The organism is Candidatus Brocadiaceae bacterium, assembly GCA_012728835.1.
Classification (GTDB): Bacteria; Planctomycetota; Brocadiia; order SM23-32; family SM23-32; genus JAAYEJ01.
The window spans coordinates 1-57671 of the sequence record JAAYEJ010000069.1 but is presented as its reverse complement, the minus strand read 5'-3'; the positions used below and the strand labels follow the sequence as shown (position 1 = coordinate 57671).

44 protein-coding genes (1 of these 44 running past the window's edge) are annotated in these 57671 nt (G+C 70.9%); 17 read left to right on the top strand and 27 right to left on the bottom strand.

Annotated elements, in window-relative coordinates:
- The 9 genes from GXY85_11640 to GXY85_11600 form a co-directional block, all read left to right on the top strand.
- On the top strand, positions 1–1094 hold the 3' portion of the coding sequence (locus GXY85_11640; GenBank protein NLW51475.1) for a PAS domain S-box protein. The gene continues 580 nt to the left of window position 1, outside the view; 1094 of the gene's 1674 nt are visible here — the last part of the coding sequence; the start codon falls outside the window, past its left edge; its stop codon occupies positions 1092–1094.
- Complete coding sequence (locus tag GXY85_11635; GenBank protein NLW51474.1) at positions 1091–1477, top strand: response regulator transcription factor; 387 nt, start codon at positions 1091–1093, stop codon at positions 1475–1477. The genes GXY85_11640 and GXY85_11635 overlap by 4 nt, the downstream gene beginning before the upstream one ends.
- Positions 1478–1577: 100 nt before the next feature.
- Positions 1578–2900, top strand: coding sequence for a YcjX family protein (locus tag GXY85_11630; protein ID NLW51473.1), 1323 nt, complete (start codon positions 1578–1580; stop codon positions 2898–2900).
- Positions 2897–4021: a DUF697 domain-containing protein gene (locus tag GXY85_11625; GenBank protein ID NLW51472.1), complete on the top strand. Its 1125-nt coding sequence runs from the start codon at positions 2897–2899 to the stop codon at positions 4019–4021. The genes GXY85_11630 and GXY85_11625 overlap by 4 nt, the downstream gene beginning before the upstream one ends.
- Before the next feature lie 178 nt (positions 4022–4199).
- Positions 4200–4769 (top strand): elongation factor P, encoded by a 570-nt coding sequence (efp, locus tag GXY85_11620; GenBank protein NLW51471.1) that lies wholly within the window; start codon positions 4200–4202, stop codon positions 4767–4769.
- A gap of 166 nt (positions 4770–4935) precedes the next feature.
- Positions 4936–5700: a ChbG/HpnK family deacetylase gene (locus GXY85_11615; GenBank protein NLW51470.1), complete on the top strand. Its 765-nt coding sequence runs from the start codon at positions 4936–4938 to the stop codon at positions 5698–5700.
- A gap of 347 nt (positions 5701–6047) precedes the next feature.
- On the top strand, positions 6048–6803 hold the full coding sequence (locus GXY85_11610; protein ID NLW51469.1) for an MBL fold metallo-hydrolase: 756 nt from the start codon (positions 6048–6050) through the stop codon (positions 6801–6803).
- Positions 6804–6818: 15 nt separating this feature from the next.
- Positions 6819–7811 carry a hypothetical protein gene (locus GXY85_11605; protein NLW51468.1) on the top strand — a complete coding sequence of 331 codons (993 nt, stop codon included), beginning with the start codon at positions 6819–6821 and terminating at the stop codon, positions 7809–7811.
- A 24-nt stretch (positions 7812–7835) separates the two neighbouring features.
- Positions 7836–8921, top strand: coding sequence for a hypothetical protein (locus GXY85_11600; GenBank protein ID NLW51467.1), 1086 nt, complete (start codon positions 7836–7838; stop codon positions 8919–8921).
- A gap of 13 nt (positions 8922–8934) precedes the next feature.
- On the opposite strand, the gene GXY85_11595 is transcribed toward GXY85_11600, so the two are convergent.
- The 20 genes from GXY85_11595 to GXY85_11500 form a co-directional block, all read right to left on the bottom strand.
- Positions 8935–9615: a phosphatase PAP2 family protein gene (locus tag GXY85_11595; GenBank protein NLW51466.1), complete on the bottom strand. Its 681-nt coding sequence runs from the start codon at positions 9613–9615 to the stop codon at positions 8935–8937.
- A 13-nt stretch (positions 9616–9628) separates the two neighbouring features.
- On the bottom strand, positions 9629–12520 hold the full coding sequence (nagA, locus tag GXY85_11590; protein NLW51465.1) for an N-acetylglucosamine-6-phosphate deacetylase: 2892 nt from the start codon (positions 12518–12520) through the stop codon (positions 9629–9631).
- A 129-nt stretch (positions 12521–12649) separates the two neighbouring features.
- Positions 12650–13036: a response regulator gene (locus GXY85_11585; GenBank protein NLW51464.1), complete on the bottom strand. Its 387-nt coding sequence runs from the start codon at positions 13034–13036 to the stop codon at positions 12650–12652.
- A gap of 55 nt (positions 13037–13091) precedes the next feature.
- Entirely contained in the window at positions 13092–14759 is a 1668-nt protein-coding gene (locus GXY85_11580) for an NAD(P)-binding protein (protein ID NLW51463.1), read from the bottom strand.
- A 4-nt stretch (positions 14760–14763) separates the two neighbouring features.
- Positions 14764–17172, bottom strand: coding sequence for a 4Fe-4S dicluster domain-containing protein (locus GXY85_11575; protein ID NLW51462.1), 2409 nt, complete (start codon positions 17170–17172; stop codon positions 14764–14766).
- Between the two features lie 12 nt (positions 17173–17184).
- A complete protein-coding gene (locus GXY85_11570) occupies positions 17185–19497 on the bottom strand; it encodes a PQQ-like beta-propeller repeat protein (protein NLW51461.1) in 2313 nt (770 codons plus the stop codon).
- A complete protein-coding gene (locus tag GXY85_11565; GenBank protein ID NLW51460.1) occupies positions 19439–20302 on the bottom strand; it encodes a 4Fe-4S binding protein in 864 nt (287 codons plus the stop codon). Before GXY85_11565 ends, GXY85_11570 begins: the two co-directional genes overlap by 59 nt.
- A gap of 7 nt (positions 20303–20309) precedes the next feature.
- Positions 20310–20915, bottom strand: coding sequence for a twin-arginine translocation signal domain-containing protein (locus tag GXY85_11560; protein NLW51459.1), 606 nt, complete (start codon positions 20913–20915; stop codon positions 20310–20312).
- Complete coding sequence (locus GXY85_11555; GenBank protein NLW51458.1) at positions 20912–21175, bottom strand: hypothetical protein; 264 nt, start codon at positions 21173–21175, stop codon at positions 20912–20914. Before GXY85_11555 ends, GXY85_11560 begins: the two co-directional genes overlap by 4 nt.
- Positions 21172–22161: a hypothetical protein gene (locus GXY85_11550; GenBank protein ID NLW51457.1), complete on the bottom strand. Its 990-nt coding sequence runs from the start codon at positions 22159–22161 to the stop codon at positions 21172–21174. Before GXY85_11550 ends, GXY85_11555 begins: the two co-directional genes overlap by 4 nt.
- Positions 22161–23543, bottom strand: coding sequence for a PQQ-binding-like beta-propeller repeat protein (locus tag GXY85_11545; protein ID NLW51456.1), 1383 nt, complete (start codon positions 23541–23543; stop codon positions 22161–22163). The genes GXY85_11550 and GXY85_11545 overlap by 1 nt, the downstream gene beginning before the upstream one ends.
- On the bottom strand, positions 23540–24697 hold the full coding sequence (locus tag GXY85_11540) for a PQQ-binding-like beta-propeller repeat protein (protein ID NLW51455.1): 1158 nt from the start codon (positions 24695–24697) through the stop codon (positions 23540–23542). The genes GXY85_11545 and GXY85_11540 overlap by 4 nt, the downstream gene beginning before the upstream one ends.
- Positions 24698–24700: 3 nt before the next feature.
- Positions 24701–28183, bottom strand: a complete 3483-nt coding sequence (locus GXY85_11535; GenBank protein ID NLW51454.1) for a hypothetical protein — start codon at positions 28181–28183, stop codon at positions 24701–24703.
- Positions 28170–28901: an ABC transporter ATP-binding protein gene (locus GXY85_11530; GenBank protein ID NLW51453.1), complete on the bottom strand. Its 732-nt coding sequence runs from the start codon at positions 28899–28901 to the stop codon at positions 28170–28172. The genes GXY85_11535 and GXY85_11530 overlap by 14 nt, the downstream gene beginning before the upstream one ends.
- Complete coding sequence (locus GXY85_11525; GenBank protein NLW51452.1) at positions 28882–29862, bottom strand: hypothetical protein; 981 nt, start codon at positions 29860–29862, stop codon at positions 28882–28884. Before GXY85_11525 ends, GXY85_11530 begins: the two co-directional genes overlap by 20 nt.
- Entirely contained in the window at positions 29859–31562 is a 1704-nt protein-coding gene (locus GXY85_11520; GenBank protein ID NLW51451.1) for a DUF116 domain-containing protein, read from the bottom strand. Before GXY85_11520 ends, GXY85_11525 begins: the two co-directional genes overlap by 4 nt.
- Positions 31559–33370, bottom strand: a complete 1812-nt coding sequence (locus GXY85_11515) for a squalene--hopene cyclase (protein ID NLW51450.1) — start codon at positions 33368–33370, stop codon at positions 31559–31561. Before GXY85_11515 ends, GXY85_11520 begins: the two co-directional genes overlap by 4 nt.
- Positions 33367–34917 (bottom strand): hypothetical protein, encoded by a 1551-nt coding sequence (locus GXY85_11510; protein ID NLW51449.1) that lies wholly within the window; start codon positions 34915–34917, stop codon positions 33367–33369. The genes GXY85_11515 and GXY85_11510 overlap by 4 nt, the downstream gene beginning before the upstream one ends.
- Positions 34910–35662: a hypothetical protein gene (locus GXY85_11505; GenBank protein NLW51448.1), complete on the bottom strand. Its 753-nt coding sequence runs from the start codon at positions 35660–35662 to the stop codon at positions 34910–34912. Before GXY85_11505 ends, GXY85_11510 begins: the two co-directional genes overlap by 8 nt.
- A 41-nt stretch (positions 35663–35703) precedes the next feature.
- Positions 35704–36975: a PQQ-binding-like beta-propeller repeat protein gene (locus GXY85_11500; protein NLW51447.1), complete on the bottom strand. Its 1272-nt coding sequence runs from the start codon at positions 36973–36975 to the stop codon at positions 35704–35706.
- Between the two features lie 215 nt (positions 36976–37190).
- Between GXY85_11500 and GXY85_11495 the strand changes: the two genes are divergently transcribed.
- The gene (locus GXY85_11495; protein ID NLW51446.1) at positions 37191–38486 is read left to right on the top strand and encodes a PQQ-binding-like beta-propeller repeat protein; all 1296 of its coding nucleotides are present in this window, start codon (positions 37191–37193) and stop codon (positions 38484–38486) included.
- Here the strand turns inward: GXY85_11495 and GXY85_11490 are convergent.
- The 3 genes from GXY85_11490 to GXY85_11480 all read right to left on the bottom strand — a co-directional run bounded on the left by GXY85_11490 (position 38465) and on the right by GXY85_11480 (position 41240).
- Positions 38465–39211 carry a hypothetical protein gene (locus tag GXY85_11490; GenBank protein NLW51445.1) on the bottom strand — a complete coding sequence of 249 codons (747 nt, stop codon included), beginning with the start codon at positions 39209–39211 and terminating at the stop codon, positions 38465–38467. The genes GXY85_11495 and GXY85_11490 overlap by 22 nt on opposite strands.
- Before the next feature lie 68 nt (positions 39212–39279).
- On the bottom strand, positions 39280–40026 hold the full coding sequence (locus tag GXY85_11485; GenBank protein NLW51444.1) for a class I SAM-dependent methyltransferase: 747 nt from the start codon (positions 40024–40026) through the stop codon (positions 39280–39282).
- Complete coding sequence (locus tag GXY85_11480; protein NLW51443.1) at positions 40023–41240, bottom strand: FAD-dependent monooxygenase; 1218 nt, start codon at positions 41238–41240, stop codon at positions 40023–40025. Before GXY85_11480 ends, GXY85_11485 begins: the two co-directional genes overlap by 4 nt.
- A gap of 217 nt (positions 41241–41457) precedes the next feature.
- Here GXY85_11480 and GXY85_11475 point away from each other — a divergent pair, with 217 nt between their 5' ends.
- On the top strand, positions 41458–42531 hold the full coding sequence (locus GXY85_11475; protein NLW51442.1) for a 3-oxoacyl-ACP synthase: 1074 nt from the start codon (positions 41458–41460) through the stop codon (positions 42529–42531).
- Positions 42532–42625: 94 nt separating this feature from the next.
- Here the strand turns inward: GXY85_11475 and katG are convergent, their stop codons facing one another.
- Complete coding sequence (gene katG / locus GXY85_11470; protein NLW51441.1) at positions 42626–44821, bottom strand: catalase/peroxidase HPI; 2196 nt, start codon at positions 44819–44821, stop codon at positions 42626–42628.
- 309 nt (positions 44822–45130) lie between these two features.
- Here katG and GXY85_11465 point away from each other — a divergent pair, with 309 nt between their 5' ends.
- On the top strand, positions 45131–46984 hold the full coding sequence (locus tag GXY85_11465; protein ID NLW51440.1) for a hypothetical protein: 1854 nt from the start codon (positions 45131–45133) through the stop codon (positions 46982–46984).
- 21 nt (positions 46985–47005) lie between these two features.
- On the opposite strand, the gene GXY85_11460 is transcribed toward GXY85_11465, so the two are convergent.
- Together GXY85_11460 and GXY85_11455 are read right to left on the bottom strand one after the other, a co-directional pair.
- Complete coding sequence (locus GXY85_11460) at positions 47006–47992, bottom strand: dihydroorotate dehydrogenase-like protein (protein NLW51439.1); 987 nt, start codon at positions 47990–47992, stop codon at positions 47006–47008.
- Between the two features lie 147 nt (positions 47993–48139).
- Positions 48140–49003, bottom strand: a complete 864-nt coding sequence (locus tag GXY85_11455; protein NLW51438.1) for an MBL fold metallo-hydrolase — start codon at positions 49001–49003, stop codon at positions 48140–48142.
- Positions 49004–49567: 564 nt separating this feature from the next.
- On the opposite strand from GXY85_11455, the gene GXY85_11450 reads away from it, so the two are divergent.
- From GXY85_11450 to GXY85_11430, 5 genes are all read left to right on the top strand, one after another.
- Complete coding sequence (locus GXY85_11450; GenBank protein NLW51437.1) at positions 49568–53212, top strand: hypothetical protein; 3645 nt, start codon at positions 49568–49570, stop codon at positions 53210–53212.
- A gap of 36 nt (positions 53213–53248) precedes the next feature.
- A complete protein-coding gene (locus GXY85_11445) occupies positions 53249–53710 on the top strand; it encodes a site-specific integrase (protein NLW51436.1) in 462 nt (153 codons plus the stop codon).
- A gap of 393 nt (positions 53711–54103) precedes the next feature.
- Positions 54104–54781, top strand: a complete 678-nt coding sequence (locus tag GXY85_11440) for a hypothetical protein (GenBank protein ID NLW51435.1) — start codon at positions 54104–54106, stop codon at positions 54779–54781.
- Entirely contained in the window at positions 54781–55593 is an 813-nt protein-coding gene (locus tag GXY85_11435) for a serine/threonine protein kinase (protein ID NLW51434.1), read from the top strand. The genes GXY85_11440 and GXY85_11435 overlap by 1 nt, the downstream gene beginning before the upstream one ends.
- Before the next feature lie 14 nt (positions 55594–55607).
- A complete protein-coding gene (locus GXY85_11430; protein ID NLW51433.1) occupies positions 55608–56906 on the top strand; it encodes a hypothetical protein in 1299 nt (432 codons plus the stop codon).
- 59 nt (positions 56907–56965) lie between these two features.
- On the opposite strand, the gene GXY85_11425 is transcribed toward GXY85_11430, so the two are convergent.
- Complete coding sequence (locus GXY85_11425; GenBank protein ID NLW51432.1) at positions 56966–57559, bottom strand: hypothetical protein; 594 nt, start codon at positions 57557–57559, stop codon at positions 56966–56968.
- Between the last annotated feature and the right edge of the window lie 112 nt (positions 57560–57671).

Here is a 57671-nt window from a genome sequence, read left to right as displayed (position 1 = left end):
TCCTCGACATGGAGCATCGGATCGTGCGCGTGAACCGCGCGATGGCGCGGCGCGCCGGCCTGTCCCCCGAGCAGTGCGCGGGGCGGCCCTGCTACGAGATCGTGCACGGCACCGACGGGCCACCCCCGTTCTGCCCCCTGGTGATGACCCGGCGGGACGGAGGCGAGCACACGGTCGAGGTCCACGAAGACCGGCTCGGCGGCGACTTCCTCGTGACGACCGTGCCGCTGACGGACGCCGGGGGCCACCGCGTCGGCGTCGTGCACCTGGCCCGCGACATCTCCGAGCGCAAGCAGGCCGAGGAGGCCCTGAGACGGTCGCACGACCAGCTCGAACGGCGCGTGGCCGAGCGCACGGCCGAACTGCAGCGCCTCGCGCGCGAGCTGACCAGGGCCGAGGAGCACGAACGTTACCGCATCGCCCAGGTGCTCCATGACGACCTCCAGCAGGTGCTCGCCTACGCCACGCTGCGCACCCACTGCCTGAAGCAGCCGGACAAGGCGGCGGAGCACCCGCAGGCGGCCCAGGACGTCATGGATGCCCTGTCGGCCGCGATCCGGACCTGCCGGAACATGAGCCACGACCTGCATCCGCACCGCACGCACGCGGCCGGCCTGCCCGCCGGACTGCTGCACGTGGCCGCGCAGGCCAGGGAGCGCTTCGCCCTGGACATCCGGACGGAGATCGACGAGCAGGCGGACGCCGAACTGCCCGAGGAACTGCGGCTGTTCGCCTTCCGCGCTGCGGCCGAACTCCTGTTCAACTGCGCCAAACACGCCGGAACGGGCCGCGCACTGCTGACGCTGGACGCCCGGGAGGACGAGGTCCGCGTGTCGGTCCGGGACGAAGGGGCGGGATTCGACCCGGCCGCCTACGATGTCGGCGGCGGCGCCGCCGAGAGCTTCGGCCTGAGCACGCTGGCCCGGCGCGCGCGCTTCCTGGGCGGGGAACTCCGGATCGACAGCGCGCCCGGGCGGGGCACCGGATGCCTCCTCCAACTGCCGCGCCGGCCGATTCCGGACAACCGGGAGCCGAATCCGGCGGGGGCTCCGGACGAACGCGTCGCACACGGGGGAAGGGCACAACGGCAATGACACAGGCAGGCGAGCAGGACAGGACGATCCGCGTGCTCCTCGTCGACGACCATGAGCTGACGCGCCGGGGGCTGGCGCTGCTGCTCGAATCGACGCCCGGCATCCGCGTCGTGGGCCAGGCGGGCGAGGCCGCACAGGGCATCGAACTGGCCCGCGATCTGAAGCCGGACGTGGTCATCATGGACGTGTCCATGCCCGGGGTGAGCGGGGTGGACGCCACCCGGGCGATCAAGGCGGAACGGCCGATCACGCGCGTGATCGGCCTGTCCATGCACGAGATGGACGGCGTGCGCCAGAGCATGCTGGGGGCCGGCGCCGACGACTACGTCACGAAGAGTGCGCCGCCGGAGGACCTGCTGGCCGCCATCCGACGGACGCCATGACCGGCACACGGACGGCAGCACCCCGGCCTCAAGACGGTTGACTCCGCCCGCCCCGGCCGCGTACGCTCACAGAGAACACCCACAGCGGGCGAACGCATCCATGAGAACACTGCGAGTGGCCGTGACGGGACTGCGGAGGGCCGGGAAGACGGTCTTCCTGACCTCCCTCATCAACCACCTGCTCGACGGCAGCGAAGAGACCCTTCCGGCCTTCCGCGACGAGGCCATCGCGTTCTCAGCCGCTCCCCTGCGGCGCAGGTCCGAGGCCACGCCGTTCCCCTACCTGCAGTACCTGGACCAGTTGCGCGGCGACAGCCCCTCCTGGCCCGCCCGCACGTCCGACGTCTCGGAGTTCCCCCTGGCCCTGACCGTGCGCAACCTGAAGAACCACCGCGCACGCACCGTGACCCTCGAGCTGGTGGACTACCCGGGCGAGCGCCTCCTGGACCTGCCGCTGGTGAGCATGGGCTACGAGGAGTGGTCCGACCAGGTGTCGGAAGAAGCCCGCGTGGGCCTGCGCAAGGAACTCAGCGCGCCGTGGCTCGAGACATGCGCCCAACTGCACCCCGGCGCCGACGACCGCCCCGCCGTCGAGCACTACGCCGACTACCTGCGGGACTGCCGCCGCGAAGGCCTCGGCTACCTGCAGCCGTCGGCCCTGCTCCTGGAGGCCGACGCCGTCGGGCAGGACCGCTTCCGCTTCTGTCCCCTGCCCGACGACGTCCGCCGACGGCTGCCCGAACTGGCGCGGGAATACGGGGTCCGCTACGGCCAGTACCTGCGCGGCTACGTGCGCCCGTTCTTCCGCAAGGCCGCGCGCTGCTCCCGCCAGATCGTGCTGGTCGACGTGCTGCACATCCTCCGCCGGGGCGTGCACTCCTACAACGACACACGGCGGGCGCTCCGCCGCATCCTGGACGCCTTCGGATACGCCGAACAGCGCCATCCCCTCTCGCCCCTGCGGATCATCGACATGTTCCAGACGCGGGTCGACCGGATGCTGTTCGTGGCCACGAAGGCGGACCAGTGCACCCGGGCCACCCGCGGCAACCTGCGCTACCTGCTGGAGGACCTGGTGGAGCCGAAGCGGCGGGAGCTGGCCGTCGGCCTGCCCAATGGCCGGCCCCGCGTCACGTTCTGCGCGGCCCACCGCTCCACCGAAGACGCGGCCAAGGAGTTCGAGGGCCGGCAGTTGAGCTGCCTGCGCGGCCGCCGGGCGGATCGACCGGCCGACAGGGACGGCCCCTGGTTCCCGGGGGAGATCCCGCCCGCCTGGCCGGACGACCAGTGGAACCCGGAGGAGAGCCAGTTCATCTTCCCGGACTTCCTGCCCGCACGCCTCCCCATGCGGGACGGCGCCACGGCGCCGCACATCAACCTGGACAAAGTCTTCTGGCATACGATCGAGGACATTGTGCCATGAACACCCGCATACCGGAAGACCTGAGCGACCTGCCCGACGTGCAGTCGGAGGAACTCGGGGCGGCCCCGCTGCCCCCCGCCGCGCCGGTGCCCGAGGACGTCGGCGACCTGCCCGATGCCCCGGAGCCTGCCCCCGGGGCGCCGCCCGCAGCGGAGGCGGCGCGCCGGAGCGGCGCCGTCGCCCGCACCGCCACCCTGGTGGCCCTCGCCGTCGTGGGGGTGGCGGCCGCCGTCGCCGTCGTGGAGATCCATGACCTCGTCCTGCGCGCCTACCGCATGAACGCCGTGCTCGGCGTGGTCACGGGCGTGCTCACGGCCGTGCTGGCCGGGCTGATCGGCCTTGTGGTGGCCCGGGAGGTGCGCGGCTACCTGCGGCTCAAGACGGTCGACGGGCTCCGCGGGGTCTTCCACGAGCTGGGGATGCGGCCACGGGACCCGGACGCCGACCGGGAGGTGCGCCGCGAGGTCCGCCAGTTCCTCGCGGCACTCGAGACCCCGCCGGAAGCGGAACTGTCCGTCCGGATCGAGCGGCTGCGCGAGCGGCTGGCCATCGCCGAGAGCACGGCGGAATGGGAGGAAGACATCGAGCGCATCCTCCTGCGTCCCATGGACGAGGAGGCCTACCAGGCCATCCGGCGGGAGGCCGTCAACGTGGCGGTCGCGACGGCGCTGTCGCCCTACGGGTTCCTGGACGCCCTCATCGCGCTCTGGCGCAACATCCGTCTCGTCGGTCGGATCGCCGCCATATACCGCCTCCGGGCCGGCCGGTACGGCACGTTCGTCATCCTCCGGCGCACCATCGCGGCCGCCGCGCTGGCCGACCTGGCCCACGAGGCTTCCTTGGCGCTCCTGGGCACAACGCGCTCGGTCACCTCGCTCATCGGCGCCCACGCCGCCCAGGGCGCCACCAACGCGCTCCTGACGATCCGCGTCGGGCTCAAGTGCCAGGAACAGTGCCGCCCCCTGGCCATGCCCGCCGCCCGCCGGCAGGGCATGATGAGGATGATGCTCAGCACCGTCAGGGGCTCGCTGGCCGCCATCGGAGGCCGCCGTCGCCGGGCGGACGACGAGCCGGACGCCGCCGATCCGGACGGGACGCCCGCAGCGGACCGCTCCGGGTGACCGCCCCTGCCGGCGCCTGCGCACGTTTCATTTGTCCGCCTCGGGGCGCCGCCGGTATACTGAACGCCTGTCGTCCACGCTTCCGACGCGAGCGGCCGTCTGCATAGGACGGGCGGACGCACCGCCGGCGGAAGCCCTTCCCCTGATCCGTCCGACGCTATCCCCACAGGAGCAAGCCGTGGAGGCATTCGGAAACGTGCGGCGCGGCGCGGTGGTCAAGATTGACAACGAACTGTTCGCCGTCATGAAGACGGAGTTCCGCAACCCGGGGAACTGGCGGGCCATCCTGCACCTGACGCTCAAGAGCCTGCGCTCCGGCGCCATCACCGACCGGCGCGTGCGCCCGCAGGACAAGGTCGAGGTGGCGTTCGTCGACACCAGGGAGGCGCAGTATCTCTACAGCGACGGCATGCACCACCACTTCATGTTCACGGACAACTTCGAGCAGGAGGCGTTCCCGGAGGAACTGCTCGGCGACGACGTCCTCTACCTCACCGCCGACTCCCGCGTGCAGGTCAAGATGCACGAGGGCCGCCCCATCGTCGTCGAACTGCCCACGTCCGTCCGCCACCGCATCACGGAGACCGAGCCGGGCCTCAAAGGCGCCACGGCCCAGGCCCAGTACAAGCCCGCCGTCACCGAGACGGGCCTGAAGATCAAGGTCCCGGCCTTCATCGACGTCGGCGAGATCGTCGAGATCGACACCCGTTCGGGCGAGTACCTCGGCCGCGCGGCCCACCATGGATAGCGCCGGGGGGGCCGGCACGGACACACACGGACGCACACGGACGGGCACGGACGGCGGGCGCAGCTTGTGCCGGCGGCACCCGCTGGCTATGATTGAGCCCGGGCGCTGCGGTCCGGTCTTGTGACCGCTCCCGCGCTCCCCCCTTCGTCCACATCGGGAGGCGGCCGTGAAGAGGCTTGTGATCAACAGCGACGATTTCGGCATGTGCCACTCCGCCAATGAGGGCATCCTGCGCGGGTTCCGCGAGGGCATCCTGACGCAGGCGTCGCTCATGGTGCCCTGCCCCTGGGCCGAGGAGGCGATGGCGATGGCCCGGCAGAATGGCCTGCCGGTCGGCGTTCACCTGACGGTCACGTGCGAGTGGGACAACTACCGCTGGCGCCCCCTCACGCACGCGCCGTCCCTCGTCAAGGACGACGGCACGTTTCCCCGCAGCGTCGAGGAAGTCGAGCAGAAGGCCGATCCCGCCGAACTCGAGGCGGAGTACGTCGCGCAGATCGAGCTGGTGCGCGCGCGCGGGATCGAACCATGCCACGTCGACATGCACATGCGTCCAGTCGACCTCGAAGTCACGGCCCGCCTGATCCGGCGCTACGGCGTGCGATGCCGCAGCAACATGGGACCAGCTTACGAGGACTGCGCCTTCCCGTTCACGACCAGGACCTCTCTGACCAACGATGCCCGCGCACAGAAGATGGACAAGACGGAGTGGCTGCGCCGCCACATCCAGAACCTGGGCGAAGGCGTCCACTTCGTCTGCTGTCACCTGGCCGAGAGCAGCCCCGAGCTGCGCTCCGTGTCCTCGACGGCATCCCCCTGGGCCGAACCCTACCGCCTGACGGACACCGAGGCGGTGTGCGCTCCCGGCCTGCGGGAGCTGTGCGAAGAGAACGGCGTGGAGTTGATATCCTGCGCGGACTTCCCGGACTGACGTCGCGCTTCGGAACGCCCGACGGGAGGCACGAGGAGATGGCTGTGGCCGGAGGGCATCTCATTCGGCAGGAGGAACTGGGCGCTGCCATCCGTCTGCCGAACGCCGCAGAAGGCGGGGGCGCGTGGCCGACTGGATTGACGCCGGCAACGTCCCCCCTCTCGCCGGACGGGACGCACCTCCTCCTCACCCGGCTTGGCCGATCCGCCCACCTCTACACGATCCCGGCCGATTGGCCGTGAGTGGCTCGGGGAACGCGTCCGAACGCACCTGGCCTTGACATGAGGGGCGTCCCGTGCGAGCCTCATGCGTCGCTCCATATCAGGCCGGAGGATGGGAGGTAGGCAATGCAGGTCCCCGAAGGCGTCATGGAACTGGTCGATGGCCTCTACCTGGTCACGGGCTATCCGTGCGATCCCCGGCCGATTCCCGATTACTCGGGCGCCTGCGTGTACCTGATTCGCGGCCGGGGCGGCGAATGCGTCCTCGTGGACTCGGGCTTCCGGCGCTACACGGATGCCGTCGTGGCGCTGATGGAGCCGCTGGGGGTGACGCCGGCCGACATCAGGCTCGTGGCCTACACGCACGGCCACGGCGATCATGCCGAGAGCTGCGAGTTCTTCCAGCAGCACGGGGCGACGGCGGCCATCCACGAGACGAACAGGAAGGCGGATTACTGGGGCCGCGCCACCGTGCCTGCGGATCGGTTCTTCCGCGAAGGCGACGTCCTGGAAGCCGCCGGGGTCCGCCTTGAGGCGTATCACACGCCCGGCCACACGCCGGACAGCAGTTCGTTCCTCCTCGAGATCTCGGGGCAGCGCGTGCTCTTCACGGGCGACATGACGGGCTGGTTCTTCCCCGCGCGGGGTTCGGATTACGAACAGATGGTCGCGTCGGTGGAGAAGGTCCGCAGGCTCGGGGCGGGCCTCGTCTGCGGCGGCCACTCGCTCTGCGGCGGCGACGTGGAGGACTACTGGGAGAGGATGTCCGAATCGCTCGGGGAAGGCATCTTCCAGATGGTTGACCACTACAAGGCCGCCGATCTCTGCGCACAGTCGGCCCGGGAGTTCCAGGCCCGGCAGCGCGCGAGGAACGCTTCCTGACGGAGGAGATACGCAATGGCGGATGTCCCGGACGAACTGTGGACGCTGGACGCCCACTGCGACAGCATCGAACGGCGGTCCTCGCGGGGGCTCTCGCTCGACCTCTGCGTGGCCGAGGACGGCTGCCACGTGAACACGGCGCGCCTGCGCGCGGGCAACCTGCGCGGCCTGTTCGCCATGGTCGGTGAACAGGATCTCCTGGCCAGCCTGCGCATGATCGACGGGGTCTACCGGATCGCGGCCGCCCATCCCGACGAGCTGGCGCTCTGCACGACGGCGGCCGACGTGCGGACGGCCGTCGAAGCCGGCCGGGCGGCGATCGTCATGACGATCGAGGGCCAGTCGATGTTCGCGGAGCAGATCGAGCAACTGCGCAACTGGCACCGGCTCGGCGTGCGCGTCTGCAGCCTGACGCACAACGAGGGCACGGAGGATACGCCCCACGCGCTCCAGGTCAGCCGCAGCCACTTCGGCTATCTCTCCCCTGCCGAGCGGGCCGCTCTGCGCAGGGAGCAGAAGGGCCTGACGGACTTCGCGCGCACGTCGCTGGCGGAGATGGGCCGGCTCGGCCTGGCCTGCGACCTGGCGCACGCCAACGAGGTGACGTTCTGGGAGACGCTGGAATGCGCGACCGGCCCGGTCTGCTATACGCACGGGAACTGCGCCGCCCTCTGCCCCCACACGCGGAACATGACCGATGAGATGATGACCGCGCTGGCCGGGAAGGGCGGCGTCGTTGGCCTCTGCTTCTATGGACCGTTCGTCAGTCAGGACGACCCGACCCTCGATGACTACGTCGAGCACGTGCTCCACGCGCTGGATCTGATGGGCGAGGACGGAGTCGGCATCGGCACGGACTTCGACGGCGTGCCGGAGGGCGCGGTGATGGCCGTCCCCGAGCCCTCGCGCATGGGCGACCTCTGGGAGGCGCTCGACCGGCGGGGAATCCCCCGCAGAGTGCTGGTGAAGATCGCGCACGACAACTTCCTGCGCATGCTCCCGGCGTAGACGGACCACGGAAGGGAATCCACGATGGCCGAAGAGACGCGACCGTGGCGGCTGATGACCCTGGAGGAAGCCCGGAGCCGCATCCCCGAGCGCACGCTGCCCGGATTCTGGTGCGGCGGTCTGGCCCGGCTGGACGAACACCTTGCGGCCGTGCAGGCGGGCGAGGTGAGCACCATGGGGACCTCGCCGGGCGGCCGCCCCATCCGGCTGGTCGCCTACGGCGAGCGGGAGTCCGCCGGCGGAAAGGCCAACTTCAACTCCGCCGTGGCGGCCCGCGAGCCGTCGGCCTACATGGACCGGGCCTCGCGCACGAAGCCGGTCGTCTTCTTCGTCGGCCCGGTGCACGGACACGAGGTGGAGGGTCTGACCGGCCTGGTGAACCTGATGCACGTCATGGAGACGGGCGCCGACCTGCGCGGCCGCCCCCAGGACGAGTTGAGGGCCCTGGCCGAACGGTGCCGCCTTCTGATCCTGCCCACGGGCAATCCGGACGGTCTGGCCCGCTTCGAGCCCGGCACGCTGCAGGGCCTCGAGGGCGACGACATCCGCTTCTGGGGGCAGGGCACCTGGAGCGACGGCCGGCTGTGCGGCTGGCCCCAGTGCAAGCGCGTGCACCCGATGCGCGCCGACCAGGTGAGCTTCCTGGGATGCTACTACGACGACGCGGGCGTGAACCCGATGCACGACGAGTTCACGCGGGCGATGAGCGCCTCCGCGCCGGCCATCCTCGACGTGGCGCGCCGCGAGGGGCCGGACCTGACCGCCGTCCTGCACAGCAGCGGCCACGCCCCGCACTTCGGCCGGCCCGCCTACACCCCCCTGGCGGTGCAGGAACACGTCAGGGCGCTCTACCGGGTCTTCCAGGCCCGCCTGGAGCCGCTCGGCATCCCGTCGGGCGGCGCGCCGGAGCCTCGGCCCGAAGGAGGCGAGTTCCCGGCCTCGCTCAACCTGACCGGCATGCTCTACCACGTCTGCGGAGGCGTGCCGTTCACGTTCGAGTGCCCGCACGGCGTCCGCACGGACCGCGTGCGCCTGCTGGGACTGGAGGAGATCCTGGAGGTCCAGCTCGCGCTCTATTGCAGCATGCTCGAGTTCGCGTTGAGCCGATAGGGGCTGCACGCCGTCAGCCGGAAGGCGGCGCCGGCCGTTCTGCCGCCCGGCCGACGCGGCGGCAGAGCAGCACCCAGGCGGCCCCCACGCACCATCCGCCCAGAACGTCGGACAGCCAGTGTACCCCCAGGTACACGCGGCTGGCCCCCACGAGGGCGGCCAGAACGACGGCGATCGAGATCAGGTAGAGCCGGAGGGCGCGTCGGACGTGCGCACGCGCCGGCAGCAGCGCGATCGTGGCGTACACGACGGTCGACATCGTGCTGTGCCCGCTGGGGAAGCTGGCCCCGAACGCGACGACTCCGGGCGCGGCCATCTCGGGCCGTGCGCGGCCGATCCACGCCTTCAGCAGATAGCTCAGGAGAAACCCCCCGCCGACCGACGCCGCCAGCAGCCAGGCGCCCCGCCGTTCGTCGACCAGCAGCAGGATGCCCAGGGCGGCGGCCGTCACGAACACCAGCACTCCGGTGGAGCCGAGCGCCGTGACGTCGCGGACCATGCCCGTCAGCCACGCGGGCCCGACGGGTGCCCGCGGGTCGCCCGGCTGTCGCAGCGCGGTCAGCACGGCACCGTCGAGGCCGTGCACGGCCCCGCCGTCCGCCTTCGGGAGTGCGCACGCAACCGTCACACCGACCAGAAGGGCCGGCACCAGCCATGCGCCGAGCGGGCGCAGCCGCTCCCGAAGCCGAGTCATGGGCATCGACTCCTCAGGACCCGGCGGGCATGCCGGGCGGCCGCAGCGCGGTCCCCTCCGGCCGCCGGTAGACGGCCCGCCCGCCGATCAACACCGTGTCGACCTCCAGTCCCTTGTCAAGCACCACCAGGTCGGCATCGCGCCCGACGGCGATGACGCCCTTCTGCCGGTCCAGCGCCAGGGCGCGCGCAGGATTCAGGGTGGCCATCCGCACGGCCTCCTGGATGGGAATGTCGGTGTTCTCGACGAGGAACTTGACGGAGCGGTCGAGCGTGACGGTGCTGCCGGCCAGCGTGCCGTCGCGCAGGTAGGCGCGCCCCCGCCGCACGGTCACCTCCTGGTCCGAGAACTCGTACGTTCCGTCCTCGCACCCGCTGGGGGTGACGGCATCGGAGATGAGGATGATGCCGCTCTCGCCCTTGAGCCGGTGGAGGAGCGTGACGATGGCCGGATGGACGTGGATGCCGTCGGCGATGAGGTGGACCTTCAGTTCCCGGCGCAGGAACGCGGCCGTCAGCACGCCGGGAGTCCTGTGGTGGATGGGCGGCATCGCGTTGAAGATATGCGTCACCTGCGAGAGCCCCAGATCGATGGCGCCGTTCACGTCCTCATAGCTCGCCCGGGAATGCGCCACAGCCAGCACGATCCCTGCCTGGGATGCGACCTGCATGACGTCGTGCGCGCCGGGCACCTCGGGGGCCATCGTCATCATCTTGATGTGCCCGCGTCCCGCCTCCTGGAGCCGGAGCTGGTTGTCGATCGTGGCGTCCCACAGGTAGTCGGGGTTCAGGGCGCCGGCCATGTCCTTGTTGACGAACGGCCCCTCCACGTGAATCCCGTGCAGCACGCCGTGCCGCACGCCCCGCCGGCAGAAGTCCGCGACCTGCTCGATCGCCCCCAGGAATCGGTGCCTCTCGTCGGCCTGGATCGTGGCCAGAAGGCGGGTGGTGCCGTGGGAGATGAAGTAGTCCAGGATCGCCTCCACGCCGGCCTCGTCGGCAGTGTTGAACGCGTGGCCGCCGCCGCCGTGCACGTGCAGGTCCACAAAGCCGGGGACGACGTACTGGCCCTGCAGATCCACAACCTCTGCGTTCGGCGGCAGGTAGACGCTGTCGAAGTCGCCGAACTGCGTGATCTTCTCCCCTTCGATGACGATGCACGACTTGTGCGCAACGCGGAACGGCGTGATCGCCGTGGCGTTCGTCAGCACGAGGGGCGGTGCGTCCGGCGCCGGCTGCGCGACGACGCCCATCCGGCCGAGGATGGAGAAGGACTCCCGCTTGACGGCCTCGCGCACGAAGCGGCCGTCGGCGCCCCGCGGCAGGGGGTGGGTGCGGATCTGCATGTCCTGCACACGTTTGAAGCGGGCCAGCCCCGCGGTACATCGGCCGATCTCGCGCCGGATCAGTTCCTGAAGGGCCGGGGCTCCCCTGCCCGCCTCCCGCTCCTCCCGCGCGTGCGCCTCGACCCGCTCCAGGTCCGGCACCACGACCGCAAAGACCGTCTCGGTGCGGTCCGGCTTCTCCCTGCCCACAACGCAGACCTCGGAGATGTACGGGCTCCGGATGATCCGTTCCTCCAGTTCCTCCGGCGACACGTTGACGCCGGCCCCGGTGATGATGACATCCTTGGACCGCCCGGTGATGAAGAGGAAGCCGTCCTCGTCCAGACGCCCCAGGTCGCCCGTGTGCAGCCACCCGTCCCGAACGGCCGCGCCGGTGGCGGCCGGGTCGTTGTGGTAGCCGGCCATCAGTTGATCGCCGGCGACGCAGATCTCGCCGATCCCGCGGGCGTCCGGAGACTCGATGCGGAGGCGCGCGCACTCCAGCGCCCGTCCGACCGAGCCGGGCGCGCAACCGGCGGGAGGCGTGAACGCGCACACGCCCGACGTCTCCGTCAGGCCGTACACCTGCAGCAGCCCGATGCCGACGTCCCGGTACGCCAGGGAAACGGATGCCGCCAGCGGCGCTCCGCCGCTCACCAGATGCCGCACGCTCCCGCCGAAGCACTGCCGTACCTGTTCGGCATGGGCCGCCCGCACGGCCCTGTCGCTCTCCAGCTCGGCCAGCGACAGCGCCCGCTCGCCCGTGACGCGCTGAACGGCGTTCTCCAGGAGCATCCTGAACATGCTCGGCACACCCAGGACGACGGTCGGGCGCACCTCCTCCATGCACCGGAAGACGGTCGTGTACTTGATGTCCCGCGCGTACGCCACCGATGCACCGGTCATGAACGGCAGAACCAGCCCGCAGGTGATCTCGAACGTGTGGCTCAGGTGGATGACGGACAGGAAGCGGTCGGCGCCGGTGATCGCCAGGCCGCTGAGCACACAGGGCAGACCGGCCAGGATGCTCCTGTGCGTCAGCACGACGCCCACGGACCGGTTGCCCGTTCCGGACGTGGAGATGATGACGGCCGGCTCGGTCGGCTCGGGCGCGCACACCGGTTCATCGCCGGGGCGGTGCGCCTGCACGTCGCGGAACCGCAGGCCGCCGTCCGCCTCGCCCGCATCCAGGATGATCGTGCCCTCGAGGCCGAGGCGGGCCAGGTTCGCGACCAGACGGCGCGTGGTGAAGGCCCACCGGGCGCCCGTCTCGGCGAAGACATGGGCGATCTCGGCCGGGCCGTTGTGGTAGTCGACCGGCACGACGACGCCGCCGGCCAGGACGATGCCCCAGAACGCCACGGCCCACTCGTGCATGTTCGGGGCGTAGATGCCGACGCTGTCGCCGGGCCGGACGCCGTGTTCCCGCAGGAATGCGGCGATGCCCCGCGCGGAGTCGTAGACCTGCCGATAGGTGACGGGCGGCGCCAGGCGCCCCGACGGCCGGTAGGCCGGCTGGTCGCCGAACGCTTCGGCCCCGAGCGCCGGCAGGTCGGCCAGTGTCTTCAGGCGTTCATCCATGGTCGTGCTGTCCTTGCGAGAGGCCCGGACGACGCACCGTCCGCAGAGCGAACACTCCATTGTAGCCGTGCCGCAAGCGCGGCGAAAGCCGCGCGCAGGGTGCCCGGGGCGCGTCCGGCCCGGGTTGCCTCAGGACCGGAGCAGCTCCGCCATCGCCGAGAGCAGCTCGGACGGATCGACCGGCCTCTCCATGAAGCGGTCGGCACACGGGCCGCCCGGGCCCCCCCGTCCGTCGAGCCGGTACGGGAGTTCGTCGTTGACGGCCGTGACCATGATGATGGGCATGGCCTTCAGGTCGGCGTCCGAACGGAGGCGGCAGGCCAGGTGAACGCCCTCGCTGAACGTGTCGATCATCGCGTCGACGACGGCCAGGTCCGGCGGCGACTCGCGGGCGGCCTGCCAGCCTTCGGCCCCGTTCGTCGCGGTCGCGACCTCGTATCCCTCCGCCTCGAGCACCACCCGCAAGGCGGCCAGCAGGTCCGCGTCGTCGTCGACGAGGAGGACTCGCTTCGCCATGCCGCACCTCCCGGGTGATCACAGACTCCGGCGGGCATTATACCGCAGTCTGCCGTCAGGCAGGGCCCTGTTCCGGCGTGCACGCACGGATCTTGATCGCGCCCGTCGGACAGGCATCCGCGCATGCTCGGATCGTCGCCGCGAGCCCGTCCGAAAGCGTGGCCCCGAACGGCACGTCCACGTGCGTGTCGTGGCCCCGCCGGCGGAAGCCGATGCCGAGCGGCTCGCCGTGCGCCTCGGCGATCCGCACGCACAGCCCGCACAGTATGCACTTGGCCGGCTCGAAGACGACCCCGCCGGCGGACTCCTCGCGCACGACCGGCCGCGGCAGCGTGCGGAAACGCCCGGCGTCGGCGCCGTACTCCTGCGCGTAGCGCCGCAGCCTGCAGTCGTCCCGAGCCAGGCAGTCGCACTGCAGGCAGCGCGCGGCCTCCTGCCGGGCCTCGGCGTCGCTGAGGCCCTGCACGACCTCGGACAGGCCCTGCGCCGACGGCCCGGCCGGCTCACGGCGCTCCGGCACGCGCGCCCGGGGAACGACCGACCCGAGGATCTGCGCCCGGTCGGCCTCCGAGAGCCCGCCCATGCGCACGTGGAACGCCGCAGGCTCGCCCGTCACCTCCGCCCCGCTGAGGTACTGACCGATCGAGACGGCCGCCCGGCGGCCGGCCGCAACCGCACGCACCACCGAGCCCGGCCCGCTCACCACGTCGCCGCCGGCAAAGACGCCCTCGGCCGACGTGGCCATCGTCTGCCGATCGACTGCGGCGCCCCGGGCGGACGCGTCCAGGCCGAGCGTCCGCAGCAGGTCCGCGTCCGCCGGCACGCACAGGTTCGCCCCCGGAATCCCCGGAGCGGGACGGTCCGAGGCACCCGCCGCCACGAAGACGGCGTCGTGCTCGCGGCGGAGCACGTCCATCGGCACGTCGCGTCCGACGGCCGTTCGCAGGCGCAGGTCGCACCCCATCCGCAGGATCACGTCCACCTCGGCATTGACCACCGCCCTCGGCAGGCGGAACGACGGGATGCGCCGCAGCATGCCGCCGGCGGCGGCGTCGGCCTCGTAAACGGTGCAGGCGTGCCCCGCCTCCAGCAGGTAGTAGGCGGCCGAGAGCCCGGCCGGGCCCGCGCCGATGATGCCGACGCTCCTTCCCGACGGCGACGCGCACTGCGGACGGAAGGGCTCGGCGGCCTGCCGGTCGGCGTCGGCCGCGTAGCGCTTCAGTGCGCAGACGGCGATCGCCTCATCGCTCTCGCCCCGGCGACAGACGCGCTCGCAGTAGCGCGCGCAGACGCGGCCGAGCACACCGGGCAGCGGGATGCGCTTCCTGATCAGCGCGGCCGCCTCGCGCGTGCGGCCGGCCCGCACTTCTGCGATAAACCCCGGGATGTCCAGCCCCGCCGGGCAGGCCAGGGCGCACGGCGCCACGCAGTCGCCCCGGTGGTCGGACAGCAGCAGCTCCAGCGCCGTGCGGCGGGCGGCGCGGATCTCGGGCGAGTCGGTCGTGACCGCCATCCCCGCCTCCGCCCGTGCCGAGCAAGCAGGCAGGAGCTTCCGACGGCCCTGCACCCGCACCACGCACAGGGAACAGGACGTCCACGGCGGCAGCCCGTCCCGATGGCAGATGGTCGGTATGTCTACGCCAAGGCGGCGGGCGGCCTCGAGGATCGTGGCGCCCGGCGCGACGGCCACCCGGCGGCCGTTGATGGTCAGTTCTATGCTCATCGGTTCATTCCACGCCGACGGCGTCGGCAGGACAGATGCGCCGGCAGCTGCCGCAGCGCACGCATTTCTCCTGGTCGATCTCATGCCGCTCGTAGGGTCGGATGGGGATGGCCTCCGCCGGGCAGTTCTGCGCGCAGAGGGTGCATCCGATGCACCGGTCGCCGATCTCGAAGCGGATCAGGTCCGGACACTTGTGCGCAGGGCAGCGGCCTTCGACGTGCGCCTCGTACTCGGAGCGGAAGTACCGGAGGGTGGTCAGGACCGGATTCGGCGCGGTCTGCCCGAGGCCGCACAGGCTCGCGGCCGCCACCTGCCGACCCAGGGCCTCCAGCTCGTCCAGGTCGGAGGCTGCCCCCCGGCCCTCGCAGAGCCGGTCCAGTATCTCCAGCATCCGGCGCGTGCCCACACGGCAGAACGTGCACTTGCCGCAGGACTCGCTCTGCGTGAACCGAAGGAAGAACCGGGCAACGTCCACCATGCAGGCCGTCTCGTCCAGCACAACGATGCCGCCCGAGCCCATCATCGCGCCCTTGTCCGTAAGCTCTTCGTAGTCCACGGGCGTATCGCCCATGGCGGCCGGCAGACATCCTCCGGACGGCCCGCCCACCTGCACGGCCTTGAACTCGTGGCCCTCCGGCACTCCCCCGCCGATCTCCCGGACGATCTCGTCGATCGTGATGCCCATCGGCACCTCGATCAGCCCCCCGCGCCGGACCGCCCCGGCCAGGGCGAAAACCTTGGTGCCCCGGCTCCGTTCGGTGCCGATCCTGCGGAACTCCTCCGGGCCGTGGAGCATGATCCAGGGCACGTTCGCGTACGTCTCCACGTTGTTGATGCACGTCGGCCGCCCCCAGAGGCCCTGTTCGGACGGGTACGGCGGGCGGCAGCGCGGAGTGCCCCGCCGCCCCTCCAGGGATGCCAGAAGGCCCGTCTCCTCGCCGCAGACGAACGCGCCGGCCCCTTCGCGCACGTGCAGGCGCAGCCGAAACTGCCCCCCCGGCATCCGGTCGCCGAGGTAACCGCGCTCGCAGGCGTTCTCAATGGCCAGCCGGATGCTCTCGGTGGCCCGCGGATACTCGTTGCGGACGTAGAGGTAGCCCTCCTCGGCCCCGACCGCATAGGCCGCGATCGCGATGCCCTCCAGCACGCGGTAGGGCACGGCCTCCAGGAGCGTGCGGTCCATAAAGGCGCCGGGGTCGCCCTCGTCGCCGTTCATCACCACGTAGCGGACGGGCCCCGGCTGCTCGGCCACGGTCCGCCACTTCCGGCCCGTGGGGAAGCCGCCGCCCCCCCGCCCGCGCAGGCCGGCCCGGTCGATCCCGTCGATCACCTCCCCGCGCGTCCGGTGCGCCAGGCAATGCTCCAGGGCCCGGAACCCCCCCCGGGCGATGTACTCGTCGATGTCCAGCGGGTCCAGCCGGTCGGTCCCCTCCATCACGATCTGCGTCTGCTTGGCCGTGAACGCGACGATCTCGTCGGCGCGGAGTGCCTCGCGATGGTCCTCCGGGCGGTCCCAGGCCGAACCGTCCCACAGGGCACGGACGACGTGCCGGTAGCCGCTCTCCACGCGCCGCAGGAGCCCCCGCGGGGCGACGTGCCGGCGCACGATGCCCCGCACCGAGGCCGGATCGACGTTCGTGTAGCGCGTCAGAATGCCGTCCGGCGCGATGTAGTCCACCAGCGGCACGATGTCGCAGAGCCCCACACAACCCGAGCACCGCAGCCGCACGGGACGCCCCAGGTGCGCCAGCTCGCGCTCCAGGGCCTCCCTGACCGCCAGCGTGCCGTTGGCCACACAACAGGACACGAGGCTGACGCGGAACTCGGGCGCCGGCCGGTCGGCCGCCGCAAGGGCCGGCCTCCGCCTCCGGCGTCCGGCATCTGCGCGCGAGCGCAGGAACCCGTCCAGAGCCGCCGCGACGGTCCCGGCCGTCAGATGGCCGTAGATCTCGCCGTCGACGCTCATGACCGGCGCCAGCGAGCAGCAGCCCAGGCAGGCGACCTTCTGCAGCGTGAAGAGCCGCCGCGCGTCGGTGTCCGCCCCGTCGGACAGGCCCAGGTGCCGGGCCAGCGCGTCGGATATCCGCTGCGCACCGGCCACGTGGCAGGCGGTACCGTGGCAGACGCTGATCAGGTGCCTGCCCATCGGCATGTGCCGGAACTGCGCGTAGAAGGTCGAGATGCCCTGGATCTGCACGGGGCTGATCTCGGTCAGTGCGCAGACGCGTCTCAGGGCCGCCTCCGGCAGGTACCGGTACCGCGACTGGATGTCCTGGAGGATCGGTATGGCCGCCCCCGGCTCCCCTCCATGACGCCGCACGATCTCGTCGACGATCCGCAGGTCGATCGCCTCCTGGCCCTGAGCGGCCGGCTCGAGTGCGGCAAGGTCCGGGTGATCGTCGCTTCGTGACATGCGGCTGCGTCCTCAGGGCTTCGTGCCGATGCAGAAGAGGCTCTTGTCGCCCCGGATGTAGATGCGCGAGTCGGCGAACGCGGGGGTGGCGAAGACCTTCTCGTGGACAGAACCGGCTTCCTGCTCGCCGTACTCCCGGGCCAGCTCGCAGATGCGCGTCGTGCCGTTCATCTGCGTGACGTACACCCGGCGGCCCGCCAGGACGGGCGACGCCCAGACGGTTGCCCTCTCGATATCACGCTCCCAGACGGCCTCGCCGGTGGCGGCCTCCAGGCAGACCATGGCGCCGTAGCTGGTCACCTGGAAGAGCAGCTCGCCGTCGCACACCGGGCTGGGGGTATCGGACAGGGGCACGGACTCGTTCCTCCAGAGCACGTGGCTCTCGGTCACGTCGCCGCGCCCGTTCGGGCTGATCGCGGCCACTGCGGCGTAGTCGCCGGTGACGTAGACCGCCGTGCCGTCGAAGAACGGGCTCGGCGCCACGTCCTCCGCCAGAACGTCCGCCCGCCAGAGCTCCTCGCCCGAGGCCGGATCGTAGGCGATGACCCACGGCGTCGCGCAGGTGACGATCTGAGGCCCCCGGTCGGTCCGGATCGCCAGCGGGGTACTCCACGAGGCGCCCACCGGCCGTGCGGTGCGCCAGACCGGGTCGCCGGTGCTCGGATCCAGGGCGAGCAGATGCGACGGGGCCCCGCCGTGCTCGCCGTAGCCGCGGTCGAACTGGAGGATCAGCTTGCCATCGTGCACGATCGGCGATGTGCTGATCCCGTAGACGTTGTCCGGATCGCCCAGGTTCCGGACCCACACGATCCGGCCGCTGAAGTCGAGCGCGGCCAGGTCCGCCGTCGCGAAGAAAGCGTAGACGCGCTCCCCGTCCGTCGCCGGGGTGGGCGCCGCATACCCGGTGTCCTCGAAGACCTCCACCCGCCCCGCATCCGAAGCCGCTCGGGACGGGATGGGAGTGCGCCACAGCAGGTCCCCGGTGGACCGCCGGAAGCACATCACCTCGCGTCTCCCCTCATCGGCGCCCGTCAGGAAGACCCGATCCCCCCAGAGGACCGGCGAACTCTTCCCCATCACCGGCACCTCGGCCGTCCAGACGATGCCGGTCCCGTCGGCGGCGTCCCAGGACGTCGGCCAGTCCCCCCCCTCCGCCAGCCCCATGCCGGTGGGCCCGCGGAACAGCGGCCAGGCCTGCACGTGGGCCGGTGCCTCGGCGACGGTCCCCCCGTCCGGCGCGCGCCGAGTCGGGACCTCCGGCGCGCGGGGAGTCGGGACGCCCGGCGCGCGCGGGAAGTCCGCCCGCCCCAACGGAAGCAGCGCGACCAGTGCCACAACAAGGACGGCGGCCATGCCCGCCAGGCCCGCCACCTTCCGCGCCCGCCGTGCAAGCCAGACGTCCGCACTGGTGCGAGCGGCCGGCGAACCGGGCGTGGGCAGGGCGCGGTCCAGCGCCGCGTACCAGCGCGCCGAAAGGACAAGGGCGACCATGCCGGCGATCAGCAGAACCATGCCGACCGCAACGCGCCGCCGGTTCGCCAGGTACTGCGCGCGCACGCGCGCGTCCTCGGCACGGACCAGATCGGCCAGCCGGGGGTCGTCCAGACCGGAGGCGAGCCCCTGCCGAAGCGCCTCGTAGGCCGTCTGATCGGGCGCGGCGGCTCCCTCCTGCACCCGGATGGCCGTCAGCGCGCCGATGACGACCCCGCAGAACACGGCGCAGACGATCGCCAGCGACAGGGCCGCAAAGCGGCGGCCGCGCAGTTCCCGCTCCTGATCCCGGGCCGACTGACTCCGCTGCGGGTCCGGTGCCATACTCATCCCTCGTCGGAGTGGTCTGCGGTCGTCACGGAGCGCTGCGCCTTGCGGCGCCGGCGTTCGCGCGGACATGCACTGAAGCAGCGGGTGCACGCGACGCAGGCGGCCGGATTGACGGCGTATTCGGCATGCCGCTCCCCGCGGCCCAGCGAGACGAACCGCAGCCCGAGCATCAGGCCGAACCAGGCGCCCAGCACGGTCGCCCCGAGGCGGAAGCGCCTCTCCACGGCCCGCGCCTGCCGATAGGCCCCCTCCAGGGGCTCGCCCGTGCGCCGGAAGGCGTCGCTCCGCAGGGTGCGCTCGGCAAGGCGTTCGCTCTCCTCCAGGTGAAGGCGTGCCGCCAGGCCCACCCGCTGGTCGGCCCGCGCCAGCACCGGCCCGGCCCAGAGGCCGGCCAGCGCCCCCAGGACCACCGCCAGGATGATGAACAACGGCGCTCGTTCGGCGGTCATTCCTCGGGCACCCCCCGGGGAGTGGGCGGTTCGATGGCCCCGAAAGGACAGGCATCCTCGCAGAGGCTGCAGACGATGCACTCGTCCGGCGTCGTACGGACCCGTCGCCAGGACCAGCGCGAACACAGAGCCAGCAACACGCCGTAGGGACACAGGAACCGGCAGTAGGGACGCCCGACGAACATGGAAAGCACGACGAACGCCGCCCCGGCCCACAGCATCGGCGTGACGCCCGAGAGCCGGAACAGACTGACAAAGGGATCATACCGGCAGATGAGGAAGCCCGTCCCGTTCGCCGCGTACAGAACCGCCACCCCGAGGTACAGAACCGGAAGCAGACCCAGACCGGAGCGGAGCCAATCCGGCAGCCTCAACGGCCTCAGGAGCACCAGGTCCTGGACCGCCCCGAGGGGGCAGACGCCTCCGCAGAAGACCCTGCCGAACAGAAGGGCGAACGCCAGCGGCAGCGCGAACAGGATCGCGACCGTCAGCGGAATCGCGTACCCCGAGCCGAAGAGTGAGAGGCTCACGTGCTGGGTAGCGCCGACCGGGCAGACGCAGCCCCTGCGGAGGAAGCCGAAGAACGCCAGGCAGAAGGCCGAAAGCGCGATCATGGGCGCGCGCCGGCGCAGCCGGTGCACGAGGAACGTCCCGACGCTCAGCGCCCCGAACATGACGGCGATGGCCGGCCAGTCCCCCACCGCCGGAGACGCCGCCGGAAGGACGGCCTCCGGCATGGTGTAGCCCGGCTCGAAGTCCGGCGGGGGGAAGCGCTCAAGCGCCCAGGCCCGCGCGGCCAGAAGGCCGCACAGAACGCCGACGCTGAGGGCGAAACGGTCGTAGCCGGCGCGCGGACGCATGCTCATCTCACCAGGTGACCTTCACGTCGGAGAGTTGATCGGGCCCCACGTGCTTCACGAAGTAGGGCTGCCCGGCGGGCAGGCGAACGAAGGCGTCTGCGGGACAGGCGGCCGCGATCGCGCACTCCGAGCAGTTCAGGCAGAGGTCCTGCTGCACCTGCAGGTAGAGCGCACCGTTCCCGAACTGGTTGCAGCCCTTCACACACCGGCCGCAGCCGATGCAGAGGTCGCGCTCGACGGTATACTCGAAGTACGGATCCCCCACGCCGCGCCGCACCAGGGCGGCGGTCGGGCAGGACTGGTTCTCCGCCGCCTCGGTCAGCGCCAGGGCGTCGTGCCGGAAGAACCCGAAGCAGAACTCGCAGTACCCGCACATGGAGAAGTCGTGAACGCACCGCACCGCCGACTGGTCCAGCACGCAGTGCGTCCGGCACTGCTCGCACTGGACGCACTTGAACGGGTCGATCTGCCAGACCTGTCCCTCCGGCTCCGCCCGGGTGACCAGGGCGGCGGTCAGGCCCCCCAGCGCAAGCGCGGACGCGCCGCACCCCAGCCGGCCGAGAAACTCCCGGCGCGTCACTTCCGGAGGCTTGCGGTCGCTTCCGGCCGTCATCGCCCGCCTCCCCCGGCACACGGCCGGTCGGCCGCCGCGGCGCCCGGCTCCGGCCCCACGGGCGCCCCCTGCCGGCGGGCGGCGCCGGCGGACGCCCGCCGGCAGTCGCCCAGGGCCGGGCACGTGGAGCACGGCTGGTCGCACGCCGCCGGCGCCGTGGCCGCCACGGCGCCGAGCCAGCCGAGCAGGCCGCCCAGCAGGCCCCAGCGGACCGCCCCGCCGAGGCACTCCCGGCGCGAAAGGGGCACGGTGTCCTTCATCGGCCGCCTCCTGAACGGGGGTCCCGCACGGGGTCCATCGGTTCGAACAGCCGCACCTGACCGTCCCCGGGGTCGCCCACGAAGATGCGTCCGCGGGGGTCGACGGCCAGGTCCAGCCCGACGGCGCCGGGCGAGAAGTGCGCCGACCCGATGTAGGCGAGCAGCTCCCCCGCCGGCGTGTAGACCTTCACGCGCGGTATGCCCTTCTCTGCCGTGACGATGTTCCCCTCGGGCGTTCGCGCGATGTCCGTCGGGTTGCAGCAGCCGCAGAACGCCTCCGGCTCCGGCCCCCCCCGGCCCAGCGAGCCCAGGAACGTCCCGTCCGTCCGGTAGGTCTCGAGACGCCGCCGGCCGGGATTGGTGACATACAGGGTACCGTCGCCGACGGCCACGAGATCCAGATGCGGACTCGGGCACAGTATGCCCGGCACGCCCAGGGCGTCGCTGCGCTCGCCGAGCGCGCCGATGAAATCCCCCACGGCGTCGAACCGGTGCACCACGCGATTCCCCGCATCGGCCACGTACACGTCGGGTCCGTCGACGGCGATCGCGGTCACGTAGGCCAACTGCCCCGGACCGGCCCCGGCCGTGCCCCAGTCGGCCAGAAGCCGTCCGTCGCGCGCATAGGTCCGCACGCGCGTGCGGAGGCCGACGTAGATCCGGCCGGCCGTGTCGTCCACGGCCACGCAGGTCGGCCGCCCCTCCGTCTCGATGATCGCCGCCTCGGCCCCCTCCGCGTCCAGGATGCGCAGCCGCTCGGAGCCGGCCACGTAGAGCCGCCCCTCGGCATCCAGCGCGATCCCGCCCAGGTCGCCCGCCCCGCCCGGCCACGTGGCCGCCGGACGGTATCGGAGGGGCAGGCCGTCGGGCTCCGCCGTCGCCGCAGGGACCGCCGCCGGCTCCTCGCCGCAGCCGCCGGCCGCCAGAACGGCCGCCGCCAGGCCGAACGCAACCACCCACGCGAACTCGCGCCGCTTCGCGTCCATCAGCCCGTCTCCCTCGGCATCTCGATGCACAGGACCTGCGTGACGTCGCGCAGGATGAGCCGGCCCGCCGCCACCGCCATCGGCGCCCAGGCGTCATGGCCGTCCATCAGCTTCCGGGACGCCAGTTCCCGGTAGCCGTCCGGAGCGGCCTCGATCACATACAGCGTACACGACTGGTCATGCAGTACGTAGAGAAGGCCGTCGGCGATCAGAAACGGCCCCAGCCCGAAGCGATTTGCCGCCCCGCTGGTCCAGAGCACGCGGCCGTCCGGATCCATGCAGGCCATCTGGCCGGATGGGATGACGCCGTAGATGTGCCCCTTGTAGAAGATGGGCGTCTGCTGGTCGGACGCGAAGGTCTCGGCCGGCGTCCGCCACAGCACGGTCGGCGGGCCGTCTTCGCTGATCTGCAACAGCACGGCGCCGCTGTTGTAGCCGCCGGAGAACAGAACCCGCCCGTCGCCCAGCGGCACCGGCGTGGGGACGTTGGCCAGCGTGATCCGCCAGTCGGTGGTCGTCCACAGCAGCCTGCCCGTCTCCGCCTCCACCCCGACCACGCCCTGGGTGGTGCAGTAGACGTACTGGCGTGGGCCGGCGTCCTGGACGATGGCCACGGAGGAGTGCGTCATGCCCCATTCGCCGGGGTTCTCCGTCTCCCAGACCGGCTCGCCCGTCGCAAGGTCCACCGCCATCATCAGCGGATCCGCCCCGGGGGCCAGGATCACCCTGTCGCCGTCGATCAGCGGGCACTGCCCCGCGTACCACGGGGGCACCCGTGTGCCGTTCTCCTCCACGAGGTCCTTCTTCCAGAGGAGCGTTCCGTCCCGTGCCTCGAGGCAGACGACATGGCACTTCGGCCCGAGCGTCACCACGTAGTCATCGGTGACGGCCGGCACCGTTCGCGACATGCCGTGGTTGCGCCGGACGACGACCGAGTACGTGTGGCGCCATATCTCGCGCCCGTCGTCCAGGGACAGGCAGCGGACGACGTCCTCCTGCCGGTCGCGGTCGTAGTCCATCATGTACACCCGGCCGTTGTGGACGGCGGCCCCCGCATGGCCCTCGCCGGCCTCGATCCGCCACAGGACGTTCGGCCCCTCGGAGGGAAACGACCTGGCCAGAGGCGGGACGTCGCGCACGACGTTCGTGCGGTCCGGACCGCGAAACTGCTGCCACGACCCGGCCAGGGCCGACGGCACCCCGTCGCCCATGACCAGGGTCCCCTCGTTCCGCCCAACGGTGTCGGCAACCGCCCGGGGCGGGCTCGGCACGGCCTCCGGCGCCCGGACCGCAACCGGCCGGGGTGCGCTGGCCGCCAGCCAGACCAGGACCGCGCACCCACCCAGCACAGCAGCGACAGCGGGAAGGTACCTGCAGATCATCCGGTCGGCCTCGCCTCTGACTCCGCGTTGGCGCCGATGCAGTAGACGGCCCCGTCCTCGGCCCCGATCACCAGGCGGCCCTGCCCGACGGCGGGCGATGCGGAGACGGGGCCGCCGGCCCGAAACCTCCAGACCTCCTGTCCGTCCGCCATGCTCACGCCGTACACGTTCCCGTCGTTGCAGCCGAAGAACACCCTGTCCCCGACGATGACCGGTGAGGAGTCCACGCCTCCCCGCGTCCGGAAGACCCACCGCTGCTGCCCCGTCTCGGGGCAGAGGCAGTAGACGGCACTGTCGCGATCCGCCAGCACGACGGCCCCGTCGTTCACCGCCGCCGAGGCGACGAACGCCGCGCCCGCAGGAACCTCCGTCTGCCAGATTGGCTGCATGCGCACCGCATCGATGCCCAGCATGCGGCCGTCCAGCGTGCCCAGGTAGAAGCGGCCGCCGCGATAGGCGGGGGCGGCCGAGAGGTTACCCCCGATCTCATACGAGGCGGTCTGCACGCCGCGGGTGACGTCGATCACGCGCAGCAGGCCGTCGCAGCCGGCAATCACCGCGCCGCCGTCGGCAACGCAGGGGGCGCAGTAGACGAAGTTCAGGGTCTCATACGCCCAGACCTTGTGGCCGTCGGCGGCCCGAAAACAGTACAGGAAGTAGTCGTTGGACCCGACCACGACGCGATCCCCGGCAAAGTTGGCGGACGAGACGATCTCGCCCTCGACACGCTGCTGCCAGACCAGGCCGCCCGTCCGAGCGTCCACGGCATGGAAGACGCCGTCGGCGTCGCCCACGAAGACGCGCCCTTCACGCACGGCCGGCGCGGCCTCGATGGACGCCCCCGCCTCGTAGGACCAGTTCAGCTCCCCCGTGGCGAGATCCAGCGAGAGCAGGTCCCCGCCCATCGTGCCCACGTGCACCGCGCCGTCCACGATGGCGGCCGTCGACTTGACGGCACTGCCGGCCTCGTAGGTCCAGAGCAGGCCGAGCAGATCGGGCAGGGCGGATGCGGCGCTGCCCGTCTGCGCCGGGTCGCCGCGGAACGTCGGCCATCCCGGCTCCGAGCAGCCGCCGACCAGAACGACCAGCGCCGTCACGGCCAGCACGGCAGGCCGCCATCCGGTCCGCCGCGCGGTGCACGTGCCATCCATCATCGTCTACTCCGAACGCAGGGCGGGGATGAGGTCGCGGCGCACCGACAGCGCCGCCGCAACCGCCGAAGCCGCCAGCCCGGTCAGCAGGCAGCCCGCCAGGATCGCACCCAGGCGAACTGTGTTGACGTCGGCCGTCGGGCCGGCCAGGTGCGGCGCCACGGCGATCAGCGCACAGGCCGCACCGAGGGCCATGCCGGCCGACAGGAGCAGGGCGCTCTCCGTCACTATCATGGCGACGATCGTCCGCCGGCGCAACCCAAAGGCCATGAGCACCGCCAGTTCGCTCCGCCGCTCAAGGACGCCTCGCAGCAGCACGGTCACCACCCCGAAGGTGCCCAACAGCAGGCCCAGACCGCCCAGCGTCTCGAACGCAGCCAGGTAGGTGTTCTGCACACGGGCGAAGGCCGCCAGGACCTCCGCCGTGTCATCGATCCGGACGCCCAACTCCCCCAGTTCGGTCCTGAACGCCTTCCTCACGGCCTCGGCCCGCCCGGGGGGCACGTCCGCCAGGAAGTAACGGTAGCCGCCATCCGCCCCGAAGTGGCGCCGGAAGTCGGCGTCCGAGACCAGCAGCTCGCTCTGGAAGACGCTCGAGGCCACAAGCCCGACGATGCGCAGCCGCACCTCGCGGCCATGCGCCCCCACCAGGGCGATCTCGTCGCCCAGCTCCTTCTTGAGAATCCACCGGGCACTGGCCGCGTCGGCAATCGCCGGGATGACGGGCACGCCGCCGTCCGCGTCCGGCAGCCGTGCATTCAGGAGCCGCCAGGGGCTCCCGGCCCCCGCGCCCATCGGGACGGTCGCCGAGAACGTGAAGGCATCGCGCTCGATCAGATCGTCCGGCACCCCGAGCACACGCGGCCGGTCCGGCTGCCGCATGTTCAGGCAACTGGCATCGTCGCCGTCGCTCAGGCGGAACGACACGACGCGCACGCCCTGGAGTCCGGCCGCCGAGGACGACGAGAAGCCCAGGGCCGACTGCCCCTCGGCCGTCGTCAGGTCCACGTAGACCGGCACGTCGCAGGTGAGCCTCAGCGCAAACCCGCCGGCGCCCGAGGTGGGGTTCCTCACGTCCAGCGCCGAGACATCGCGCCGGTTCGCGGCAACAGCCACGATCACGAAACTCGCCGAAGCCAGGAGCCCGGCCGTCAGCACGCTCCGCGTGCGGTTGCGGGCCGCCCCGTGCCAGGCGAGCCTCCAGAGCGAGACGCCCGAGCGGCGCCCCCTCCGCCCCCCCGCCCGCTGCAGACCGTCCGCCATCAGGAGAACGCCCCCCAGAAGGAGCGCGGCGCCGCCGACGAAGAACGCCCCCAGGGCGGAGACCATTCGCAGCCCCGCCGCCAGCAGCAGCCCCAGGCCGCAGGCGGGCACCGCCAGGCCCGCGATCCGCAGCGCCCGTCCCGACGGCCCGGACGGCAGCATCTCCATGAAGCGCCAGCCCGCCAGCAGTTGCAGGACGCCCGCCCGCTTCAGCGATCGGCAGGCCCAGACCATGGCCCCTGCGGACGCCGCCAGCCCCAGCCCCGCCCCCGCAAGCAGGCTGCCGGCCTCCACGTGCAGCGCCAGCGGCAGTTCGGCCACCGCCCCGCTCCACCGCGAACCCAGCGCGTGCACGAGGCCGCGCGCGTACAGGACCGCCAGAAGGACGCCGGCCACGCCGCCGGCCGCCGCCAGCAGGACGCCCTCCCGCAGCAGCACGCGCGCCGCCGCCCCCGGCGACAGGCCGACGGCCGCCATCAGCCCATACTGCGCCGCACGGCGGCCGATCGCCAGGCGGAACAGCAGGCCCACCAGGATCGCGGCGGCGGCCACGAGGAAGGCGCTCATCGACGCGAACAGCAGGCCGAAGTCGCTGGAGCCGCCGGCCGCATCCAGCGCATCCGCACGCACGGCGCGCAGCTCGCAGCCCGGCTCGCGCACGGCCAGCTCCTCCGACAGAGCCCCGAGCAGTTGCGCCTCCAGTTCGTCCAGCCCGACGCCGACGGGCGGAGACAGCACCAGCCCGGTGCGCCAGTCGACCTCCGTGCCGCTGGCCGCCCCCTCGTGCCACATCTCGCGCACCGCCTCCAGCGGGAGGAACGCCTTCGGAGCCGTGCGCCATCGGTCCCAGTACTCCTCGTCCTTGGGCCGTATCCTGTCCAGATCGATCGCGAACGGCGGATCCCAGTCCGCCATCGTCTCGGCATCGGTGATGCCCTCGAACTCGGGCACGAGGACCGGAGACGCCGCCGCCCCCCCCGTGGGAACGACGCCCGAAAGGGCGAACGTGCGGCGGACCTCCCGGACGGCGCCGTCGTCGCCGGCGATGTAGTAACGGAGCGCGACGTCGTCGCCCGGCCGGGCCCCGAGGTCTTCCGCCGCCCACGAGTTGAGGACGATCTCCCCGGGGCCGAGCGTCGGCCGGCCGCTGACCGGGTCGGCCGGCCCGAGCGGAGGCGTCTCCAGGCTCTCGACCCCCAGGACGACCGAGTACGGAGTCTCCACGCCGGTCTCGGCGCCGCCCCGCACGATCCGCAGCGAGTTGGCCAGGTAGATGGACGTTGCCGCCATCGGCACGTCGGCGGCCGCGCGGACGGCGTCCTCGGCACTCGCAGGCAGGGCCAGACGACGGCTCTGAACGGCCAGGATCCGCTGCTCCGCATCCGATTCGACGTGCAGTCCCAGGTCGTCGAGCCTCAGAAGGTCCGGCAGGCGCGCGGCCAGTTCGGCCGTCCGTTCCCTCTGCCCGGCGGTGCGCGGGAGGCCGCCTTCAGGCAGCGCGAACACGATCGTGTTGACCCGTCCGGCCAGGCCGAGCGCCTCCTGGAGACGCCGCAGCGGCACGAACGCCGCGGGGCATCCGTGCGGATCGGCGCGGAGGTCGAACTCCGCAGGCCCCGCGTCGAGCACCCGTCCCACGTTCAGACGCATCGCGGCCACCGTATCCTCCCGCCGCCGACGGCCCAGGATGGAGTAGGCCGGCGTCCGGCCGCTGCGCCCGAACGAGAGGAGGATGTCGTCCCCGACGGACGCACTCAGGTCATCGGCCAGGCGGCGGTTCAGGAAGACCTGTCGCCCGACCGGCCCGGGGCCGGCACCGTAGAGGTGCCAGAACGCCTCGTCGGCACCGACGATCGAGACGCCCGGAACGACGCGCGCCGCCTCGGCCGGCTGCACGCTGCCGCCCAGGAGCAGAAGCGGGGCCGCGCGGCCATACCGACGGGCGAACCCCGCCGAGGCATCCAGACGCTCGATCAGCCCGTCGGTCAGGCCGCCGTCCGCCGACAGGGAACACCAGACCGGCCCCAGCCTCTCCAGCGCGATGGCACGCAGGCTGCCGCGCACCGAATCGCCGACCAGAAGCGACCCGGCCAGGACCGCCACGGCCACGGCCACGCCCAGCGCCACCGCCAGATCGGACCGCCGGTAGTGCGCCACGCTCCGCAGCGCAATGCGCCACGCCGTCATCGGCACGGCCCGGGTCCTCCGGCGGCTAATCCACCCCATGGAGCGCGCCTTCCCTCAACTCCATGCGACGCTCGGACCGGGAGGCCAGCTCCAGGTCATGCGTCACCATCAGCACCATCATGCCGCGTTCGCGGGCCAGTTCCAGGAACAGCTCCGCCACCGCGTCCCCGGTCGCCCGGTCGAGGTTGCCGGTCGGTTCGTCGCACAGAAGCAGCCGCGGGCCGTTCATCATGGCCCGGGCGATGGCCACCCGCTGCCGCTCGCCGCCTGATAGGCGCCCGGGCAGGTGGTCACGGCGCCCCGCCAGGCCCACCCGCTCCAGAAGCTCCGCCGCCCTGTCCGCATCCGTGCCCGACGCGCCGACGGCCAGCGTGGGCAACAGGACGTTCTCCACCGCGGTGCACTGCGGCAGCAGGTGGTGATCCTGGAAGACGAAGCCGACCTGCCGGCTGCGAAAGGCCGCCAGGGCCTCGCCCCGCAACTCCGCAAGCGACCGGCCCGCCAGCCGGACCTCCCCCGACGTGGGCCGGTCCAGCGAACCGACGATGTTCAGCAGCGTGCTCTTGCCGCAGCCCGACGCACCCAGCACGGCCAGCGTCTGCCCGGCATCCAGTTCCAGGGACACACCCCGGAGCACGCGCAGAGGCCCCGCCGGCGACTCGTAGTCCTTGCACACGTCCCGCACGATCAGCGCCTGCTCGGACGCCCCGCCCGCCGCCGGCTGATCCGGTCGCCTCTCACTCCTCCAGCGGGACATCGCCCGTGCCTCCCTCCAGCAGAGAGCCCATCAGCCCGAGCGAGGCGATCCCGTAATACGTGTACTCCGCGTCGGGCCGGCGGTCGGGCGGCGCCCCGCAGAAGCCTCCGTCCGCATACAGGCCCCGGATAAAGCGCACTGTGGCCGCCGGAGCCTCCGGCAGCCCGCGACCCGTCGTGATCAGCGTCACCAGCGCCGTGAACGTGGACAGAAGGTCCGAGAAGGGCGCTCCCGGCCATGCGCCGAATCCGCCGTCCGGCCGGCGGCACGCGAGCACGAACCGCGCGGCCCCGTCCGCCACGTCGGGCGCCAGGGCGTCGGCCATCGCCAGGAGCTGCACGCCGGCGGCCGTCGGGTTCACACCGGCGGGCGGCCGGCCCGAGGCGGTCCGCAGATCGGCGAAACCGCCGTCTCGCCCCCGATGCGACAGCACGACGTCGGCCACCGCATCCCACCCGGGCATCGGCTCCTCCAGCAGACCGTAGCAGAGGGCCGCCAGAAACGTGTGATAGAGGCTGGCGCCGCCCCCCGGCATCTTGGCGAACCCGCCGCCGGCCAGCCGCCGACTCGCCAGCGCGCCCAGCGCGGCCGTCGTCACACGCGGGATCGAGACCCCTTCTCCGGCCGGGCCGCCATGCCGCTGCACGATCTCGAGCGCCTGGAGGAACGACTGCCAGTCGACCAGGTCCGCCGGGGACGCCCCGGGGCCCGCCAGGTATCGGGCCGCCGCATGCCAGAGGGCCGCGTCGGGCAGGCGCAGAAGGTCCATGGCCCGAAGGGCGAAGGCCGTGTAGTAGACGTCGGAGCCTCCCCTCGGCCCCGGCCAGCCGCCGCCGGGGTTGCGCGCGGCCGTCAGGTAGGCGGCGGCGCGTGAGCGGAAGCGTCCGGGCAGGCTCCGCAGCCCCGCCGCGGCCGGGCCGGCCACGTGGGCAAGCCAGTCCTTCGGGGCTGAGACGCTCACAGAACGGTCTCCGCAATGAACCGCATGACCTCCGCCAGGGGTGCCGGGCGGGCCTCGGCCGCGAGTTCGAACGCGCGCCGCCGGTAGGCGTCGACCAGGCGGCGTGCCTTCTCGAACACTCCGAGTTCGTGGTAGATCCGGCGCAGCGCGTCGACCTGTTCGGAGGGCGGCCGCCCGCGCGCCGGAAGATCCACCGCCCCTCCGGCCGCTTCTGCGGCGAAGGCGCTCAGCATGGTGGGCCGGCCGGCCAGCCAGTCCCGGCCGGCGATGCGTCTGTGGTGCTCGTCGTCCGTCCAGTCCTGCACGTCGTTGGACACCTGATAGGCGACGCCCAGGTAACGCGCAAACGCGCCCAGGGGGCTCAGGTCCGCCTCGGCCCCCCCGGCGATGGCCGCCCGCACGCCGACGTAGATCGCCGCCTCGAACGCGGGGGCGGTCTTCAGGGCGTACACCGCCTGCAGATCGACCGAGGTCCAGGCACGCGTGCCGCCGACCCGGGGCTGCAGTTCGGCTCCCTGCCCCCGGCAGAGCTTCAGGTGGGCCCGGACCAGCCCGCCGATCATCTCGTGCGCGCACTCGGCGCCCAGCTCCTCCGCACACGCGCTGACGCACCGGTAGCCGAGCCCCACCAGGTAGTCGCCCACGTTGACGGCCACGGGCACCCCGTGCCGCCTGTGCACGGTCTCCCGCCCATCGCGGAAGCTGTCGCCGTCCTCGATGTCGTCGTGCACGAGCGATGCCTTGTGGAGGATCTCGACGGCTACGGCCAGGCGCTCCAGGGCCGGCGAGAACGCCCGGGAGAGGTCCGCGTCGGGATGCAGGGCCTCCGGGCCCAGCGCGAGCGCCGCGTAGGCGGCCAGGGTCACGAAGGGGCGGAACCGCTTCCCCCCGGCGGTCAGCCAGTCCCGGGCGATCGCGGCGGTCTCCCCGCCCGGCGGCCCCGGGGGGTCGAGCGGCGCCAGAAGCCTGGAGACCGCCTCCGGGTCGAACAGACCCCGCGCCCGGCGCAGCAGCGGGGCGTAAGTCCGCGTGCGCACTGCGGCCGGCCCCGCCCGGCAATGCAGCCACCGGCGGACGACGCCGACCTCGGCCACGGTGTCCCGGCACCCGTCGACGAGCAGCGGGACGGCCACGTTCGGTATGCCGAGTTGCGCGATGCGGTCGAACGCCTTGTCCAGGGAATCCAGGCACGCCACGCCCAGGATCGCGCGCGCATGCCCGTCGAGCGCCACGCGCACGACCACGGGAGTGCCCTCCGCCACCAGCACGGTATAGCCCATGGCCTCCGCCTCGGCGCGCAGGTCATACAGCACGCACGCACCGCAGCCGCCGCACACCAGCCCGTCGGCATTGTAGGTGCCCCGGCAGACCTCCGCATTGCGCAGGCAGTGCGGCAGGAGCAGCAGCCGATCCTCCGGGCGGACAGCAGCGAACTGGCCGCACCAGAACTCGTTGCTGATGCAGACCATGGTGAACCCGAGGAACTCCTCTCCGAGTCCCAACGCGTCCAGCGTCCGGCGGGCATGGACGCGCAGCCGGTCGCGGCCCGGGGGCACCCGCCGGTCAAGAAGTCCGGCGGCATCGCGGGCCTTCTGCCGAATGCGCTCGCGCGTCGCCGCATCCTGCGGCACGCGTTTCTCCCGCGCGAGGCCCGCCGGCTCATGGTCGTGTGCCGCCTGGTCGGCCTGTGACCTCTTCATACGCCGCCTCCGTGCGGATGGCCGGCGCCCCGCCGTGTCGGCAGGGCACTCCCGAGCGCGGCGACGGTCCAGATGATCGGATAGAGCGCCTCGGAATACCACAACTGGGCGAAGTAGAGGCCGATCGGGCCGGGCTGTTCGACCCGCCCATCCTCGACGGCTCGGGCCAGGTAGGCTGCGCCGGCCGCCAGGGCGGCCTCATGCCGGGCCCCCCGCCAGTGAGAGAGCGCGCACACGGCCTGCGCCGTCTCCTCCACCGACGATTCGACGCCCCGGTCGCCGCCCCAGCCGCCGTCGGCGTTCTGACACCCCGCCAGAAAGGCCACGCCACGGCCCGCCTCGGCGGCGCCGGCCCGCTCGGTGCCCGCATAGGCCGGCAGAACGCGCGCGGTGCCGTAGACGGGGTTGGACAGATCCTCGGCCTTCTGATTGCCGAACCACAGCGGGAGCCATGCGCCGTCAGGCCTCTGCGTGCGGCGCAGGTAGTCGTAGCCGCACCGGAGGGCGGCGGCCGCCCGGGCGTTCGCGCGGGGCCACATCCGCAGGGCGCCGAGCGCGTGCGCGGTCAGATCGGGCGCGCTCCGGTCGAACGGCAGCCGGCCCCAGCCGCGACAGAACGCCGGCCAGCCTCCGTCGCGGTTCTGCAGGCCGAGCAGCCACCGCAGCCCCGCCCCGGCCGCCTGCTCCGATTCCGCCCGGTCCAGAAGGGCCAGCGCCCGCAGCGCACCCGACGTATCGTCGGCGTCCGGGACGCCCCCCGGCAGGTGCGTCCACGCCCACCCGCCCGGCGGGCTGCCCGTGTACGGATGGCGCCGGACGTGCTGCCGGTCCAGCAGCCAGCCGAGCGTCCGCCCGGCCCCGGCCCCGAACGACCGGCCGCCGCAGCACAGCGCATCGACGCTCAGCGAGGTCAGCCAGACGGACAGGTTGCTGTCGATCGGCCAGGAGCCGTCGGGCCGGACCGACGCCTGCAGGAACTCCAGGCACCGGCCGGCCACAGGGTGGCCCTCCCGCCCGCAAGCCGCCAGGCTCATCGTCACAAAGGCCGTCAGCGGCACCGCTTCGAGGAAGCCGCCGCCGGGGGGCTGAATGGCCGTCAGCCTGCGCATGGCGGGACGGACGGCCAGCCGCCGCAGCGCACGGATCGACGCGCGCCCGCTCCCCCGCCGGCAGTCGATCAGGCGCCCCATGGCAATGAGCGCCGGCAGTGCGTAGCTCACCACGTGGATCCGCAACGCGCCCAGGACGGACCCGGGCAGGCAGGCCAGTTCGAACGGCAGGTCCGGCACCATCCGCCATTCGACCGACGGGCCGCTGCCGGCGGCCTCGCCCGCCAGCGCCAGGTTGCAGAGGATCGGCACGGCGAAGGTCCGGTCCTCGCCGTAGATGCGGCGCAACGCCCGGGGCACATCCTTGCCGGCGGCCACGCCGTGGGCGCGCAGGAACCCCGCCAGGCGCGCGCGGCCGTCGCCCGGCAACGGCCGGCCACTGAGCCGCAACGCCGCCTCGACCAGGAGAGACGTGGACAGGTTGCTGGGGCTCTCGGGGGTGTCGCCCCATCCGCCATCCTCGTTCTGGTCCCGCACCAGCCATCGGACCGCCCGGCCGATCAGCGCGGCGAACCGCTCCTTCGACACGACCGAGAGCGCGCTGACGCTCGTGGCGGTCGAGAGCGCGGAGGACGACAGCTCCCCCGCCCAGCAGCCGTCCTCCTGCCGGCGGTCCCGCAGCAAGCCGCGCGCGCGGGCGTAGGCGCGCGCCAGTCGGCGCACGTCCACACGGTGCGATGTCGTGGCCCCTGGGCTCATGCGTCGTGCCCTCGCGCCCGGAGGAAGAAGCCCGTGCCCCAGATCATCCGCTGCACCTTGCTCAACTGCCCGACCGCCAGCCTGCGCCAGGCCGGCACGCCGGCCCGTCGTTGATTCTCCCGGATGAGCGCCGGAATCCACCGGAAGTTCAGCCGATAGCACTCGCGGATGAGCTGCCAGTGCAGCGGCGTCATCGCCCCGGGGCCGAAGGCCTCCCGTCCGTCCAGCGGGGCGTAGAGCAGCGGGAAGACGCTCACGCGCGCATCGCTCAGGCGGCGGACCCAGCCCAGGGACGCCGCCACGTCGTCCCGGCTCTCGCCCGGCAGCCCGAGCATGAGGCTCACCAGCGGCAGGAAGCCGAGCCGGCAGAGCCTGGCGACCTGCTCGCGGCAGAACTCGCCCCAGTCCTCCGGCGCGCACCCCGCCATCTTCGCCCGCCCGCCCGCAGCGGCCAGGAGTGGCCCGGAGGCGGTCTCGACGCCGACGTTGAGCCACACGAAGGAGTCGGGACGCCCCTTGCCCACCAGAAGGCGGAAGACCTCGGCCAGTTCGCCGTCCGACAACTGCGAGACGGACGCCACGTTGGCGTGGTCGGCCTGGACCAGAACGTCGCCTGCGACCCGGCGGACGGCCTGCAGAAGGCCGAGCAGCGCCTCCGGCCGGACGGACATGCCCCGCGCGCCGTAACGGAAGAGGTCCTCGGTGCTCAGGCTCAGCGACCGCGCGCCCCCGGCCAGGTTCGTCTCCAGGTCGGACAGGACGGTGTCGGCCGGAAGGTGCTCCATCGGCGCGCGCCCGAGCGCGCAGAACCCGCACCCCATTCCGCAGCCGCGGCTCACCTCCGCAGCCCCCAGAAGGGCCGGACGCCGGATGGGCGGTATGTCGGCGGCCGCCACGCCCCGCCCGTCCAGCACGGCGGCCGGCCTCTCGCCGCCGGCCACGCGACGGAACAGCTCCGCGACGTTGCCCTCGCAGTAGCCGAGCACGACGTGGTCCACTCCGGCGGCCTCGCGCGCCCCGGCGTCGGCGGCCAGTTGCCATGCCCCCGGCCCCCCCGCCACGACCTTCGCACGGGGCGCCCGGCGCCGCAGCCGGGCGAGGCGCCGCATGAAGGCCCGGAAGCTCCGGCTCGGCTCGCTGACCCCGCCCGTGAACGCAGTCATGGTGGTGCTGTTCATCCCCCGGCCGAGCGGATCGCCGCAGGACAGGCCGATCACGCGCGTCTCGGGCCCCAGAGACCTCTCCAGAGCGGCGGGGGTGACCACCGCGACAGCCTCCTCTCCCCAGCCGTCGCGCAGCAGCGCCGACTCGATCCGCCGGAGCCCGAGCGGCGCTCGGTCCGCACGGCCGGCCCTCGTGCGCCCGGACGGCGCGAACAAAAGGCGCGTCACCCAGTACGGAATCCGCGACGTCTGACTGCCCGCCACCATCGCGTCGAAGAGCATCGCGTAGTCGGCCATGAGCGAGCGGTCGGCCGTGAGCACCACCGGCACCCCGGCCGGGGTGCCGGAACCGCTCTCCACGGATGGGCCGCGCGGGTCAGTCATCGAACTCGTCCAGAGCCCTCATCAGGTCCTCGAGGTCGCCGCGATCCGCCGCCGCGGTCCGCGCGTCGGCGGCGGCCGCCCGGTCGCTCCGGCCGCCGTGCGAAGCATCGCCCGCCCCCGCCGCAGGACCCTCGTCCGGAAGCGCCCCGGCGATGGCAGGGTCGTCCGCATAGTGCGGGAACATGATGGCACCGACCGGGCAGACGCGCGCGCAGGCCGGGCATCCGGGCTTGCAGTTGTCGGGGCTGCTGGCGACCACGCGGTCGGCCTCGCGCGTGTAGGTGCCGAACAGGCAGAAGTCCATGCACTGCCCGCAGGACACGCAACGGGAGTAGTCGAGCACCGGGTACCACCGTTCGGGCTCCGGGTCGCTGAGGTCGCGCCGGGCGCCGGCGGACCGTGTGCCCGGGGGCGCGGCCTTCAGGATGTCTTCGGCGCAATCGGCCGCCGCGGCGTAGTCGCGCAGGTCGAAGCACAGGGGCCCGGCCTCCGCATCGGCCGCACCCAGGGCATGCAGCGTCCAGCGGGTCGCCCGCGGATGGAGCCATGCGGCCACGGCCAGCCGGCCGCGTGCGACGCCGCGCAGGAGCCCGACAGCGAGGCTGTCGGGACGCAGGTAGTAGACGTGGGGCACGAGGAGGACGTCCGCCCCGCGTGCCAGGCACGCAGCCTCCACGGCGTCCTCCAACCGCCTCCCTTCGCCGGGGACGGGGTGCCGGCTGATCACGACCGTGAGCGACGGCATCGCGTTTCCTCCTCGAGACGGTCGGGGGCGCACGGGCGCGCTCACCGGGCCCGGATGTCGAAGGCCATCAGAACGTCGCCGCGGCGGATGTAGAGCCGCCCGTTCGCTATGGCAGGATGGGCCCAGTGCTGCCCCGCGCCGCGGGTGATCCGGAACGAGGACACCAGCCCGTACTCGCGAGGATCCGGGTTGACCAGCCCGACCACGCCGCCCCGTTCTCCGTAGGCGTAGATCATCCCGTCGGCGAAGGACAGCGAGCCCTTGCCCACCCCGGGGGTCTCCGCAAGCACCTGCCCCGCGGCGATGTCCAGGCAGAGCCAGCGACCCGGCCGGTTGCGGTCGCTGGAGCCGTAGACCCTCTCCTGGTGCAGGATGGTGCCGCCGTGCTGCACGTCCAGGTTGCTGTCGGTCCAGCGCAGGGCGATCTGCGAGCCGTCCGGAGACAACTCGAACATCTGCCCCCGGACGCCGCCGTACCCGCTGGTCACGTAGAGACGGCCGTTGGAGTACTCCGGCGCCGTCGCGTGGATGTCGTACGGGACGCTGCGCTCGGACCGCCAGAGGAGTCGGCCCGTGTCGGCATCGATCCCGACCACGGCGCTGCCCGTGAGCGTGCAGATGATGCGCCGCCCGCCGCGCTCGATCAGGATCGGCGAGCAGTACCCCGCCTTGTCGCTCAAGCCCGTGCTGACCCAGACGGTCCGGCCGGTCATCTTGTCGAGCGCCACCATCGTGGCGTCGGGGCCGCCGGGAGTGCAGATCACGCGGTCGCCGTCGATCAGGAGCGATTCGGCGAGTCCCCAGGTCAGCGTGCGCGCCCCGAACGTCTGCGCCGTGTCGACCGCCCACTTCTCCTCGCCCGTCTTCGCGTCGAAGCAGCCGACCCGCCCGTAGGCCGTCATGACGTAGAGCAGCGCGCCGTCCACCGTGGGCGTGGTCCGGCTGCCCGGGTGCTGGCCCGTCCACTCGGCGCCGTACGGCATCTTCCAGATGGGCCGTCCCTCGGTGTCGACGGCGCAGATGTACCCCACGCCGTCTTCCATCCCGGTGGTGTAGACCATCCCGTCCGCCACCGCGCAGGAGGAGAACCCGATGCCCAGGCCGTCCACGGCCCAGAGCAGTCCCGGCCCGCCGTCGGGCCACTGCCGCAACAGGCCTGTCTCAGGAGACTTGCCGTCGCGACCGGGCCCCCTGAACTGCGGCCAGTCGACGCATTCGCCGACCGACGCGCCGACGGCCGCCGCCGCCAGCACGATCAACCCGCACACCCGCCTCAGGCCGGACTCCCGGCTCCGCGCGTACAGACCGCACATAGGCATCCTCCAGGCACACGAGATACCCTCCGAAGCGCCGAAACGGCACTCTCCACATCGTTTCATCCTAACGCGGGCTCGCGATGTCCACAAGGTCGGCACGGCCCGGCGGGTTGACACCCCGGCACGCGCACACTACGCTGAAGGCCCGGCCGCCCGTCCGGCACGAACCGGCTACCCGGACGCGGCGGCCGTCCCCGCATGGAGGAAACGGCATGGCTGGTGTGGGCTCGAGGATCGCGCGAATCGCCCTCGTGGGTCTGTCCGTCGGATGGCTGAGTATCGCGGCGGCGGCGGAACGCGGGGACACGGACTGGCCGCGGTTCCGCGGACCGGGCGGCCAGGGTGTCAGCACCGCCGCCGGTCTGCCCCTGAAGTGGAGCTCGACGGAGAACGTCCGCTGGAAGACCCCCCTGCCGGGCCCGGGCACGTCGAGCCCGGTCGTTGTGGGCCGGCGGGTCTTCCTGACCTGTTACAGCGGTTTCGGCGTGCCCGGCCTGCCGACGGGGACCCAGGAGGATCTGAGGCTCCACGTCCTGTGCCTGGACCGCGACACCGGGGAGATCCTGTGGAACAGGACGCTCCAGCCCCGACTGCCCGAGCAGCCCGGGATCCGCGAGGCGCACGGGTACGCCTCGAGCACGCCGGTCGCCGACGACGAACGGCTCTACGTGTACTTCGGCAACTCGGGCGTCTACGCCTTCGACTTCCAGGGCGAGCAGTTGTGGCATCGAGACGTCGGCAGCAAGCTGCACCCCTGGGGTTCGGGCGCCTCCCCCATCCTGTGGCAGGACCTGCTGATCGTCAATGCCAGCATCGAGAGCGGGTGCGCGGTGGCCCTCAACAGGCAGTCGGGCCAGGAGGTCTGGCGCGCCCAGGGCATCCGGGAGGCGTGGAACACGCCGCTGGTCCTCACGCTTCCGGACGGCACGTCCGAACTGGTCCTGGCCATGCAGGGCAAGGTCGTGGGGCTGGACCCCGCCGGCGGCCGGGAGCTGTGGAACTGTGCGAGCGACATCACCTGGTACATCGTCCCCAGCGTCGTGGCCCACGAGGACGTGGTCTGGTGCCTCGGCGGCCGCTCGGGGACGGCCGCGGTCGCCGTGCGCGCCGGCGGACGCGGCGACGTGACCGCCACCCACCGGCTCTGGACCGGCGCCAGGGGCTCCAACGTGCCCTCGCCGATCGTGCACGACGGACACCTCTACTGGATGCACGAGGGCCGCGGCACGGCGTTCTGCGCGGAGGCGGCAACCGGGCGGATCGTGTATGAACAGGCGATCCGGCCGCGAGCGGGCCAGGTGTATGCCTCCCCCGTCCTGGCCGACGGCCGCCTGTTCTACCTCAACCGAAAGGGACAGACCTTCGTCCTGGCCGCGTCGCCCACGTTCGAACTGCTTGCCGTCAACGACCTGGCGGACGGAAGCACCTTCAACGCGAGCCCTGCCCCGTCCGGCGACCGGCTGCTGCTGCGCTCGGACCGGTTTCTCTACTGCATTGCCGGTGACTGACGAGGAGCGTGGGGTCCCATGCGGGAAGACCCGGCGTCCGGGGCCGGCCTTCGGCCCTCCCCTTCGCCGACGATGACGATGCGGGCGGGGGTCATCGTGTAGACGCGGACGCGGTCCTGCAACCCCGTCCTGTTCAGGAGGGACGCGATCTCGGAGGGTCGAAACCCGCGCCGGATGGAGCGGCGGCCGTCTTCGCCCACGAACGTGCGCGGGCAGACGAGCGCCGCAAAGACGCTGTGGGCGTAGAACGCCGCGTAGCTGCGCACCAGGTCCGTGAAGACGAACCGGCGAGTCGGCAACTGCAGCACCTCCCGGAACAGCCGCCCGATCCGGCCGCATTCCAGATGATGGAGGAAGTGGTTGCCGATGACGTAGTCGACCGGCCCCAGGGAGGCCGGATCGGTGGCGTCACGGCAGACCACCTCCAGGCCGGCCTTCCGCTTCCACCTCGCCCGTGCGTGGGCGGCGATGCGCGCGTCGGCCTCCACGGCGAGCACGGACACCCGAAGCCCCAGGCGCGACGCCTCATCCAGGAGCCACGCCGGAATGTCGCAACCACCCGCCCCGAGATCGGCGACCCGGTACGGACGCCCGGGTTCCGTCAGCATGTCCGCCAGCAGCCACCTCCGCAGAACGCGCCGGTATCGGGTCAGCAGCCGGTTGATGAGGGGGAACCTGTCCACCGTGCGCAGAAGCCGGTCCGCATCGCAGCATTCGTCGTCCATCAACTCGGGCACGGAGGCCCGAACGGACAGGTCGGGGAAGTAGCCGGCAGACCGTGGTGCTTGCCGCTTCAGGGCGAGCGCTCCTTGCGCAGGAGCAGTATGGACATGATGCCGAAGAGACAGGGGATCATCTTGACCGTCCGAAGGCCCGCGCGCTCGAAGCGCTCAACCAGCCCCGCCGGGGTCGGAAACCGACGGAGGCTGGCCGCGATGTACCCGTAGACCTGGGGATTGCCGTGCACGAGAAGGCCCCAGAGCCCGCACCACGCCCCCAGCACGAACAGCTCGACTCCGCCGGACAACCGGCCGGGCCAGTGCACGAACTCCAGAAACGCCGCATGCCCGCCGACCCGCAGTATGCGCGCGACCTCGGAGATGGCGCCCTGCAGGTCGGGGGCGTTGCGCAGCGCGTACCCGCCCGTGGCCAGGTCCGCCGAGGCGTCCGGCAGGGGAAGGCTCATCATGTCGCCGACCTCGTAGCGCACGTTCGCCTCGCAGGTGGCGGCACGCGCCCGCACCAGCATGGCGGGAGTCAGGTCGATCCCGGCCACGCCCCCGTCCGGAAAACGCCGCGCGAGCAGGCGGGTCAGGTCCCCGGTGCCGCAGGCGATGTCCACGCACGCCGGCCGGGCCACGCGAGGCAGTGCCCGCACAAGACGCCGCTTCCAGGCGGCATCGCGTCCGAACGACAGCCCGACGCTGACGCGGGCGTACTCGGCGGCGATCGCCGTGAACAGCCGCTCGTTGAGCACCCGCTTGGCCGCCGGCGCGTCCAGGCAGTCGCCGATACTGATCCGGGAGCGCGGCCGGGTCATCCCGTGCCCCCCGGATCGCGCCGCCCGCCACACGTTCGGCCGGACCGGGCCGGCCCGTCGGGGGGCACCGTCAACATCGCGTAGTGCATCGCCATGGCCCGTGCCAGCCGCTCGGACCGAAGGCAGCGCGCCACGAGCGCACTGCGGGGCCGCGCGAGAGGCCCCTTCCGCGTGCCGATCCACATGCCCAGGGCCGCACGGTCGGCCGCGAAACGGAATGCCCGCCGGCGCCTCCGGTCATAGGCGGCGCACAGGCGCTTCCATGAAGCCCCTGCCCGCCACCGCCCGATCATCTCGGCCGCATGCCGGGCGTCGGCCAGGCCCGTGTTCATGCCCTGCCCGCCGATGGGCGTCATCACGTGGGCGCTGTCCCCGCAGAGCACGATCCGACCTGCGGCGAAGCGCCCGGCGCACTGACGCTGGGGCTGGAACCACGAGACGTCCGAGCCGTCCGCCGCCGCCAGGTCCGCTCCGGTTCGCGCCCGCACGCACTCGACCAGGCCCGGCCCGTCCAGACGATCGCGGAGGTCCTGCATCTGCACGATCCACCGCCGCCGGCCACCCGGCAAGGGAAACGACTCCACGGCCCCCTTCTCGGTGAAGAAGAGATGGGCCGGTGAGCCCATGGAGGGGCCGCCCTCGAAGTCCGCCATCGAGAACGCCGTCCGGTATCGCTTGCGTGCGCACGCGAAACCGGCGGCCTCCCGAACGGCGCTTCGGTGCCCGTCGCATCCGATCAGCAGAGACGGCGCCACGGTGGACTCGCGGCCCGACCTCAGGTCTCTGAGCCGGATCTCCGGACGAGGCCCGGCATCCCGCAGCCCCAGGAACTCCATGCCGTCCTGGTAGCACACGCACGACCAGGCAGGGAGGCGGTCCTCCAGGATTCGCATCGTCTCCCGCTGCGGCACCGCCAGCACCATAGGGTAGCGTCCCGGCAGGTGGCGAAAGGTGAGCGTCCCCCGCGTCCGGCGGCCGTCCCAGACCACGGCGTCTCGAATCGGAACGCCCCGCCCCATCAGTGCCTCCAGGCAGCCGACCGACTCCATGATCGCCAGCGAGGGCGGCGCCACTCCGATGGCCCGCGACTGCAGCGGGGTCTCCGTGCGCCGATCGAGCAGCAGACAGGGAATGCCCGCGGCCCCCAGCAGATTGGCCAGCGTCAGCCCGACGGGGCCGGCGCCGATGATGAGGACATCGCCCTCAGCGCGCATCCGATGGCCCCCGCTGACGCGCACGTGACTGCCGACGCCCCCGCCGTTCGAAGGACGTCCCTCCGCGCATTATCGTCGAATCCGCCCGGTGGCGGCAAGACGCGGGCGGCCTCCGACGCTGAGGGCCTGTGCGCGGGATCATTTGTCCGGCCCCTTGGGCACGTGTATACTCCATTGTACGGGGAGGCAGGGGAAATACCGGCACAGAGGGCCGCCCATGAACGCTGTGATTCGCTCGCTGACGACGGCCAATCCACCGCTGTACGTCACTCAGCAGGAGGCCTATGAGGGCTACGACTCCTGCTATGAGCTGGAGCCGGAGGAGCGTGAGCTGTACCGGCGCATCCTCCTGGACGGGCCGGGCCGCGGACGCTACATCGGCATGGACAGCCCGATGGACGTCGCCCGGGCCGATCAGGACGATCTGATCGGCCGCTTCGAGCGCTTCGGGCGGCGGATCGCCGCCGCCGCGGGCCGGGACGCCCTCCGCCAGGCAGGGGTGGAACCCGAGGAAGTGCGCGCACTCGTGACCAACACGTGCACGGGCTACATCTGTCCCGGGATGTCCTCGTACCTGGTCGAAGACCTCCAGTTGGAAGAGTCCGTGCGGGTCTTCGACCTGATGGGCATGGGCTGCGGAGGCGCACTGCCGAATCTGGACTGCGCCGCTGCCGCGCTCGCCCGCGGAGGCCCCGTGCTGTCGGTCGCATTCGAGGTCTGCAGCGCCACGCTCTTCATGGGCGCCGCCCCGGATCTGGTCGTCAGCAACTGCATCTTCGCCGACGGAGCCGCTGCCGCCGTACTGGACCGCTCGGGCACAACGGGGCCGGCGTGCCTCCTGGATTCGGAAGGCGGCGTCTTCCCACAGCATCGCGAGGCGCTCAGATACCGCTGGGAGGACGGACGCCTCCGCAACAGCCTGAGCGCACGGGTACCCGCCATCGGCGCGCGAACGGCTCTGCAGGTTGCCGGCCGCCTGCTGCAGCGCCGAGGGCTGACAATCGCGGACGTGGCCCACTGGGCCGTCCATCCGGGGGGCACGGTCGTTCTGGACCGCGTGGCCGACGTGTTCGGCCTGGAGCGGGGCGACCTCCAGGACTCCTATGACGTCTTCCGGGAGTTCGGCAACATGTCCTCGCCGTCCGTGCTCTTCGTGCTGCGCCGCATCCTGGACCTGCGTCGGCCGCGGCCCGGCGAACTCGGGATGCTCCTGTCCTTCGGAGCCGGGTTCACCGCCTACGCCACCCTCGTGGCCTTCGGGAACGGCTGCGAAGAGGGCCCGGTCGGCTGACCCGGCCCCCTCCCGCAACCCCGCCCTCGGCCGGGCGTCCTGCCGACAGCACGGAGCGCCCGGCATTGGGCCTATGAAGACCGGCCCGGGCCCTTCAGGCCACGTCGAAGCGGTCAAGATCCATGACCTTGCTCCACGCGGTCACGAAGTCGTGCACGAACTTCCCCCCGGCATCGTCGCTCGCGTAGACCTCCGCGATCGCCCGGAGCTGGGAGTTCGAGCCGAAGACGAGGTCGACACGGGTGCCGGTCCACCGGACCTCGCCCGTCGCGCGATCCCTGCCCTCGAACACGTCGCCGGCCTCCGAGATGGGCTTCCACTCCGTGCGCATGTCGAGCAGGTTCACGAAGAAGTCGTTGGTCAGCGCCTCCGGCCTCTTCGTGAAGACCCCGTGCGAGGACTGCTCGAAGTTGGCGTTCAGGACCCGCAGGCCGCCCACCAGGACCGTCATCTCCGGCGCGGTCAGCGTCAACAGTTGCGCACGGTCGACCAGCAGGTGCTCGGACGCCACGGAGTACTTCGCCGGGAGGTAGTTGCGGAATCCGTCCGCCTTCGGTTCGAGCACGGCGAAGGACTCCGCGTCGGTCTGTTCCTGGGAGGCGTCCGTGCGCCCGGGCGTGAAGGGCACCGTCACGTCGTGCCCGGCGTTCCTCGCCGCCTGCTCGACGGCCGCACATCCGCCCAGCACGATCAGGTCGGCCAGGGAGACCTTCTTCCCGCCCGCCTGGGCCGCGTTGAACTCCGCGCGGATTCCCTCGAGCGTCCGGAGCACGCCCTGCAGTCTCTCGGGCTCGTTGGCCTCCCAGTCCTTCTGCGGCGCCAGCCGGATGCGCGCCCCGTTCGCCCCGCCCCGCTTGTCGGACCCGCGGAACGTGCACGCGGACGCCCAGGCGGTCGAGACCAGCGTCGGGATGGACAGGCCGGAGGCAAGGATCCTGCCCTTCAGGTCGGCGATGTCGCCGGCGTCGATCAACTCATGATCGACGGCGGGCACCGGATCCTGCCAGATCAGCACCTCCGCCGGCACCTCCGGACCGAGGTAGCGCGACCGGGGGCCCATGTCGCGGTGCGTGAGCTTGAACCACGCCCGGGCAAAGGCGTCCGCGAACACCTCGGGGTGCTCCAGGTAGTGCCGCGCGATCGGCTCGTAGATCGGATCGTAGCGCAGGGAGAGGTCGGCAGTGGTCATCATCGGCCGGACCTTCTTCGACGGGTCGTGCGCGTCGACCACCATGTCCTGTTCGGCCACGTCCCTGGCCAGCCACTGGTTCGCGCCGGCGGGGCTCTTGACCAGCTCCCACTCGTACTTGAACAGCACCGTCAGATAGCCCATGTCCCACCGGGTCGGGTTCGGCTTCCAGGCGCCCTCGATGCCGCTGCCGATCGTGTCGCCGCCCTTGCCGCTGCGGAAGCGGCTCTTCCAGCCGAGGCCCTGCTCCTCGAGGGGCGCGGCCTCGGGTTCCGGGCCCACGAGCTTCGGGTCGCCCGCACCATGGCACTTGCCGAAGGTGTGCCCGCCGGCCACGAGCGCTACGGTTTCCTCGTCGTTCATGGCCATGCGCGCGAACGTCTCGCGCACGTCGCGGCCGGAGGCGATGGGGTCCGGGTTGCCGTTCGGGCCTTCCGGGTTCACGTAGATCAGCCCCATCTGCACGGCGGCCAGGGGGTTCTCGAGTTCCCGATCCCCGGAGTAGCGTTTATCGCCCAGCCACTCGCTCTCGGCTCCCCAGTAGATGTCCTCCTCCGGCTCCCAGACGTCTTCGCGACCGCCGCCGAAACCGAAGGTCTTGACCCCCATCGACTCGAGCGCGCAGTTGCCGGCCAGGACCAGGAGGTCGGCCCAGGAGATCGCGCGGCCGTACTTCCGCTTGATCGGCCAGAGCAGGCGACGCGCCTTGTCGAGGTTCACGTTGTCCGGCCAACTGTTGAGGGGGGCAAGACGCTGGCTGCCCGACCCCGCGCCGCCGCGGCCGTCGCCCATCCGGTATGTGCCCGCGCTGTGCCAGGCCATCCGGATGAAGAGGGGACCGTAGTGACCGTAGTCGGCCGGCCACCAGTCCTGCGAGTCGGTCATCAGGGCGTAGAGGTCCTCCTTCACCGCCTTCAGGTCGAGCTTGCTGAACTCCTCGGCGTAGTTGAACCCCTCCCCCAACGGGTTGCCCATGGGAGAGTGCTGATGAAGCGTCTTCAGGTTAAGCTGGTTCGGCCACCAGTCGCGGGTCGATGGGCCTCCGCCCACCGGCCGTCCGCCCGTCCTGCCCGTCACGGGACACCTGCATTCCTCGCTCATCCGTTTGCCTCCCTCCGCTGCGCCGGCCCTCAGAGTGCTGTGGCGCCTCGGCCCTCCGCCTGCGCCCCCAGAGTGTCGGCCGGCGGAGTCTCGGACGCGCTCGGCCCGCCCTTCCGCCCTGCCCCCGTCACGGCCCGTGTCGCAGCACATCCAGCCTATGCCCCCGGCGCAACCGCTGTCAACGGCCGGCCGGCGTCCCTCCGCCGCCCACTCCGTCGGATCGGCCGTCTCGTTGTTGATCCGAAGCGGGACAAAGTGTATTCTGCACATGAGGTTGTGAACCGGCTCCGTTCGGATTGGCAAGGTCCCATGAACACACTGCTGTTTGTGCTGGCGACGCTCACGGTTCTGCAGGCGGCGGACAACGGCGACGCACTGCCCGCGGGGACGTCCCTCCTGCCCGAGGACGCACTCTCAGCGTTCGCCCCCCGCGGACGGTTCCCGGGCAACCTGAAGGTTGAGCGCGTGCCGGTCGAGGGCCGGCCGTTTGCCGAGGCGTTGCGGGTGGAGACCCTGCGCCAGGAGCCGGGCAACACGTGGGACGCGCAGTTGCAGGCCGCCGTCGGCGGCCCCATCGCGGCGGGCGACGTCCTCGTCCTCTCGTTCAGCATGCGCACACTGCGGGCGGCCAACGAGGAGTCCAGCGGCACTACCGCCATCACGCTGGAAGAGCGCGGGAGCACGGCCGACCGGCCCCTGTACCGGGCGGTCGTCGCGGGGCCGGAGTGGCGGGCGTTCTGCTACGCCGGCCGCGTGACGAGGCTCCGGAACCCGGCGGAGGTCGCCTTCTTCCTGAACTTCCGCCTGAACGTCGCGCCGCAGGTCATCGAGATCGCCGACGTCCGCCTCCTGAACCTCGGCCCCGACGCGGACATCTCCCGCCTGCCGTTCACCAGGATCACCTACGAGGGGCGCGAGCCGGACGCCCCGTGGCGACGCGAGGCGGAGGAGCGCATCGAGAGGCACCGCAAGGCCGACATGACGATCCGCGTTACCGACGCGGAGGGGCGCCCGGTCGAGGGCGCGCGGGTCGACGTCCGCATGAGGCGCCACTCCTTCCTCTGGGGCACGGCCGCCGGCCACATCCTCGTCCCCGGCGATGGCGACCTCGGCCGCCTCAAGGCGGCCGAGCGGACGCGCTACCGCGCGCAACTGCTGGAGTGGTTCAACCAGGTGTCGCCGGAGTGGCAGCTCAAGGAGAGCGGCTGGACCGATCCCGACTCCCCCAGGGCCCGCCAAGCGATCGCCGGCCTGCGCTGGGCCCAGGAGAATCACCTGCCGGTCTACGGCCACTGGCTCATCTGCGCGGCGGGCCCGGCCCCCGGCAACCCCGTCTACGAGGGCCTGCAGAAGGCGAAGGACGGCGACAAGGAGGCCTTCAGGCAGGAGTTCTACAACCTGGTCCGCGGCAAGGTGAGGGCCGCGAAGGGACTGGTCCGGTCGTGGGACATCACGCACCCTGTGGCCAAATGGGGCAGAACCCGCATGGAGGACGTCTACGACACGCAGGTCTACTCCGACCTCATCCGCATCGCCCGCGAAGAGGCGCCCGGCATCCCCATCTACGTCAACGAGGCCACCGTCCTGGCCGGCGGCCGGACCGGCAGCTACCAGCGCCGCGCCTACCCCGAGTTCATCCGCATGCTGGCGCGCCAGGGCACGCCCGCCGACGGCATCTGCTTCCAGGCCCACTTCGGCCCCGTGTCCCTGACGCCGCCGGCCGACATGTACGCCATCATGGACGGCTTCTACCGGGAGTTCCAGGTGCCGCTGCGCCTGAGCGAACTGGACATCGACCCCGGCGAGGACGAGGAACTCCAGGCGGACTTCCTCCGCGACGTCCTCACCGTCGCCTTCAGCCACCCCGCCGTCGAGGCCATCACCCAATGGGGCTTCTGGGAGGGCTGGCACTGGAAGCCGAACCGCGCCATCATCCGCACGGACTGGACCCTGAAGCCCGCCGGCCGGGTCTATGAGGACCTGGTGTTCAACCGGTGGTGGACCAACGCGGCCGGCACGTCCGGAGCGGACGGCATGTTGCGCGTCCGCGGGTTCCTGGGCGACTACGAGGTCCGGGCCGAGCACAACGGCCGGCGCCGGACCGTCCAGGCCACGCTCACGCCCGGCGGCCTGGAACTGGACATACCCCTCGCCGATCGTTAGGCCCGCCGGCTCGGGCGGCGGTCACTCCATGCCCGAGGAGAACTTCATGAACTGCACACGCTCGTAGGCGGCTGGATTCGCCGCGTTCCTCTGGCTGAGCATACCCCGGAAGTCGTCGATCGCCGCGAAGCCGTGGGCGCTCGCCCAGGCCCGCAGGTCTTCCACCAGCCTGGCCAGGTAGTCGATGCCGTGCTTGTAGAGGGCGGACGCCACCTGCACCGTATCGGCACCCGCCAGCAGGAGCTTCACGATCGTCTGAACGTCATGGACGCCCGTGGTCGCGCTGATGTCGCACCCGATTCGGCCATGGAGGATCGACACCCACCGCAGGGGCAGCAGGTACTCGTTCGCGTCGCTGAGGCTCCGGGCTGCCGAGAGTTCCAGCTTCTCCGTGTCTATGTCGGACGCGAAGAAGCGGTTGAACAAGGTCACGGCCCCGATTCCACTGTCGCCCAGCTTGCACAGGGCGTTCGCCAGCCCGCTGAAGTAGCTGCCCAGCTTCAGGGCCACGGGGATCGACACCTTCTCGGTCACCGCCCTGACCACGTCGAAGTAGACCCCCTCAATCGACGCCCCGTCGACCTGCGGATCCGAAGGCAGGATGAACGCGTTCAGCTCCAGGGCGTCGGCCCCGGCGTTCTCCGCCCGAGCGGCGAAGTCGGCCCATATCTCGGCGGAGACGCAGTGGACACTCGCGATGACCGGGATGTCAACCGCCTTCTTGGCATCCGAGATGAGCGAGAGATACCGGCCCACCGAGCCCTTCTCGGTGTAGTTCGCCACGTATGCAATGGCCTCCGAGTGCCATATGCTGTCGGCGCTCGCGGCCATCGCCGCGTCCACCTCGTACGCGATCTGCTCTTCGAAGATGGACTTGAGGATCACGGCGCCGGCTCCCGCTTCGGCACACCTCTCGACCCCGCGGACGCTGCCCGTCAGTCCGCAGCTCCCGACGATGATGGGGTTGGCCAGCTCCAGGCCCATGTATGCAGTCCTCAGGTCTGTCACTTCTGCGGCTCCTTCCGTCTGCGTGTGGGCACGAGGTACGGCGGCAACTGCGCCCCCGGCCGGGGCTCCTGCGCCGTGCGAGTATCCCAGGCGCCGCCGCCTCGCGCAAGCACACGCGGCACTCGCCAACCGGCCGCCCCAAGGACTTCATCCGGCTGCGGAGTGCGCCCGGACGATCGGCTCCGCGATCCGGTAGCCCTTGGCGGTCTTCGCCACGGCCGAAGCCACGACCCGCGGATCGTGCTCGTAGAAGAGCGTCCATCCTCCCGCCGACGCGACCTCCAGAAGGGCCCGCTTCTCACGCACCGTCACAAGCGGCTCGAGGTCGTAGCTCATGATCCAGGGCACGTGCACGTGCGCCGTCGTCGGGATGAGATCGGCGCAGTACAGCAGCGACTCGCCCTTCGCCGACACCTCCACCAGTTGCTGCCCCGGCGTGTGCCCGTGCACCGGCACCACGGTGACCCCTGCGGCGATCTCCGCCTCGCCGTCCAGAAGCTCGAGGCAGCCCTTCTCCTTCAGGGAGGCGAAGTTCTCCGGGAGGTAGCTCGCGCCGTCGTAGTCCTCGGGGGCGACGGCCCAGTCATACTGCCTCCTCTGCACGTAGTAGGTCGCGTTCGGGAACGTCGGGGCCATCCGCCCCGAGGGGGCGATCCTGGTCGCGCCGCCCGCGTGGTCGAAGTGCAGGTGAGTCAGGATGACGTGGGTGATGTCCGCCAGGCCCAGCCCTGCCTCCTTCAGCGATCGGGCGAGTGAGGAGTCCTCATGATCCACCGCGTAGGTATCGCGCATCTTGTGGGGAAGATCCTCGCCGATGCCCGTATCGACAAGGATGACGTCCGGCCCGGCCCGCACCAGCATCGCCCGCAACGCGATCGCGATGCGGTTGTCTTCATCCGCCGGCGCATGCCGTTCCCACTGTCCCTTGGGGACCACGCCGAACATGGAGCCCCCATCCAGCCGGAAACCCCCGCATTCAATCGGAAGCACTTCCATGTTGCCGACGTTCATCTCACACGATCCCCGAGGTGCGCAGCCATTCTAACTCATAGGCACGGCCGCGGGAACCACAGCGCAGAAAGGCTCATCGATGACTGCCCGTCGCCGGTCGATCCCTTCGACCGGACGGCGAGCGGCGCCTTCTGCAGCAAGCTCGGGATGACCTGCGAAGGAGTGCGGGACTCCCGAAGCGCCGATGCCTGCCTGCCGCCCGCTCCGGGCCCCTGAGCTTTGCCGGGTGCCGCAACAGGGCCGGCAATGAGGGCTCTGACGTGCGTCATCTTCGCCCTCCAGCCAGTGGCTGGCTCCGTCGCCGCGGCCGCGTCGCCCCATTGATGTCTGCAACCCGCATCAGCTAAGATTCTCTCCATGAGAGCGCCCCCTTCCACCCGGCTGTGGCGTCGGAGTTTCTGACATGCGGCGCCGCCTCATGCGAAAGGGAGGATGCGCAGGAGCAGACCGCATGGTCAGTGCTCCTCGATGCGAAAGCATGTGATCGGCGGCGTTGTAGCGGAAGGTTCGCGACAGTTGAGCGCCCGGCTGCGAGTGAGTGCCGGCCCGTCAAGGAGGCGCGTCATGAGAAGTGGTGCGCGGAGAGACGGATGGGGAGTCGTGGGATCGGCTGCCGGATTCCGGAAGGCGCTGCTCAGATGGCTTCTGATGCTGCCGGCCGCAGGCCTGCTTGCAGCGCCCGCTCTGGCCGACGCACCGGGCGGGTCCACGTGGATGCGCGTCTTCACCACGGGCCGCCAGGAGTTGCAGTCCCGCGAGCCCGGCGTCCATCCGGCGCCGGCCGGTCACCTCGTGGGCACCGACATCTCTCCGGGCGCCGGGGACGGCGTGCTCGTCGCGGCGTTCGTCGGCGATCCGATGCCCGAGGGCACGCCGCCGGCCGACGTGGCGCTGGGCCTGGTCGGGCCGGACGGCTCCGTCGTCTGGTCGCACGAGTACATCACGGACCCGCCCGGCCGCCCGTCCGCCGACGACGCCGGCCATGCGCGGCATGGCGGGTGGGCTCACATCTGCACGCTGCCGCCTGGATCGGCCGCGTCGTATGCATTGGCGTGGCGCGACCATCTCCTGCTCCTGTCCGGCGACGGATCGGTGGTGCGCGCCCTGGCCTTCAACGACATCGTGCGTTTCACAGACGTGCTGCTCCACGCGTCGGGCGATCTGATTGTGGTCGGCACGACGCGCCTGGCCATGTCGCGCCCGGGCGCGGGGGAGGAACCGGTCCTGATCGTCGCGCGCTTGACCGGGCTGGAAGGGGCGGCGCCGCGGGCCGTCTGGGCACGGCGGCTGAGAAGTCTCGGCCGGGGGTCGATCAACGTGCTCCGGCAGAGGGCGGACCTCGCCGGGATGCCGGATGGGACGGTCTGGCTCGGCACGGCGCCGGACCTGGTGCTGGGCATCGGCGCCGACGGCGACCTGCTGGGCGCGTGGCGCGTTGTCCCCCAGCCGTTCGCCTGCCACGCAGGCCACGGGGTGGGCCGGGGCCTGGTATACCGTGCGCTGGCCGCGGGCGGGGGGTCGCTGTTCTTCGGAGCCACCTATGAACTAAGGAGCACGCAGACCGCGACCAGTTCGCAGGAGGCCCTTGTGGTGTGCCTGACGCCCGGGGGCGACGAACCGGCCGTGGCGTGGAGCACGATGCTGACCGAGGACACGGGTTACGGGATGATCACGGAGATCCGCGACCTGGCGGTGTCCGGCGGGGCGCTGTTCCTGACGGGCGCGACGAGCCACTGGGGGCAGGACGAAGGGCACTGGAACTGGGGCGCCGTCGTCGCGCGGCTGAGCGCGGCGGGGGCCGTGGACTGGGTGCGCGTGCTCGGGGCCAAACGCCAGAGCGGGGCCCAGAGCGAGCACTCCGACGATTACGGCCATGCGATCGTGCCGCTGGCCGACGGCGGCGCGGCGATTGCCGGTTCCTCGGACTCCTTCTCCCACCCTTTCCCGGAAGGCATCCGCTACGTGCAGGCGTTGACCTCGCACCCGGAACTGCTGACGGCCCGGCTTGGAGCGGGAGGGGAGGTCGCGAGCATCGGGTTCGGCCCGTCGCCGAACCTCGGCCTGGCGCCGCCGCTCGACGCTCGCGAGCGCGCCGTGGACGTGCAGCATCCGCCCGTACGCGTGGAACCGGCGGAACCGGTCTGGGAGGAGCTTACGCTCGCGGTTGTCGAAGGGCCGGTCGCGACCCGGGACGGACGCTGGGGTGAGCGACCGTTGCGGGAGCAGCGCAGGCCCGGCGACGCGCCGCCCGTGGCCGGTTTCGGCCTCGTCGACCCGGCCGAAGACCGCTTCTGGGACCCGGCCATCCGATTCGACCCCGCACGGTCCCGCGATCCGGAGGGATACCCGTTGTTCCGCTACAGCTGGGACTTCGGCGAACGCGTGCCCCATGTCTCGCGGGCGCCGGTTCGCACGTTCGGCGACGGCGGCCCCATCGGTGTTACGCTGACGGTGACGGACGTGCAGGGCTTTGAGGGCAGCGTGACGCGGACACTCCGTGTGGGTCGGGCGCTGTTCGGCACCGCCTATCCCGCCTCGTTCGATACCGGTCGGACAACAAGTTACGAGGTCGAAGTCGTCACGGGTGACCTGGACCGGGCCGGCACCGACGCCGAGGTCCGGCTGGCGCTGATCAGTGCGCCGGACGAGAACGGGGATCGGTGGGGCACGGGCGACATGCTGCTGACGGCGGCGCGCCACGTCGTGATGAACACCGATCCCATGGAGCGGGGCGCCACGGACGCATTCACCCTTCCGGACCAACCCGCCGTGCCCGATGTCGCGTTCGCCGTGCTGCGCCACGACAATGCCCGGAAGAACCCCGGGTGGCACGTGGTCGGCCTCCGGGTCCGGGATGCGGCGGACGGCCGCGAATGGCTCTTCCGGGCCGAGCAATGGCTGGAGCGGGGCCGCGATTCGAACACCTATGTCCGCCTCGAGCCCCTGCCGGAGACGCCGCCCGCCATCCTGTTCGGGGGCACGCAGCGGTCGCACGGCATCACGGCCGCCAGCGACAACGTGTTCATCCTGCCCCCGGACATCGAGACCTTCCACATCCTCTCGCTGGATCGGCGGGAACAGGTCGAGGTGTTCAGCCCGGAAGGCGTTATACTGGCCCGCCGTGATCGGACGGGACCGGGCACCGCCGTGTTCCCTTACCTGACGGCCGTGGACTGGGGGGAGGCGATCGATGCCTCCCTGGTGGAGACCCGGGGACCGCTGCCGCTGGACATCGTCCTCCAACAGGGCGATGACGCGCAGCGTGAGACGACCGTCTGGGTCTTCCCGAGCAACTGGGTAGGCTACGAGCGCGAGGCCCAGGCCGTGGCCCTGCTGGCGCCGCTGAAGGCCAGCACGAAGCTCTTCTTCGGCAACGGTGAGGGTTCCCGGCACCGCCAGATCGCCGACGACCTGCGCGCGCGCAACACCAGCACGGCCGCCTATGACGCGGCGATGGCGGTGGTGACCTCGTACGGCCGCGACGCGATCGGCATCTTCGGCGCCGTGCCGGACGACCTGCTGCGCCTCCGGCTCACAACCGCCACGGGGATCTTCGTCGTGGACCGTCTCGCCAACGCACTCACCGTGGCGGGCAATTCGGTCTCCAACCAGGTCGTCGCCGGCTTCAGCACCTCACTGACGGCGCTGCTCTCGGCCGCGGACTGGGGCCTGCAGCTCGACGACGTTGTGCAGGAAGGCCGGGCCATGGCCGGCTACAACCAGCTCCTCTCCTGGGTGCCGGATCACAACCGGTTCTTCCGTCAGGTCGGCGCCATCCTCGATGCGGCCCGGCCGCACGTGGAGACGATCTGCGGTCCGGAAGGCGCCCGGGCCGGCAACGATCCGGCGGCCACGCGTGCCGCGCTGAACAACATCCGCAGCCTGGTGATCGGCGGCCATCCCGACAGCAGCGTGCTGGAACAGCACCAGATCGACTACCGGGCGCTGGGTGCCGTCGAGTTCGTGCAAAGCCCGGGCAACTGGCATCTGGCCCTTCTCCTGCTCTGGGAGTGGCAGCAGGTGCATCGCTACTCGCGCGGCGAACTCGCCGCGAACTGGTATCCGCCGAACCGGCTCGTGGAGACGTCGTCGGCCGATGCGAAGGCGGAAACGCAGGCCGCCAGCGCGGTCTACGGGGACGTGGTCGAGCAGTTGACCCGGTTGTCCACCCCCTTGATACTCGCTGCATTGGTGCCGGAAGCGGACTGACCCGACCGCTCCGGCCACACGCACGTCTCCAGCGGGATGACCGGAGCAAGGAACTCGGATCCCCCTGCGGGCCATGTCGAGGACCTGCGCGACTGGCTGCGCGAGAAGCTCGAGGCCCTGCGGGTCGAGGCGGAAGAGGTCGGTACTCCCCTACCGCTGAACCTGTCGGAGCAGGAGCCGCTGTTCGCGGTGCCGCGCAACCTGATCAAGAGCTTCAACTTGGACCTGGCTGCGGCCAGCATCTCGAAGGAGGACGAGCGCGGCCGCACGGTCGACCTCCATGCCCTCCGCCACACCTTCGGCACCCACCTCAGCAAGAACGGCGTGGCGCCCCGCACCGCCCAAGCCGCCCTGCGCCACTCCTCCCTCGACCTCACCATGAACGCATACACCGACCCGACCCTCCTCGATGTTGCCGGTGCGCTGAAGGCGTTGCCAGGCCTGACTGCTCATGTACCCAGCGCGGGAGGGGCAGACGACGAGCGACAAGCGCAGTGACCAGGCCCAAGTGTTGGGCGTTGGCCCCCCGCGCCGAGCCAACACCCGCGCTGCGGCAGCAGCTGGTCTGGCGCAAGTGCCACCATGTCGGAGACTCACCATTGACATCCCGGATAGAGACCTTAGGATGCTGCCACGGGCCTGACTGGACAGGGGCTGCGGCTCAGGCGAGGAGGGCGGGTGACGGTGCTCTGGCCCAAGACGAGCGCACGAGGGACATGGTAGACCCGCTGGCCAGGAGGATCCGCTGTCGCAAGGTGCGTTCACCTTCGAGTACGTGGTATCATTGAATAGAGCTGGTGGACGCTTTCCCGGCCCATGGGAGGATTAGACACTGTGAGGACCGCCACTTTCCCATCAGAATCGGCGCTTGTTGACTGCCTTAAGGATGCGATGTCCGAGGTGGTCGATCTGGCCTCCCCGCACGTAATGACCGTGGAGTTCCCGTTGGGCCGCCGTTCCGTCGACATTGCGTACGCTGAGTTCCCGTGTCTCGATGGCCTGACGGACGCAGATTTCGCGATCTCTCTGTCAAACCTATCGGGCTCAGAGATGCTGGTCCTGGCTCGCTTCGCGTCCGGCAGGAGGGTGAACAGGCACCTCTTGCTCCAGCATTTCTGGATAGACTGGCAGACGCTGAAGGAGCGATTCCTGGATGGCTTGGTCGAAGCCGGCCTGCTACGCCAGTACGGCGAGGCAACGTTCGAGCCGACTGAATGGGTGAGTTTCCTGCCGACAAGAGTATTGACGGTTGAGGCCAAACTGACTGATTGGCGGGACGCCTTGCAGCAGGCGAGCTACAACAGGGCCTACACGTCCGATTCGTATGTTGCCTTCCCCGCTTCCGAGACTGTGCGGATTGAGCAGTCGCTCAATGCATTCAGGTCCGCGCGCGTTGGCGTCGCACTGGTCGACCCGGGAGATGGTGTGTCGGTTCGTCTTCTGGCTCGCGGAGGTGGGAGTATGCGCGGAATCAAGCCACACTTCGCGCGGCTCCGTGTCCTGTGCGATCTCTGCGCAGATACTGGCCGCTGGGCAGTTATTCCAGCGACAGCCAAAGGCAGGAAGTGATGGCCTTCGTCCCGCCACTCACACAGGACGAGATTGAGGCGGCGGTCGGGGGGCTTCGGGCAATCCGCTCTCTGGGGGAAGGGGGCCAGGGGTGTGTCTGGCTTGCTGAAGCTTCAGACGGGAGCCCCGCTGCCCTCAAAGTCTACGCAAGGAGGGACAACGTCCAGGTCCGGGTTGAGCGGGAGGTCGAAGCCCTGAGGGACCTAAGGTGCGACAGCATTGTCGAGCTGGTCGACTGGGGGCAGACGCAGATCAGGGGCGAGGACTGTGTGTACACGCTCACGGGGTACATCGATGGCCCCAATCTACACGAACTCCTCGGGGCCGGGCAGCTTGCTGAGTCCCGTGTCGTCCGTGTCTGCCAGCGCATCGCTCAGGCGATTGACGCCATGTGGGCTCTGCGCATCGTCCATCGAGACGTCAAGCCGGAGAACATAGTCGTCGCCCGGGATGGGAGCGTGTTCCTCATAGACCTTGGCATCGCCAAGCACCTTGACAAGACGACGCTCACGCTGTACGGGCGGGTATGGGGGACGCCCGGGTACATGTCCCCTGAGCAAATGGCAGGGAGGCCGGGGCTGACTCTCCGGTCGGACCTGTTCTCTCTCGGCATCGTCGCCTACGAGGCGGTCAGTGGATCGCACCCATTCGGCGGTCGCCAAGACTTGATCGGCCGGGTCGACCCACCACACGTGCGCGATCGGTGCGGCGTCTCAGCGCGGGTGGCCTCATCGATTCATTGGCTCCTGAAGGCGCGACCGGTAGACCGCCCCTCATCCGGGGCTGCGCTCATCGCCGATTTGTCCGAGTAAGAAAGGAGCCGAACGTGTTCTGCGCCAACCTCGGTTACCGGTGGGGAGACGTTGCTCCAGACGCGGGTGTGAGTGGATTGCTCTGCGCGGCAAGCGCAGTCGACATCGCATCCGCTGAACGACGGGCGCTTCCGATCCAGGACCCGGGTGCTCTGTTCTTCGACCCGCAGCTGTACATGTCGGCTCTGCCACTTGAGGACTGCGAGCGGACATGTGCTCGCCTTGCCACATACCCGTGGTTCCCCCTGGAGGTCGAGGAATACGACAGCGACGAAATGGGGAGGCTTGAGTGGGTGAGGGGCGTGACCGACGATCTGGAGGGACGGTGGCCAGCCCGGCTGCCAACCAGTCGAACAGAGATTCAGCCCTATGCTCAAGCTGCTGTTGAATTCCAGGTGGGTTTCCCAGTTTCGCATCTCATACTACCTTCGCCCCTAGTGTCTGACATCAACAGCGACCTCGATGACGTGATGCTGTGGATCGACGCCGGTCTGCAGGCGTCCCAGACAGTCGACCTGCCCAGATTTGCCACGTTAGCCATATCCGACAGCTGCCTGCTCCGCGACGGAAGCGAGGACAACCCGATCATAGCCATTGCTATCGATCAGCTCACGGTACGCGAGCATCTCGATGGCGTCTACGTGGTGCTGGAGCAGACGCGTGGTGAGTCCCGACGGCTAATGCACCGAGAGGTGGCCAGGGCTCTGCTGACGCTCTCCCACGTACTTGGCCAGGATGCGGGATTGGGCGTCTTCGTCAACTTCGCAGCCGAGTTCGGCATGGTGTGCCGCGGCGCTGGTGCCATGGGGTTTGCCGGCGGCTACGAGAACAAAGGGCGCAGGCTCAACTTCGCAGATTTTGTACAGAGAGGGGGTGGTGGGGCCCTCCCTCGCTTCTTCTCGGCGGCGTGTATCGCAGAGTACTTGACGGCAACAGACCTCGAGCGGCTGCGCGACCAACGCCTCCTGTGGTTGTTTGAGGATGACCGAACACCCGCTGGAGAACCGCTGCTGGACGCACTGCAAGCTGGACGGGATGCCAGTTCAGTGCTTGGTTGGCAAGAGGATCTCAACGTGGTGACGGAGGCGCGCAAGCATTACTTGCAGCGCCTCTCAGCAGCGGAACACGAACTGGACGGTATGGATGAGGACACCAGGCGTGCGGCAGTCCTACAATGGTTGCAGGACGCAGAGCGGAACGCGTCCTACCTGAATGGGCGGTTTCAGGAGGACCCTCTGTACGAGTCTGGTGCCCATGTCGAAGTGTGGCGGTCTGCGTATGAGGAGTACCTTGAATCATACGACCTGATCTGAAACCCCGCCAACGAGCACTCTCGCGCATGGCATCCTGTAAGCTCCTTGAACAAAGTCGACTACTCCGCTTCGGGGGACTGCTGTCGATGGCCTGCCTCGCTGGGTCCGCCGCCTGACGTGGGTGGAGTAGTTGTGGAGACGTCCAAATTCGCAGGGATGAGCGGCCAGTTGATCATGCGCAGCGGGTCGAGTGGCTCGTAGGATTCTCCCTGCGTTTCCTGGCGCATTACCTCCAGAAGACGCCGAACATCGTCTTTGTGCTGACCATTATCTGCCAAGCAGTCGCTCAACGCCACTACGAGATCAGCGCTTAGCCAGGGGATCAGCTTCCAGTAGGCCGCAGCCGTATGGGCCCGCCACTCGTTCTCGTGCTGGGCGTCGTACGCGAAGTAGCGCTGCTCCAGCAACTCGGCCAAGCAGGCGCTGGCTTCGCGCTGTTTCACAAGCGTCTGAAGCTCCATCCTGTGCTTCTCGGCTTCCTGCTGGAGGCGTGCGCGGAATCCATCCAGTTCCTGGCTCAGTGCTGCCCGATGCTCTGCGAGTTGCTTCTCGTACGTGGCCCTAACATCCTGCCGTATTCGCTCGCCAACGTAGTTCCTCAGCAGGAACACCAGAGCTACAACCAGCGCGGCCGCGCCACTGTCATCGGTCACCTAAAACCGGCCACGACCGAACACTTCAAAACCGGCCACCTTGAGGGAAAGGCGTGTTGCCGTCTACTGTCGTCTCCGAAAGGAGGCGTGGTGGATGGCAAACGTGCTCAAG

Excerpts from the sequence above, each read along its gene's own strand:
- GXY85_11635 (NLW51474.1), top strand. The coding sequence starts at position 1,091 with ATGACACAGGCAGGCGAGCAGGACAGGACGATCCGCGTGCTCCTCGTC.
- GXY85_11630 (NLW51473.1), top strand. The coding sequence starts at position 1,578 with ATGAGAACACTGCGAGTGGCCGTGACGGGACTGCGGAGGGCCGGGAAG.
- GXY85_11625 (NLW51472.1), top strand. The coding sequence starts at position 2,897 with ATGAACACCCGCATACCGGAAGACCTGAGCGACCTGCCCGACGTGCAG.
- GXY85_11610 (NLW51469.1), top strand. The coding sequence starts at position 6,048 with ATGCAGGTCCCCGAAGGCGTCATGGAACTGGTCGATGGCCTCTACCTG.
- GXY85_11605 (NLW51468.1), top strand. The coding sequence starts at position 6,819 with ATGGCGGATGTCCCGGACGAACTGTGGACGCTGGACGCCCACTGCGAC.
- GXY85_11600 (NLW51467.1), top strand. The coding sequence starts at position 7,836 with ATGGCCGAAGAGACGCGACCGTGGCGGCTGATGACCCTGGAGGAAGCC.
- GXY85_11595 (NLW51466.1), bottom strand. The coding sequence starts at position 9,615 with ATGACTCGGCTTCGGGAGCGGCTGCGCCCGCTCGGCGCATGGCTGGTG.
- nagA (NLW51465.1), bottom strand. The coding sequence starts at position 12,520 with ATGGATGAACGCCTGAAGACACTGGCCGACCTGCCGGCGCTCGGGGCC.
- GXY85_11585 (NLW51464.1), bottom strand. The coding sequence starts at position 13,036 with ATGGCGAAGCGAGTCCTCCTCGTCGACGACGACGCGGACCTGCTGGCC.
- GXY85_11580 (NLW51463.1), bottom strand. The coding sequence starts at position 14,759 with ATGAGCATAGAACTGACCATCAACGGCCGCCGGGTGGCCGTCGCGCCG.
- GXY85_11575 (NLW51462.1), bottom strand. The coding sequence starts at position 17,172 with ATGTCACGAAGCGACGATCACCCGGACCTTGCCGCACTCGAGCCGGCC.
- GXY85_11570 (NLW51461.1), bottom strand. The coding sequence starts at position 19,497 with ATGCCTGTCCTTTCGGGGCCATCGAACCGCCCACTCCCCGGGGGGTGC.
- GXY85_11565 (NLW51460.1), bottom strand. The coding sequence starts at position 20,302 with ATGCGTCCGCGCGCCGGCTACGACCGTTTCGCCCTCAGCGTCGGCGTT.
- GXY85_11560 (NLW51459.1), bottom strand. The coding sequence starts at position 20,915 with ATGACGGCCGGAAGCGACCGCAAGCCTCCGGAAGTGACGCGCCGGGAG.
- GXY85_11555 (NLW51458.1), bottom strand. The coding sequence starts at position 21,175 with ATGAAGGACACCGTGCCCCTTTCGCGCCGGGAGTGCCTCGGCGGGGCG.
- GXY85_11550 (NLW51457.1), bottom strand. The coding sequence starts at position 22,161 with ATGGACGCGAAGCGGCGCGAGTTCGCGTGGGTGGTTGCGTTCGGCCTG.
- GXY85_11545 (NLW51456.1), bottom strand. The coding sequence starts at position 23,543 with ATGATCTGCAGGTACCTTCCCGCTGTCGCTGCTGTGCTGGGTGGGTGC.
- GXY85_11540 (NLW51455.1), bottom strand. The coding sequence starts at position 24,697 with ATGATGGATGGCACGTGCACCGCGCGGCGGACCGGATGGCGGCCTGCC.
- GXY85_11535 (NLW51454.1), bottom strand. The coding sequence starts at position 28,183 with ATGGGGTGGATTAGCCGCCGGAGGACCCGGGCCGTGCCGATGACGGCG.
- GXY85_11530 (NLW51453.1), bottom strand. The coding sequence starts at position 28,901 with ATGTCCCGCTGGAGGAGTGAGAGGCGACCGGATCAGCCGGCGGCGGGC.
- GXY85_11520 (NLW51451.1), bottom strand. The coding sequence starts at position 31,562 with ATGAAGAGGTCACAGGCCGACCAGGCGGCACACGACCATGAGCCGGCG.
- GXY85_11515 (NLW51450.1), bottom strand. The coding sequence starts at position 33,370 with ATGAGCCCAGGGGCCACGACATCGCACCGTGTGGACGTGCGCCGACTG.
- GXY85_11510 (NLW51449.1), bottom strand. The coding sequence starts at position 34,917 with ATGACTGACCCGCGCGGCCCATCCGTGGAGAGCGGTTCCGGCACCCCG.
- GXY85_11505 (NLW51448.1), bottom strand. The coding sequence starts at position 35,662 with ATGCCGTCGCTCACGGTCGTGATCAGCCGGCACCCCGTCCCCGGCGAA.
- GXY85_11500 (NLW51447.1), bottom strand. The coding sequence starts at position 36,975 with ATGTGCGGTCTGTACGCGCGGAGCCGGGAGTCCGGCCTGAGGCGGGTG.
- GXY85_11495 (NLW51446.1), top strand. The coding sequence starts at position 37,191 with ATGGCTGGTGTGGGCTCGAGGATCGCGCGAATCGCCCTCGTGGGTCTG.
- GXY85_11490 (NLW51445.1), bottom strand. The coding sequence starts at position 39,211 with ATGGACGACGAATGCTGCGATGCGGACCGGCTTCTGCGCACGGTGGAC.
- GXY85_11485 (NLW51444.1), bottom strand. The coding sequence starts at position 40,026 with ATGACCCGGCCGCGCTCCCGGATCAGTATCGGCGACTGCCTGGACGCG.
- GXY85_11480 (NLW51443.1), bottom strand. The coding sequence starts at position 41,240 with ATGCGCGCTGAGGGCGATGTCCTCATCATCGGCGCCGGCCCCGTCGGG.
- GXY85_11475 (NLW51442.1), top strand. The coding sequence starts at position 41,458 with ATGAACGCTGTGATTCGCTCGCTGACGACGGCCAATCCACCGCTGTAC.
- katG (NLW51441.1), bottom strand. The coding sequence starts at position 44,821 with ATGAGCGAGGAATGCAGGTGTCCCGTGACGGGCAGGACGGGCGGACGG.
- GXY85_11465 (NLW51440.1), top strand. The coding sequence starts at position 45,131 with ATGAACACACTGCTGTTTGTGCTGGCGACGCTCACGGTTCTGCAGGCG.
- GXY85_11455 (NLW51438.1), bottom strand. The coding sequence starts at position 49,003 with ATGAACGTCGGCAACATGGAAGTGCTTCCGATTGAATGCGGGGGTTTC.
- GXY85_11450 (NLW51437.1), top strand. The coding sequence starts at position 49,568 with ATGAGAAGTGGTGCGCGGAGAGACGGATGGGGAGTCGTGGGATCGGCT.
- GXY85_11445 (NLW51436.1), top strand. The coding sequence starts at position 53,249 with ATGACCGGAGCAAGGAACTCGGATCCCCCTGCGGGCCATGTCGAGGAC.
- GXY85_11440 (NLW51435.1), top strand. The coding sequence starts at position 54,104 with ATGTCCGAGGTGGTCGATCTGGCCTCCCCGCACGTAATGACCGTGGAG.
- GXY85_11435 (NLW51434.1), top strand. The coding sequence starts at position 54,781 with ATGGCCTTCGTCCCGCCACTCACACAGGACGAGATTGAGGCGGCGGTC.